Source organism: Mycobacterium sp. IDUB_5, from assembly GCF_055419565.1.
In genome coordinates, this window is sequence record NZ_JBVAXX010000002.1 from 55,876 (window position 1) to 113,160 (window position 57,285).

Sequence of the window (57,285 nt, forward strand, 5' to 3'; positions counted from 1 at the left end):
GGCGGGTTCGGCGAGGCGGAATCCGGTGCCGGCCCAGATGTTGGTGCCGTGCGGATCACCGGCCCGCACCGCGGCTGCCCGCAGCGGACTCGTCAGATAGTGCACCTGCGGGTAGGCCAGCGGTGCCTGCTCATCGTGGTCGTCGACGAAGCGATTGCGCAGGCCGCGCGCGAAGCGTCCCGAGAATGCCTTCGTGACAACCGTTTCGGTGAAATCAGGGCTCGTCAGCGCGGCCCGGTGCACCGGCGTGCTCCCGGCTTCGTCGGCCAGCAGGAACGCCGTGCCCAACTGCGCCGCGACCGCCCCGAGGCGCCGCACCCGCGCGATGTCCGGGGCCGTCATCAGGCCGCCCGCCGCAACCACGGGAAGCTCGAGAGCGGAGCCGATCTCGACCAGCAGATCGTCGAGTGGCTGCTCGGCCGGGCACGCCTGCGAATCGAAGGTCCCGCGATGCCCACCGGCGGCGGGTCCCTGCGCGACGAGAACGTCGACGCCGCGGTCGGCAGCCGCCCGCGCCTCGGCCACTGTGGTGACCGTGCCCGCGACGGTGATGCCGGCGCCCCGCAGGCGCGCGATCTCGCCGGCGCTCGGCAGCCCGAAGGTGAAGGACGCCAACGCCGGCCGCAGATCGAGGAGCACGTCGAGCTTGCCCTGCCACGCGTCGTCATCGATGCGTGGCGCACCCGCCGCGACGCCATAGCGCTCGGCATCGGGTCCCAGCTGCGCGGAGTATCGCTCGAGGGCATCCGCACTGCCGGTATCCGGACCGGGCACGAACAGGTTCGCGCCGACGGGCCCTGACGCCAAGCGCATCGCCGCCCGGAGCCTTTCAGCGAACCCATCGGGGGTGAGGTAGCCGGCCGCGACGAACCCGAGTCCGCCCGCGTTGGTGCCTGCCGCGGCGAGCTCAGGTGTCGATGGCCCACCCGCCATCGGGGCGATCGACACCGGTGCGGTCAGATCACGAAAATCGAAGACCATCAGTGCTCCTCCGGTCAGGTCACGGCGCGCCCGCGCTGCTCTTCCTGCGCGCGGTAGTCGTCGGCCAGGCCACGCACGTGCGCCGGTAGTGCACCGGCGGCCACGTCGGCCAGGCTGGTGGTTTCGAGGACCGAACGCATGCTCGCGCGCAATGCCCGCCACACATCGGTCAGCGCGGCGGTGGGTCCGCTGTAGGGCAGGTCACCGAGCCCGATGTCCCGGACGCTGGCAAGCGGCCCGTCGATGCTGCGCAGTACGTCGGCGATGCTGATTTCGGCGGCGCACCGGGCGAGTTCGTACCCGCCGTCGCGGCCACGGTGACTGCGCACCAACCGGTCGGTGCGCAGATCGGACAGGATGTCGACCAAAAACTGCGAGGGAATGCCTTGCGCCTTGGCCAGATCCTCGGTCTTGACCAGAGTGCCCTCGTCGGCAGTGGCGAGCTCGACCATCGCGCGGATGGCATACTCCGCCTTCGCCGACATCCGCATGCGTGCAGGCCTACCCGGGGATGTCGGCGGCGTCGGGCACGACGACGGCGAACAAGTCGGCGATCCCGGCCAGGCTCGCGGCCTGGATCGCGGCTGCGGACACGGACTCTGATCCGATCCCGGGCAGGGCACGCGTCGCAGTCGCAGTGGCCACGACTGTCGGCGCGTAGCCGAGGTTGAACGCACCGCGCGCCGTCGAATTCACGCACATGTGCGTCATGAACCCGGCCAGCACGAGATTCTGCCTACCCAGTGAGATGAGCCTGTCCTGCAACTCGGTCTGCACGAACGAGTTCGGGTAGTTCTTCACCACAACCGGTTCGGTCTCCAGCGGAGCCACGCGATCGACGAACGCGCCGGTGTGCCCACCGATGTCGTACAGCGAGCCGGGCCCGTCATCGTGCTGGACGTGGATGATCGGGGCACCGGCCGAGCGCGCACGCTCCAGGAGCAACGCTGCCTCGTCGAGAGCGGCCTGCACCCCATCGAGCTCCAAAACCCCTTCGGTGTAGGTGTTCTGGCAGTCGATCAGTACGAGCACCGATTCGCCGAGAGGGGCAGGCTCGAGCGGCAGCCCCGACAGGGCCCGCAGCGTGTTGGGTTCAGCCACGTCAGCAGCCTACCGCCGGGCCGTGACCGCCAGCACCGCATCGGCCAGCTCGGGCCGGCACACGATGAGGTCGGGCAGCTTGGAGTCCCGCTGGTTGTAGATCAGCGGCGAACCGTCGATACGCGAGGTGAACAACCCCGCCGCGCGGGCCACCGCGACCGGCGCGGCCGAGTCCCACTCGTACTGCCCGCCGGCGTGCACGTAGACATCGGAGATGCCCTGCACCACCGACGCGACTTTGGCTCCCGCCGAACCCATTTCGACGAGCGTCCCCTCGAGTGCGTCCTTGACCTCCAGCGCGACGGCCGGCGGTCGGGTGCGCGAGACGACGATCCTCGGCGCCCCGGGCTGCGCCGGTGGCGCGGGCACCGTGGGCGTCGCCAGCGTGACGCCCTGCGCGGGCAACGCGACGGCACCGGCAACGAGTTCACCTGCCTGCCAGAGCGCGACGTGTACCGCCCAGTCGGATCGCCCGGCCTCGGAGAACTCACGCGTGCCGTCGAGCGGATCGACGATCCACACCCGTTCGGCCGAGAGCCGAACCGGGTCGTCGATGCCCTCCTCGGAGAGCACCGCGTCGTCGGGCCGCACAGCAGCCAGCGCCTCCATCAGGAAGTCATGAGAGCGCTTGTCCCCCGCTGCTTTTCGCTCCGCAGCGTCTGCTTCGGCGAACTCGGAGCGCACGTCCAGGAGCAGCGCGCCCGCTTCGGTGGCCAGTCGGGCCGCGACCTGGTGGTCGGATTCGGTCATGGTGTGCACTCCAGCAATTCGATCACCCGGTCGGCCAGTGCGTCGAGGGGTTCGTCCGGTGTCAGCTGCAAGTCGGGGTCCTTCGGTCGCTGGTAGGGGCTGTCGATTCCGGTGAAGTGGGTGATCTCACCGGCGCGGGCCTTCGCGTACAGGCCTTTCGGATCGCGACGTTCGCAGTCCTCGATCGGGGTGTCCATGAACACCTCGAAGAAATCCAGGCCGGCCGCTGTCGTCACCTGCCGTGCCAACGCCCGGTGCTCTTCGAGCGGGCTGATCGCAGGCACGAGCACCACCTGGCCGGAGTCGGCGAGGATGGCTGCGATGTGGGCCAGTCTTCGCTGGTTCTCCGCGCGGTCGGCCATCGAGAATCCGAGATCGGCGTTCAGTCCGTGCCGCAGGTTGTCGCCGTCGAGAACATAAGCGGGTACGCCCTTTTCGAGGAGTTTCTGCTCCACCAGCATCGCCACGGAGGATTTGCCGGAACCCGACAGGCCGGTGAACCAGACCGTGCGACCCTTCGACAGCCGGTCCTCGGATGTGCACAGCGACTGGTGGCGCACGGTGTTGGGGCTCGATGTCCGCGCCGTCACGTACGGCAGGATCATCCCCGCGGCGACCGTGCCGTTGGTGTTGGGGTCGATCAGGATGAACGAGCCCGTCGCCGCGTTGCGGCTGTACTCGTCGAGCAGCAGCGGCACCTGGCTGCGCAACGACACCCGGCCCAGCTCGTTCAACTTCAGCGCGGTCGCCGTCTTGTCGCGGTGCAGCGTGTTGACGTCGAGCCGGTAGTCCAGGGCCGTCACTCGCACGCGCGTGGTGCGTGTCGTGTGCTTGATCAGGTAGTCGCGACCGGGCTCCAGGGAGGCCTCGTCGGCCATCCAGCACACCGTGGCGTCGAACTCCTGGGTCACGCGCGGCTGGTTGTTGGGCCGGGCGATCAGGTCACCGCGGCTGATGTCGATGTCATCGGCCAAACTGACCGACACCGCCATCGGCGGAAACGCTTCCTGCACAGGGCCGCCCGGCCCTTCGATGGCGGTGATGCGGGAGGTCTTGCCGGTCGGCAGCACGACGACCTCGTCACCCGGACGCATGACACCGCTGGCGACCGTGCCCGCATAGCTGCGGTGATCGGCGTGTTCGCGGGTCTGGGGTCGGATGACGTACTGCACGGGGAACCGGACGTCGACCAGGTTGCGGTCACCGGCGATGTAGACGTCCTCGAGGTGGCTCAGCAGCGACGGTCCGTCGTACCACGGCGTGACATCGGACTTGGTGACCACGTTGTCGCCGTTGAGGGCCGACAACGGGATCGTCGTCACGTCCTGGACGTCGAGGCGTGCGGCGAATTCGTAGAACTCGTCGCGGATCTCGTCGAACCGCTCCTGACTCCAGTCGACCAGATCCATCTTGTTGACCGCGAGCACGATGTGCCGAATCCCGAGCAGTGAGGCCAGGAACGCGTGGCGCCGGGACTGCTCGAGCAGCCCGTGCCGGGCGTCGACGAGGACGATCGCCAGCTGCGCGGTCGACGTGCCGGTGACCATGTTGCGCGTGTACTGGATGTGACCCGGAGTGTCGGCGATGATGAATTTCCGCTTGGCCGTGGCGAAGTAGCGGTATGCCACATCGATCGTGATGCCCTGCTCACGCTCGGCGCGCAGGCCGTCGGTCACCAGAGCCAGATCGGTGTAGTCGTTGCCGCGTTCCTTGGAGGTGCGCTCCACCGCGGCGAGCTGATCCTCCATCACAGCCTTGCTGTCGTAGAGCAGCCGGCCGATCAGCGTGGACTTCCCGTCATCGACCGAGCCCGCGGTCGCGATACGAAGCAGTGTGGTCGCCATCAGAATCCTTTGTTCTTCGCGCAAGCTTCAAGATTTCCCGTCGCTTCGCTCGCCGAGGCCATCAGAAATACCCCTCGCGCTTCCGGTCTTCCATCCCCGCCTCTGAAATCCGGTCGTCGGCGCGCGTCGCCCCACGCTCGGTGAGCCGGGATATCGCGGTCTCCGCGATGACCTCGGACACCGTTGCCGCCGTGGACTCCACGCAGCCGGTGCACGTGACGTCGCCGACGGTGCGGAACCGCACCGTCTTCTCGATGATCGGCTCGTCCTTACGCGGCTGCAGGAACTTGTGCACGGCCAGCAGCATGCCGTCGCGCTCGAAGACCTTGCGCTCGTGCGCGTAGTAGATGGACGGCAGCGCGATCTTCTCGGCGCCGATGTAGGACCAGATGTCGAATTCGGTCCAGTTCGACAGCGGGAACGCGCGGATGTGCTCACCCTTGCGGTGCCGACCGTTGTAGATGCTCCACAACTCGGGCCGCTGGTTCTTCGGATCCCACTGGCCGAACTCGTCGCGGAAGCTGAACACCCGCTCCTTGGCGCGTGCCTTCTCCTCGTCGCGGCGCGCACCACCGAACGCGGCGTCGAACTTGTTCTCCCGGATGGCCCGCAGCAGCGTGAACGTCTGCATCGGATTGCGGGACGGGATCGTCTCGACCACGCGGCCGGCGTCGATGTCGTCCTGCACCTTGGCCACCACCAGGCGCACACCCGACTGGGCGACCAGCTCGTCGCGCGCCTGGAGCACCTCGTCGAAGTTGTGGCCGGTGTCGACGTGCATCACCGGGAACGGCAGCCGCCCCGGCGCGAACGCCTTGAGCGCCAGGTGCAACATCACGATCGAGTCCTTGCCGCCGGAGAACAGCAGCACGGGCCGCTCGAATTCGGCGGCCACCTCCCTGATGATGTGGATGGCTTCGGCCTCCAGCGCACGCAGGTGGCTCAGCTCGTAGCGCCCCGCGTTGACCGCGGTGTCTTCGATCGTCGTCATGGCTTCCCTGGAAAGTTGGTAGATTTGACCGGATTTACGATCATCATCGCGCAATTTAGTCGCCGACCGGCGGACGTGTCAACGGTTCAGGCGGGTACCAAGACGCGACCGTGGGCCCTGTGCACGCGAAACGGGCGATACGCGTGCACAAGGCCCACAGTCGAACGGCTACAGCGTGACTTCTGAGAGCCTTCCCGTCGCGACGTCGAAGACGAAGCCGCGCAGCGATTCGTGCTTGGTCACGAACGGACTGGCGTCGATGCGGCGCAACGACTGCCGGACGTCTTCGTCGAGATCGCCGAAGGATTCCGCGGCCCATTCCGGCTTGATGCCGGTCTCCTCCTGGATGTCGCGCTTGAACTCGTCGTCGGTGAACGTCAGCATGCCGCAGTCGGTGTGGTGGATCAGGATGATCTCGCGGGTGCCGAGCAGGCGCTGGCTGATCGCCAAGGATCGGATCTCGTCGTCGGTGACGACGCCGCCGGCGTTGCGGATGACGTGCGCCTCGCCATCGGCAAGACCGAGGATGCGGTACACGTCCAGACGCGCGTCCATGCAGGCGACCACGGCGACGTGCTTGCTGGGTGGCAGGGACAGCGGCCCGGAGAACGACTTCGCGTACTCCTCGTTGTTCTCCAGGTACTCGTCTGTCACGGACATGGCGCGACCGTAGAGATACCGCGCCGCGCCGTCACTGATAAGAATCAGTCAGCGCGCAAAGTGCCGAGTGTGAAGGTGCCGTCACACTGGCGGCCCAGCATGACGGCACCTTCACACTCGATCAGCGGGCCAGGTCGTAGACCGTCGCGCCGCCCACATCACGCGGGGTGAAGTTCTTCGTCACCCACGCGGTGATCTCCGCAGCGGACCCGCTGTCTCGACCGGGGCCGCGGTGCTCGCCGGCGATGAAGTAGCGGACCTGACCGTCGTCGACGTATTGCTCGAACTGCGCCAGCGTCGGCGACGGATCACTGCCCATGAAGCCACCGATCGCCATCACCGAGGTGCCGGTGCTCAACTCCAGACTGCTCGCGGTCATGGAGCCGACAGTGGCTGCGGCCCAACGGTTGTCGGTGGCCTTGACCAGGTTCTGCAGGGCGGTGTTCTCCGATGCCCGCACCGGACCACCCGGCCCGCCGAACCCACCGGGGCCACCCGGACCGCCGAACCCACCGGGCCCGCTGAACCCGGCGTGTGCCGCCGCCGGGCCTGCCATCGCGCCCGGGCCGCTGGCGGGATGGGCGGCCGTCTCGATCGCGTACGCCGCGGGTGCGGCGGCGCCGAGGATCAGTGCGGCGCCGGCCACCGCCGCGGTGAACCGGCCCCACCGCTGCACGCCCGCCACCAGCAGAGCAGCCACCACCAGCAACCCGATGAGCACCACCCAGCGCAGCCACGGCTGCCATCCGTGTGCCCGGCCGAGCAACGCGAACGCCCACACTCCTGTGCCCGCCGACATCACGGCCAGCACCACCCGCGCCACCAGGGACTGCCTGTCCCGCCACAGTTCAGCTGCACTGATTCCCACCAGGGCGGCGACCGCGGGCGCCAACGCCAGCGTGTAGTACGGGTGGATGGTGCCGTCCATGAAGCTGAACACGGCGGCGGTCACCAGCAGCCACCCGCCCCACAGCAGCAGGCTGGCCCGCAGCGGCGCCGTGCGCTCGGCGCGCCGGGTGAACCACACGAGCGCCACCAGGCCGATCAGCGCCGCAGGCAGTAGCCAGGACACCTCGGCCCCGAACGACGGCCCGAACATTCGGCCGATGCCCGGTTTACCGCCGAAGAAGACGTGCGCCTCCCCACCCAAGTCGCCCATGCCACCGTGGTCGAGGCCCCCGCCGGGACCCTCCCCCCGACCGGCGATGCGCTGAATACCGTTGTAGCCCAGCGCAAGCTGAAGCAACGAGTTGTCGGTGGACCCACCGATGTAGGGCCGTGAGTCGGCGGGCCAGAGGCTGACCAGCGCCAGGAACGGACCCGCCGTCGCCACCATCGCGATCCCACCGGCGAGCAACGCGCGGACTCGCGGCCAGAACGCGATCGGCGCAGCGACCAGGAACGCGAGCGCCAGCCCGGGCACCACGAGGAAGGCCTGCAGCATCTTGGTCAGGAACGCCACGCCCAGCACCGCGCCTGCGCCCACGACCCAGCGGGTGCCGCCGGTCTCGATGGCGCGCACCATCAGGTAGGCCGCCACCACGAGCAGCAGCACCAACAGCGCGTCGGGATTGTTGTACCGAAACATCGACGCCGCCACCGGCATGACCGCCAGCGCGGCACCGGCGATCAGACCCGCACCCGGCCCGCTGACCCGGCGCACCGCGGCGTAGAGCACGCCCACCGATGCGACTCCCATCAGTGCCTGCGGCAGCAGCATCGTGAACGGGGTGAAGCCGAACAGCCTGCCGGACAGGGCCATGAACCAGATGGAGACGGGCGGCTTGTCGACGGTGATCGCGTTGCCCGAATCCAGCGAGGCGAACAGCCACGCCTTCCAGCTCTGGGTGCCGGCCTGCGCGGCAGCCGCGTAGAAGTCGTTGGCCCAGCCCGACGAGCCCAGGCCCCAGAGGTAGAGCACCGCGGTGGCGGCGAGCAGAGCCGCCAGCGCGAATCGGGGCCACCTTTTCGCGGGATCGCGCGGCGGTACGGACGTGGTGTCGACGGAGGTGTCAGCGGTCAGCGTCATCGAACGGTTCCTTCGGTGGCGGTGCGACGCGGATGAAACACCCAGCCGCGCAACAGGACGAAGCGGACCACGGTGGCCAGCAGGTTGGCCGCGATCAGCACCGCGAGTTCGACGATGCGGTGCGGGGCCGCGGAGGTGGCATGGAGCAGGCCCAGCGATCCGCTGGTGATGCCCAGCGCGATACCGAACACGATGAGCCCTTCGAGGTGGTGGCGGGCCAGCTTCGACTGACCGCGCACCCCGAAGGTGAAGCGGCGGTTGGCCGCGGTATTGCCGATCGCGGTGAGCAGCAGGGCGGTCAGGTTGGCCAGCTGGGCACCGATCTCGCCCTGCAGCAGCACGAACAGCGCGATGTAGGCCAGTGTGGACGTGACCCCGATCGCCCCGAAGCGCACCACCTGCCGCAGCAGCGACCGCGGCGGCGCCGTCTGCTGGGACGAACTCAGTTGCGCAGCGATCATGTTCACCGGGATCGCGCCGCTGGCGAAGCCGCGCAGCAGCCGGCCGATGCCGCGCAGGTCGGCCGCCGCCGTGGCGATGATGTCGACGCGGCTGTCGGGATCGTCCACCCAGTCGACCGGAACCTCGTGAATGCGCAGTCCGCTGCGTTCGGCGAGGACCAGCAGCTCGGTGTCGAAGAACCAGCCGGTGTCCTCGACGTAGGGCAGCAGTTGGGCCGCGACATCGGCGCGGATCGCCTTGAAACCGCACTGGGCGTCGGAGAATCCGGCCGACAGCGTCGACTTGAGGATGAAGTTGTAGCAGCGGGAGATGATCTCGCGTTTCGGGCCGCGGGTGACGCGCGCGCCACGCGCCAGCCGGGTGCCGATCGCGAGGTCGGAGTGACCGGAGATCAGCGGCGCCACCAGAGGTCCGAGCGCGGCCAGATCGGTCGACAGGTCGACGTCGGTGTAGACGAGAACAGCCGCGTCGGAGGTCGACCACACGTGGTGCAATGCCCGACCGCGCCCCTTCTCCTCCAGACGCACCCAGCGGACGTCGCTCAGCTCGGCCGCCAATTGTGCCGCGATGTGCGGTGTGTCGTCGGTGCTGGCGTTGTCGGCGATCGTGATGCGCGCCGCGAACGGCACCGCATCGTGCAGGTACCGGTGCAGCCGGTGCACCGATTCGGCCAGCACGGACTGTTCGTTGTAGACGGGGACGACGACGTCGAGCACGGGTGCCCCGGTCATGCGAGCGGTGCGCGCCGCATGGGGTCGGCGCTCGACGGGAATTCGGCCACAACGTGTCTCGGCCACGATGTCGGTGTGTGTCATGGGGTCCATGTTCTGTTGTGTATGTGTGCTCATCGTTGGCCCGAGCTATGTGCCGGCTGTGACTCGGTCAGGTCGTAGATGACGGTGCCGTCGACGGTTTGCGCGACGAAGTTCGCGCCCACCCAGTCGCGGATCGCCACCGACTCCTTCGATCCGCTGGCGGGGGCCCGACCCATGGTCATCATCCGGCCCGAGACGAAGTAGTGGATGCGCCCGGCAGCGACGTCGTCGACGAACTGCGCCAGCGTCGGCGACGGGTCGGTGCCGTTGAACCCGCCGATCGCCATCACCGGAGCGCCGATCGCGAGCTGATAGCCCGCGGCGTTGTTGGAGCCGACAACGGCTGCGGCCCAGGTGAAGTGGTCGGCGTCGGCGGCGAGCACCCTGACGAGTTCCGCACGTGGTGTCGGTGAACTCAGCAGACCGCCGCCGGGAAAGCCGGGGAAGCCGCCGCCCGGGAAGCCTCCTGTGCGCGCGGGTCCGACCGACGGGATGGCACCGGTGTGCGGCGTCGCCGCGGTGGCCAGCGTGTAGGCGGCGGGCGCGGCCAGGCAGCACACCACGGCGACCGCCGCGACCGCCCGGCTGACGCGGGCCCCCAACCGCCAGCCGATCAGGATCAGCGCTGCGGCTCCGACGCCCCCGATCACGACCGCGAACCGCAGCCACGGCAGCCACTGCGCTGTACGCGAGAGCAGTTGTGCGGCGAGGGCCACCGTGACCACCGTGGTCGAGGCCAGCGCGCTGGCCGCCCGCGGATCGCGACGGTGTCGCCACAGCAGGGGCGCGCCGATGCCGATGGTCGCGGCGATCGCCGGCGCCAACGCCACGGTGTAGTACGGATGCACGATGCCGTTCATGTAGCTGAACACCACAGCGGTGACCGCGAGCCAGCCGCCCCACAGCACCAGCGCGGCCCGGGTCGCATCGGTGCGGGGCGCCCGGCGGGTCAGCACCAACCCGGCGACGGCGCAGACGAGCGCGGCGGGCAGGAGCCAGCCGATGCCGGCGCCCATCGAATACCCGAACAGCCGACCCCAGCCGACATCGTGGTTGAGGTTGCCCAGCCCGCCGGGCTCGTCGCCGGTGAGCCGTCCGAAACCGTTGTAGCCCAGCGTCAATTCGAGGATGCTGTTGTGTTGCGAGCCCCCGATGTAGGGCCGCGCATCAGCGGGCCACAGCTCGGCGAGCGCAAGGTACCAGCCGGCCGACACCACGAGAGCACCCGCGGCGAGCCCGAGGTCCAGCGTCCGCCGTCGCAGCGTCGACGGCCCGGCCATCAGGTAGGCCGCGGCGAACGCGGGCAGCACCAGCAGCGCCTGCAGCATCTTGGCGAGGAACCCGAATCCCACAGCAACGCCCGCCGCGATCAGCCACCATCGGCTGGCGTCCTTCTCGCAGGCGCGCTGGGTGCAATAGGCGGCGAGCACCAGCATCAGCACCAGCAGTGCGTCCGGGTTGTTGAACCGGAACATCAGCGCAGCCACGGGTGTGAGCGCAAGGATCCAGCCGGCCAGCAGGGCGGCACTGGGACCGGCGGCACGGCGCACCGACGCGTAGAGCACGCCGACGGCGGCCACTCCCATGAGCGCCTGGGGCACCAGCATGCTCCACGGCGAGAATCCGAACGCCCGCGCCGAGAGGTCCATGATCCACAGCGCGGCCGGTGTCTTGTCGACGGTGATCGCGTTGGCGGCGTCGCTGGAGCCGAACAGCATCGCGGTCGCGTTGCTCGAGCCGGCCTGGACCGCCGCGGCGTAGAAGGAGTTGGCCCACCCCGAGGCACCGAGGTTCCACAGATACAGCACGGCCGTGCTGAGAAGGAGCGTCACCAGCCCCGGCGAGCAGACGCGAAGTCGCGCCAACACGCCGCGAAAAGGCCCAGTTCGCGTCTGCTCGCCGGGGTTGGGCGCAGCCTCGGGCCCCGACGTCAGCACGGTCACCGTTCGATCATCGGCGGCCCTGCTAGGTGCCCGATTGGCCTCCGCTGTGCTTTGGCTGTGAATTCACAGGAAGGCTCACCTCGAATTCGGTGCGCCCGGGCACGCTGCGCACCACGATAGTCCCGTCGTGAGCCCGCACCACCGCGGCCACGATCGCGAGCCCGAGACCGGTGCTGCCCCCGCGGCGGGAGCGCGACGAATCGCCGCGCGCGAAGCGTTCGAACACCTCCGGCTGCAGCGACGCCGGGATGCCGGGACCGTCGTCGACAACGGTCAGCACCACATTCTTCCCGGGGTCGTCGCCGGCCGCCGCCAACGACGTCGTCACCGTGGTGCCCGGCGGTGTGTGGATGCGCGCGTTGGCCAGCAGGTTGGCCATCACCTGGTGCAGCCGCGCCTCGTCGCCCGGCACGGCGACCGGTTCGTCGGGCAGGTCGAGCTCCCACTCGTGGTCGGGCCCGGCGACGTGGGCGTCGCTGACCGCGTCGACGACGAGCCGGGTCAGGTCGACGGGTTCGCGCTCCAGCGGGCGGCCCGCGTCCAGCCGGGCCAGCAGCAGCATGTCCTCCACCAGCCGCGTCATGCGTTCGGTCTCGGATTCCACGCGGTTCATCGCGTGGGCGACGTCGTCGGGTAGCTCGGCATGCCGGCGCTGCGCGAGCTCGGTGTAGCCGCGGATCGCGGCGAGTGGGGTGCGCAGTTCGTGGCTCGCGTCGGCGACGAACTGGCGGATCCGGGTCTCGCTGTCATGCCGCGCCGAGAGTGCTCCCGCGATGCGGTCCAACATGCGGTTCAGCGCCGACCCGAGCTGCCCGACCTCGGTGTGGGCGGCGGCCGGGTCGACCACCACGATCGGTGTCGGCAGGTTCACCTCGCCGCGGTCGAGCTCGAGGTCGGCCACGTCGCGCGCCGCCGACGCCACCCGGGACAGTGGCGCGAGTTGCCGTCGGACTATCGCGATGCCGGCGAAGGCGGCAGCGATCAGGGCGAGCACGGCGGCGACGCAGAACATGCCGAGCACCCACAGCAGGGTGTCGTCGACGACCGACAGCGGCAGCCCGGTGACGATCGTCTGGGACCCGCCGCGGCGGTCGTGCAGCCCGATGACGCGGTAGCGACCCAGCCCGTCGAGGGTGACCGTCCGTGGGACGCGGTCGGGCGGCACCGCGGCCAGCTGCTCGGTGGCGGCCTCGCTGATCGTCGTGCGGCCGCCGTCGGCGGTGATCACGCCGGCGTCGGTGCCCCGTCCCGGCGTGACCACGGCGCCGACCGTGCGGGTGGCCTGGCCGGGGGCGTTGAGGAACCCCGGACCGGGACCGACCTCCGGGTCGAACCGCTTTCGGTCCTCCCAGCCAGGGGTGCCCGGCGCGAACACCGGCGGCGGCAGGTCGAAGATCGCCGCCGACCGCCGGCCGGCCTCGACCAGTTGCTCGTCGAGCTGGTGGGACAGGAAGCGCTGCAGCGCGAACTCGGTGGCGACGCCGATGCCGGCGATGACGACGGCCAGCAGGACCATCTGGGTGACGATCAACCGCACCCGCAGCGACCACGTCCGGGGCGAGAAGACGCGGCCCCGCGTGGCCTGCTTCCCGTCAGCGTGCGGGCTTGAGGACATACCCGGCGCCGCGCAGCGTGTGGATCATCGGCTCCCGGCCACTGTCGATCTTCTTGCGCAGATACGAGACGTACAGCTCGACGATGTTGGACCGTCCACCGAAGTCGTAGCTCCACACCCGGTCCAGGATCTGCGCCTTGCTCAGCACCCGCTTGGCGTTGCGCATCATGAACCGCAGCAACTCGAACTCGGTCGCGGTCAGCGTGATCGGTTCCCCTGCGCGCGTGACCTCGTGGCTGTCCTCGTCGAGCACCAGGTCCCCGACCACGATCGTCGCGCCGGCGGCCTCAGTGCTCACCCCGGTGCGGCGCAGCAGCGCGCGCAACCTCAGCACGACCTCTTCGATGCTGAACGGTTTGGTGACGTAGTCGTCGCCGCCTGCGGTCAGCCCGGCGATGCGGTCCTCCACCGAATCCTTGGCGGTGAGCAGCAGCAGCGGCAGGCCGGGGATCTGCTCGCGCAGGCGGTGCAGGACGTCCAGACCACTCATGTCGGGCAGCATCACGTCGAGCACGACCACGTCGGGCGGGTTGTCGCGCGCCGTCGCGATCGCGGTGGCACCGTCGCCGGCGGTCGAGATCTCCCACCCCTCGTACCGCAGCGCCATCGACACCAGCTCGGCCAGCACCGGTTCGTCGTCGACGACGAGCACGTGCACCGGGCTTCCGTCGGCGCGGCGCATCACCACCCGTGCGTCGGTATCGCTGGTCGAAGGGGCCACGAGCCCCATTATGGGCGCCGGTCGTGGGCCCCGGCTGTGCCGAAGCTATGCGCCCGCTGTGAAGCGGGCGCACAGCCGGCGCTCATGTGCGTGAGTCATCCTGGCGTCATGACTGACTCTTCGGCTGGTCTCGAGAAAGCCGCTTTCGATGACGGGGTCTGGACCCAGCCTCCGGAGCCACGCCGCTGGGGAGCCCGCCACATCGCGGCCGCGGTGGCGATCGCGGTGGTGATCGGCGGGTTGGGCGGCGCGGCAATCCATGCCGCGAGGGGCAACGCACCCCATTTCGGTCCGTTCATGAGTGACATGTCGCATGACGCCGCGCCGGAGGGCCGCCACGTGGGAGGACCCGCGATCTCATAACCTGTGCGCATGCAGCGCCGAGGCGGTCCCGCCGGATGACCCGCTTCCTGGCGCGGCGGCTGCTCAACTACCTGGTCCTGCTCGCCCTGGCCTCGTTCCTGGCGTTCACGCTGACCTCCCTGACGTTCCATCCGCTGGACAGTTTGCTGGAGCGCAGTCCACGCCCGCCGCAGGCGGTGATCGACGCCAAGGCGGCCGAGCTGGGCCTCGATCAACCGATCCCGCTCCGGTATGCGCACTGGGTGTCGGCGGCGGTGCGCGGCGATTTCGGCACGACGGTGACGGGCCAGCCGGTGACCGACGAGCTGTGGCGCCGCGTCGGGGTGAGCCTGCGGCTGGTAATCATCGGTTCGGTGCTCGGCACGATCATCGGCGTCGTGGTGGGCGCCTGGGGCGCGGTCCGGCAGTACCGGCTGTCCGACCGCGTGATCACCGTGGTGTCCCTGCTGATCATCAGCGCCCCCACGTTCGTGATCGCCAACCTGCTGATCCTCGCTGCGCTGAAGGTCAACTCGGTGCTCGGCGTGCAACTGTTCGAATACACCGGGGAGACGTCGACCGACGCGGTCGGCGGCGGCTGGAACCAGTTCGTGGACCGGCTGCAGCATCTGGTGTTGCCGACCGCGACGCTGGCGCTCGGCTCGATCGCGGGTTTCAGCCGCTACCAACGCAATGCGATGCTCGACGTGCTGGGTCAGGACTTCATCCGGACCGCAAGGGCCAAGGGGCTGACGCGGCGCCAGGCGTTGTTCCGGCACGGCTTGCGCACCGCGCTGATCCCGATGGCGACGCTGTTCGCCTACGGCATCAGCGGTCTGGTGACGGGCGCGGTGTTCGTCGAGAAGATCTTCGGCTGGCACGGCATGGGTGAATGGTTCGTGCAGGGCATCGCCGCCCAGGACACCAACATCGTGGTCGCGTTCACCGTGTTCTCCGGGACGACGATCCTGCTGGGTGGCCTACTGTCCGACGTCCTCTACGCCGCCCTCGACCCGCGGGTGCGTGCCTCGTGACCGTTCAGGATTCGAGCCAGCACTTCGTGTCGCGACGAGCGCTGGTGTGGCGCCGGTTCCGCCGCAACCGGCCCGCGATGGTGTCGGTCGTGGTGCTGGTGCTGCTGTTCGTGAGCTGCTGGGCGCTGCCGCCGCTACTGCCGTACTCGTACACCGACCTGGACTACTACGCGTTGCAGCAGCCGCCATCGCCACAGCACTGGTTCGGCACCAACGCGCTCGGCCAGGACCTCCTGGCACAGACGCTGCGCGGCATGCAGAAGTCGATGGTGATCGGCGTCTGCGTGGCGGTCATCTCGACGCTCGTGGCCGCCACGGTCGGCGCGGTCGCCGGATATTTCGGTGGCTGGCGCGACACCGCGCTGATGTGGTTCGTCGACCTACTGCTCGTGGTTCCGGGGTTCATCCTGATCGCGATCGTCACCCCCAGTACTCGGGGCGCGGGCACGGTGGTGTGGCTGATCGTGCTGCTCGCCGCGTTCAGCTGGATGATCAGCTCCCGCATGGTGCGTGGGCTGACGATGAGCCTGCGCGATCGCGAATTCGTCGCCGCCGCACGCTATATGGGAGTCAGCAACACCCGGATCATCGCCCGGCACATCGTGCCCAACGTGGCGTCGATCCTGATCATCGACACCACGCTCAACGTCGGCGTCGCAATCCTCGCCGAGACCGGCTTGAGCTTCCTCGGCTTCGGAGTGCAGCCCCCCGACGTGTCCCTGGGGACGCTGATCGCCGCAGGCACCGGGTCGGTGACGACGTTCCCGTGGGTGTTCCTGTTCCCCGCCGGGGTGTTGGTGACGATCGTGTTGTGCGCCAACCTGATCGGCGACGGTTTACGCGACGCGCTCGACCCCGGGGTGCGTCCGGCCCGTTCGAGGGCGCGCCGATGACGCTACTGCAGGTGCGTGGTCTGACCGTCACGTTCCCCACCGACACCGAACGGGTGGCCGCGGTCCGCGGGCTGGACTACGACGTCGCCTCCGGTGAGGTCGTCGCGCTGGTCGGCGAGTCGGGGGCGGGCAAGTCGGCGGGCGCGATGGCGGTGGTCGGTCTTCTCCCCGAGTACGCCGAGGTGTCCGGCTCGGTGCGGCTGCACGGCACCGAGTTGTTGACGGCCTCCGACGCCGAGATGTCGCGGGTGCGCGGCGCTAAGATCGGCACCGTTTTCCAGGACCCGATGTCATCGCTGACGCCCGTCTACACCGTCGGCGACCAGATCGCCGAGGCGATCCGCATCCATCGCCGCGATGTCAGCCGCCAGGCCGCCCGCGCCCGCGCCGTCGAACTCCTGGAACTGGTCGGGATCGCCCGACCCGCCGAGCGCGCGGCGGCGTTCCCCCACGAACTCTCGGGCGGGGAACGCCAGCGCGTGGTGATCGCCATCGCGATCGCCAACGACCCCGACCTCCTCATCTGCGACGAGCCGACGACCGCGCTCGACGTGACGGTCCAGGCGCAGATCCTCGACGTGCTGCGCACCGCGCGCGACGTCACCGGCGCGGGCGTGCTGATCATCACCCACGACCTCGGGGTCGTCGCCGAGTTCGCCGACCGAGCACTGGTCATGTACGCAGGCCGCGCCGTCGAGACCGCGCCGGTCACCGACCTGTACACCCGGCGCCGAATGCCCTACACCGCAGGTCTTTTGGGGTCCGTACCACGACTGGACGCCACCCAGGGCGCGCGATTGGTGCCGATCCCGGGCGCTCCCCCGTCGCTGTCCGCGCTCCCCGACGGATGCCCGTTCTCGCCGCGCTGCCCCCTCGCCGTGGCGGAGTGCAGCAACGCCGAGCCGGAGTTGACGGCGGTCGGGCCGGATCACCGGGTCGCGTGCATTCGCAATGAGGAGGTCGCCGGCCGCAGCGCAGCCGACATCTACGGCGTCAGCACCGAGCCCGCGCGACCCGCGACCGACGTCGAGACGCCCGTGGTCGTCTCCGTGCGTGATCTGGTCAAGACGTTCCCGCTGACCAAAGGTGTGGTGCTGCGGCGCCGGGTCGGCGAGGTCCGCGCCGTCGACGGCGTCGATCTCACGGTACGGCAGGGCCGCACGCTGGGCATCGTCGGTGAGTCCGGCTCCGGCAAATCGACCACGCTGCACCAGATCCTGGGACTGACCGCGCCGCAGCAGGGCAGCATCGAGGTGCTCGGCACCGACGTCGCCACCCTCGACCGCCGAGCACGCCGAGCGTTGCGGGGCGACCTGCAGGTGGTGTTCCAGGACCCCGTCGCCTCGCTGGATCCGCGGCTGCCGGTGTCCGATGTCCTCGCAGAACCGTTGCAGGCCAACGGTTCCGACAAGAAGCACATCACCGACCGGGTGGCCGAGCTGCTGACGCTGGTGGGCTTGCGACGCGAGGACGCCGCCCGCTATCCGGCCGAGTTCTCCGGCGGACAGAAGCAGCGCATCGGTATCGCCCGCGCGCTGGCGCTCCAACCGAAGATCCTGGCGCTCGACGAGCCCGTCTCAGCGCTCGACGTGTCGATCCAGGCCGGCATCATCAACCTGCTGCTCGACCTGCAGGACCGCTTCGGGCTGGCGTACCTGTTCGTCTCGCACGATCTGTCGGTGGTCAAACACCTGGCCCACGATGTCGCGGTGATGCACCGGGGCCGGATCGTCGAGCAGGGCACCAGCGCCGAGGTGTTCGGAAACCCCCGCGACGAGTACACGCGGCGGTTGCTGGCCGCGGTTCCGCGGCCGCCCGGTTAGCCGAGAACGCCGACGGCTCGGCAATGCTCACAGATTCGTCAAGCCCACCAGCACGTTCGGCTGGCCGGGGTACACCAAGGTGAGGACGAGCGTGGAGTTGTTCAACGTTGCCGACGTTCCGTCCGGGCGCTGGCTCACCCATACGTCACCTTGGCGCTGCAGATCCCAACCGGGACCCGAAGTCGCCAGGTGGAGACAATCAGTGCCGCAGGGAGCCAGGTTCCACGTCGTGGTGCTGCCTGGGCGCTTCCCCGAGGCTCCGGGATCGAGCATCGTCGCGGTGTAGTTTCCGGGCACGGGATCGGCAGCGGCCGGCGCCGCCAGTGCGATTACCGCGCTCACGCCAACACAGGCAGATCCGATTGCAACGATCAGTTTCATGAAATTCTCCTCTTCGGTGTGCGCCTCTGATGCGAAAACATCTCGGGCAGAATTGCGATGGCGTCGGCCTGGTCGGAGTGACGGCAGTTCGCGGGAATGCGTGCGTCATTCACTCAGTCGAGAAGACCGTCGAAGAATGAGGTCACCTTGTCGCCGACCTGGGCTCCGATGGCGCCACCGATACCGGGTATAGGAATCAGGAGACTCGTGAAATTGCCTGCCAGGTCGCCTAATTCGTCGCTCACATCCGCCGGATCATGTCTGATGATCGCGCCGAAGAGTTGGAACGTGTCGACGCCGATCGCGAGGACGTTCGTCAACTCGCCGACAACAGGGATTTCGCCGATGAGTGCCGTCGCGATCTCGAAGTTCTCCTCCCAGGGCGGATTGCGATCGCCGCCGCCGCCGTTCCCACCGCCGTCACCGTCACCGTCACCGCCGTCACCGTCACCGCCGTCACCGTCACCGTCACCATCACCATCGCCGTCACCGTCACCGTCACCATCACCGTCGTCCTTCACCGTCGGGGTCGGTTTGGGAAGAATGCCGGGTAGGTCCGTGACCACATTGGGGACCTCGGTCTTCTTGTAGAGGAAGACAAGGCTCAAGTAGTTGAGATGCGTTGTCTGGTCGTCCTCGACGAGATAGCTTTCGTCGCCGAGTACGAGCTTCTTGGCAGCGACCGCGTGGTAGGCGTCGAATATCGGCACGCCCGCCTCTAGATCGGCGGGGTCAGCGGCAAAGGCGACGATGTAGTACGAGTACTTCGCCAGTTCGACGGCCCCGACGTCTCCGAGCGCCGAACGCGGATCCGGAGCTTGTGTCAATCTCCACGCGTACGGAAGACCCAGGGAATCAACGCGAATGGGTGTCCATTCGCCTTCGCCGGCCTCGACATCGACAGCTGGCTGGAAGAAGTCGTAAGAGGCCGCGCCGAACAGCACCTGGTTGATCGAGGGCCCGGACGGAGCTACCGCAAGAGCCGAACTCGCCGATGCCGCTTGCCGATTCTTCGCCTCGCGGGCCGCCTTGATATTTTCGAACATCCCGCCGAACGGTCGGATCGACGCGAATGGCTCTGTCGGCGAGGCGTCTTCGGGTGCCGCCGGGGAGACGTTATCCGGACGCGATCGGTCTGCGCCCACGACGACGCGATGACGCAGCGGCGCGAATGGTCCGCTGCGCGCCGGCATGGGCGATTCGGAGGCGCCGCCGTCCTTGGCGCCGTCGAAGCTCACCCCTGGAGATGCCTCGTCGGGCACGGTCGTACGGACGAAACGGGTCTGCCGGTGCCGGGGTGTTTCTCGTTGAGCGGAACCAACCGACAGTTTCTCCTGTGAGCCCGGGCGATCAGCGTGAACGCGGACGATCTTCCCTTCTGACCGTTGTCGATCCGCGACGCGCGCTGTGAGCTCTTGGCGTCGATTCGACTGTCGCGGAGTGGTTGCGGCGGTCGACCCGGCACCGGAGCTCGCCGTGGGGCGGTTGTCGCTCGGCCCCTCGTCGGCGTTGGCCGACCCGGCACCCACCAGGACTGCCGCGCCGAGACCCACGCTGAATGCGCCCGCTCCGAGCCAAGACACCACCGCCGGCGTCGGCTTCCGACGGCGGTGGTTACCGGCACGTCGGTGTGAGGTGTGCTGTGAAGAGTATTCGCTCATTTCTAGTTCCCCCGAAGATATGTCCAGCAATTTGGTGATGCGACGTGTTGTCGACATTCGATGTCAGGCGTGTGCTGAGGTCGCCTCCCGCGCACTCGACAAGGCGATCGCGCGCACCTGGGCTCCGCGCGGAAGTGCACTAGCGCTGTTCACAATGTCCCCCGCTGCCTGGACGCCCCCGGCACCCGTCAGCAGGAGTATGGCACTGAGCACTTCGAAGCGTTGCGGAATAACTGTGACATTTTTGGCGAATCTCCGATGCCTGCCCGAGCTGCCCAGGGCCATGCTTTTTCTGAGCTCTAAGGTGCGCCCAATTCGGCGATGTGATCTTTTGGCAAGAGTTTGGGTGTTTGCTTGTCTCTGCGTTTGCAAGTAATTCTGCCGTGACGACGACGGCGTGATGTGGTCGAGACCGGAGAGCCTGACGCGTTGCGATGCTCACGACCGAGAGCCTCACCCGCGGGTCTTGGAGAGTTCTTGGAAGCTGGCCGGCCGGATACTGCGGTGCGTCGATAGCAGACCCGTTCGTGGCGTCGCGACGCCGCCGGCCGGCAGCGAGCGGGCTGCTTGTCAGCCACTCTTGTGGTGTCACACCCAGCGACACCCCAGCCGCTGATTACAGTTTCGGCATGACATTCACAAGGCTCCCGGCTCTGCTCCTGACGGCGGCCCTGGTGCTCACCGGATGCTCGGGTTCGCAAGACCCGGCCCCGCCGGCCGGCGGCAGCGCCGAGCTGGGTGGCACTGCCGACATCAACCCGCAGGACCCCACCTCGCTCCAGCAGGGCGGCACGCTGCGGTTGGCGCTGACCGGTTTCCCGGCCACCTTCAACAACCTGCACATCGACGGCAATCTCGGTGAGATCGGCGCGATGTACAAGACGATGCTGCCGCGCGCGTTCTTCATCAAGCCCAACGGTGAGATGACGGTCAACAGCGACTACTTCACCAACGTGGAGCTGACCAGCACCGATCCGCAGGTGGTCACCTACACGATCAACCCGAAGGCGGTGTGGAGCAACGGCCGACCGATCACGTGGGAGGATCTCGCGGCCGAGGTGAACGCGACGAGCGGCAAGGACAAGCGCTACCTGTTCGCCTCCCCCAATGGCGCCGACCGTGTCGGCTCCGTCACCAAGGGCGTCGACGACCGGCAGGCCGTCATCACCTTCGCCAAGCACTACGCCGACTGGAAGGGCCTGTTCGCGGGCAACGGCATGCTGTTCCCGAAGGAGATGACCGGTACGCCGGAGGCGTTCAACACCGGCTTCCGGGACGGGCCGCCACCCACCGCGGGCCCGTTCATCGTCACCAACATCGACCGCGGTGCGCAGCGGATCACGTTGGGCCGCAACCCGAAATGGTGGGGCACTCCCCCGCTACTGGATTCCATCAGCTACACCGTGCTCGACGACGCCGCCCGCATTCCGGCACTGCTGAACAACTCGATCGACGTCAGCGGTGTCGCCACGCAAGACGAGCTGAAGACCACCCGATCCGCCCCGGGCATCGCGATGCGGCGCGCACCATCGGCGCAGTGGTATCACATGACGTTGAACGGGGCGCCGGGATCGGTCCTCGCCGACCCGGCGCTACGCATGGCCATCGCCAAAGGCATCGACCGGCAGGCGATCGTCACCGTCGCCCAGAACGGCCTCGTCGACAAACCTGTCCCGTTGAACAACCACATCTACGTGGCCGGCCAGGAGGGCTACCAGGACAACAGCATTCCCTTCGATCCCGAAGCGGCCAAACGCGAACTCGACGCGCTGGGCTGGCGGCAGAACGGCCAGTTCCGGGAGAAGGACGGGCGGCGGCTGACGATCCGCGACGTGTTCTACGACGCGCAGAGCACGAGTCAGATCGGGCAGATCGCACAGAACAACCTCGCGCAGATCGGCGTCGACCTGCAACTGGTGCCGGCCGCCGGCGGCAAGCTGTTCACCGATTTCGTCACCCCCGGCAACTTCGACATCGTGCAATTCGCCTGGGGTGGTGACGCTTTCGCATTGTCCAGCCTCACCCAATCGTATGCGTCGGCCGGCGAGAGCAATTACGGAAAGATCGGCAGCCCGGAGGTCGACGCGAAGATCGAGCAGACGCTCTCCGAACTGGACCCGGCAAAGGCCCGCACACTGGCCAACGAGCTGGACACGATGATCTGGCAGGAGGTGCACAGCCTGCCGCTGTTCCAGGCCCCCGGCAACGTCGCCGTTCGCGCCACGCTGGCCAACTACGGCCCCGCCGGGATCGGCGATCTGAACTACAGCGCGATCGGCTTCATGAAGCAGTGATCTTATGAAGCGGTGACCTGCCGGACCGCCCGCGGCACCACGTCGGGCACCGTGCTCTCGGCCCTGGCCGCCACCCGGATCGCCGCGACCATCAGACGCACCGTGAGGTTCGCCGGCAGCTTGTCCAGTTCGTTTCCGCGCGAACCCAGTTCGGCGATCTGACCGGCCGCGGCCGCGCGGCACACCTGCAGCGCGGCGTGCTCGCGCGTGTCGAGCATGCTGTGCCCCGCGGTGGGTAGATCGACGAGCACCGCGTCGGGTACGAGATCCGCGACCCGCTGGGCGATCCCGGGGGGCGTGGTGAGGTCGCGGCCGCCGGAGAGCACCGCGGTGGGCCAGTGAAATCCCGGCATGGCGGAGACGAGATCGTAGGGCTCGGCCTCGAATTCGACGTCCCCCAGCGCCATCTCGCGCAGCGCGACGGCCGGATCGAGCGGCAGGCCGTCGGGCTCGGCGCCGTAGTTCAGCTCGCGGTAGGCGATGCGCTCGACGAGGTCGGGCTCGTGCTGATACGGCGTCTTGCGCTCGAGCAGGTTCCTCTCGCCGAAGCCCACGGCCGCCCACAGCCAGTCGTGGCCGGCGAGCAGCAGGTCGAGCTGCCGGCACAGCACTTCCGGGCCGGCGACGCCGTACATGTCGCCGATCAGCTGCACGTCCTTGCTCGTCACCACCCCGGCCTGCACCAGCCGGCGCACTTTGGCCGCGAGCTCCGCGGTCCCCGGCTCGGTCCCGTCCCACAGCACGCGGCGGGTCTGGGCCCGAACCTCGGCGATGTCGCCGGCCGACAGCAGCGGCGAGTCGAGCACCATCGCCTGGACGCGCTCCGGATAAGACACCCCCAGTCCGGCGGCCAGGTAGGTGCCGTAGGAGGCGCCGTAGACAATCGCCTTGTCGACGTGGGCGTCGTCGAGGACCGCTGCGAGGTCGTCGACGACGGCGCGGACCGTCATCGCCTCCGGCGGAAGATCGTTGCCGTCGCCGTCGTGCCGGGAGAGCCCGACACCGCGATGCTCGACCATGATCACGTCCAGCCCGGCCAGCGCGGCACGCCGGCGAAACGCCCGGTACAGGGACACCGACGCGGCCCCCGGACCGCCCGGGATGATCAGCAGCGGATGCGCGGACTTACGCCCGGTGCGCACGTAGTAGACGTCGAACTCGCCCGTGCCGAGCGGCCGCCGCACCGGCCGCACGCCCGGAAGGGCGGCCAGCTTCGCGTGCACCCGCCGACGCTTGGCGTTCATCGTCATCGCGCCCCATTGTGCCCCCGGGCCGCGGTGCCGGCCATTCCGCCCACGGTTCGGTTCGAGCTGAGCGAAAGCAGTGGCGCCTGTGTCGCCGGCCGGTAGACATCACCGTCATGACCTCTGTGGACCATCTCACCGCCCTGCTGCCCGACTCCGACGACTTCGCCGCGTTGCTGCGCGACATCGCCGCGGGCGCCGCCGACCGCGACCGCAACGACGAGAACCCCACGGAGCAGGTGGCCGCGCTCAAGCGGGCCGGCTTCGGCACGCTGCGGCTGCCCGCATCGTTCGGCGGCCCCGGACTCACGGTGCCGCAACTGTTCTCGGCGGTCATCGACGTCTCGCGCGCCGATCCCATCGTGGCGCACATCTTCCGGACGCACTTCTGGTTCGTGGAGGAGAGACTGCGCACCGTCCACGATCCGCTCTCGGCGGAGTGGCTCTCGAAAGTCGCTCAGGGAAAGACGTTCGGTAACGCATTCAGCGAAAAGGGCGCCCACGCGGTCGGCAGCCTGGTGTTCAACACCCGCCTGCTGCCCGCCGAGCAGGGCTACCGGCTCGACGGCGAGAAGTTCTACAGCACCGGCACGCTGTTCTCCGACTACCTGACCGTCACGGCCACCACCGATCACGACTCGGTGGCCACCGTGGTGGTGCCCGCCGACCGGCCCGGTGTGCAGATCATCGACGACTGGGACGGCTTCGGTCAGCGCCGCACCGGCACCGGCACCACGGTGTTCACCGGGGTCGAGGTGTCCGAAGACGAGGTGCTCAGCGACACCCCCTATGACGCCGAGCCGCAGCCGACGGTGCAGTACGCCTCGCTGCAGCTGTTCATCCACGCGGTGGTGGCAGGGATCCTGGAGTCGGTGGTCGACGACGGAGTCACGCTGCTGCGCTCGCGCGAGCGCAGCTTCAGCCACGCGGTGACGGAGCGGCCCACCGACGACCCGCTGCTGCAGCGTCAGCTCGGCGAGATCGCCAGCACCGCGGCCATCGCCCGCGCGGCCGTCCTCGATGCGGCCGCCGCGATCGGTGCGGCCACGGACTCCTACGGCGAGGACCGCGTGCCCGACGCCGCGTTGGCGACCGAGGCGCAGCTCAAGGTCGCCAAGGTCAAGGTCCACCTCGACGCGGTGGCACCCGAGGCCGCGACGCGCCTGCTCGAGCTCGGCGGGGCCAGCGCGGCCAGCCGCAGCCGCAACCTCGACCGGCACTGGCGCAACATCCGCACGATCACGCTGCACAACCCGGTCGGGCTGAAGGCACGCGCGATCGGCCAGAACCTGTTGCACGGCACGGCACTTCCGGCCAACGCCTACTTCTGATCGCCTACTTCATCGGAGCACCCATGACTCGTCAGCTGCACCTGGGCGGTTTTCAGATCGCGTCCCAGGTCACCCATTCGCACGCGGCGTGGCGTCACCCCGCCAGTGACACCCGGTTCACCACGCCGGACTACTACCACCGCATCGGACGCATCCTGGAACGCGGGAAGTTCGACTTCGTGTTCTTCGCCGACCTGCTGGCCGCGCCGGTGCGTTACGGCGACGACATCAGCGAACCGCTGCGCCGCGGCACGCAGGCCACCGCGACGCTGGACCCGTCGATCGTGGCGGCGAGCATCGGGGCCGTCACCTCCAAGCTCGGGGTCGCGATCACCAAGTCCGCCACCTACTTTCACCCCTACGAGTTGGCGCGCATCTTCGCCAGCCTCGACCACATCACGGCGGGTCGGGTGGCGTGGAACATCGTCACTTCGCTCACCCAGAGCGAGGCCCAGAACTTCGGGCACGAAAATCATCTGGGTCACGACGACCGCTACCTACGGGCCGACGAGTTCGTCCGCACCGCGTTGGAGTTGTGGTCGAGTTGGGATCCCGACGCGCTGGTCCTCGACAAGGAGTCCGGGGTGTTCGCCGACCCGGACCGGGTGCGCCGCATCGACCATGTCGGCGAGTACTTCCGCACCCGTGGGCCCCTCAACGTGCCGTACTCCCCGCAGGGCCGTCCGGTCCTGATCCAGGCAGGATCGTCGGCGACCGGTCGGGATTTCGCCGCCCGCTGGGCCGAGGCCATCTTCGAGATCGATCCGACGCCGGAAGGGCGGCGCGCCTACTACGACGACATCAAGTCCCGGGCCTCCGACGTCGGCCGCGACCCCGACTCGGTACTGATCTTCCCCGCGTTCCTGCCGTTCATCGGGGAGACCGAGTCGATCGCCAGGGAGAAGCAGGCGTTCCACAACGAATTGGCCGACCCGATATCGGGGTTGATCACGTTGTCGGTCCACACCGATCACGACTTCTCCCGCTATGACCTCGACGCTCCGGTCGAGGACATTGCCGTCACCGGCACGCAGGGCCTGTTCGACACGGCTCGCCGGGTGGCCGACCGGGACAACCTCACGCTGCGTGACATCGGCAAGTGGTACGCCCAGGGGGTGCTGCTCCCGCAGTTCGTCGGCACCGCCGCCCAGGTGGCCGATCAGATCGAAGAGTCGTTCCGGGCCGGCGAAGCCGACGGTTTCATGGTGTCGGCGGCCCAGACTCCGGGCACCTTCAACGATTTCGTCGATGCGGTCGTGCCCGAGTTGCAGCGGCGCGGATTGTTCCGCACCGAGTACACCGGGACCACGCTGCGGGATCATCTCGGTCTGGGGCCGGCGAGCTTCGACGCCCCGCACCGGCTGCAGTCGGCGAGCTGACCTCTCTTTCTCAGGACGCCAGTTCGATGTGGCGCGCCGTCTGCACTCCGGCGTAGCGCTGCGGACTGCACGTCAGGATGATCACCTGCCCGTCACCGGCCACGGCGTCGAACACCTCGGCCATCCGGGTCAGCCGGTCGGGATCGGTGAAGCCCAGCGCATCATCGATCACGACCGGCACGGTGTCGTCCTGCGCGACCAGGGCCGCGCCGGCCAGCCGGGCGACGATGCCCAGCTGCTCTTTGGCACCGCCGGACAACGAGTCGTAGGGCACCGTGCGCCCCGACAGGGTGCGGTGCCCGATGCGCAGGTCGCTGTCGACGTCGACCTCGAAGGTGTCGCCGAAGACGATGCGGCCCAACCGTTCCACCTCGCCGCGGAACGGGTCGACGTAGCGCGACCGCATCGCGGCGCGGTGCCTGCCCATCACGGTGCGCAGCAGCTCCGCCGCGCGCGCCCGGCGCTGCACCCGCTCGTGCTCGGTCGCCGCGTGTTCGCGCTCGGTCTCCGCGGCGTCGAGCCGGCCCTTTCGACCCTCGGTACCGAAGACCTTCAGCTGGGCGGCGACGTCGCGCAGCGCCTCGACGACCTCGCCGCACCGCGCGACCGCACCGTCGGCGGCGCTGCGCGCCCAGGCGAGGCGTGCGCTCACCTCGTCGGGATGCTGGGCCGCCAGTTGCTCGCCGAGCCGGTCGACCCCAGCCTGCGCCGCGGCCGCCGCCTCGGCATGCGACTGCACGGTAAGGGCCAGCTCGTCGTCAGTCACCGTGGCGCGTGCCTGCGCGAGACGCAGCTGGGCGGCGGCAAGCTCCTCGGTCACGACCGCGAGCTTCTCCGACAACCGCGCGGCACGCATCTCCCGCTCGGCGAGGAGCGTCGCGGCGGCCTCGGCGACCTTGGCGTGAGTATCGCAGTCGCGAAGCGCCTGCTGATGCGCCGCCGTCGCCTCGACCAACTCGAGCCGCTGAGCCTTCGGGTCGAGAGGGGTCTCGGCCACGCCGGCGTCGAAGAGGCCCCCGTCGGCGGGCACCCGCGCCTGCACCGCGACGAGTCGGGAACGCAGGATCTCCACCGAGTCGTCGGCGGCGAGCGCCTCCAGCACCGCGGTGATCTGCTTACCGCTCGCCAGCAGCTCCTGCCGACGGGTGCCGAGCGCCCGCGCCGTCTCGAGATCGGGTGCCCCCACCTCACGCAGTGCCGCGGCCAGCGTCTCGTGCGCACGGTCGAGCGTGGCCTGGGTACCGGCGGCCGTCGCGCCCGCGACCACGCGCAGCGAGAGCACTCCGGGCACGTCGATGCCCGTCGCACCCGACACCGACATCGTCCACGTCTGGCCTGCGGTCAGCGGCACCGAGGTCCCGTCGATCGCGACATCGACGTCGACCGCCGCAGCGACCTCGATACGGGCCGAGGTCTGCTCGACGGCCGCCGCAGCCCGCTCGACCGCGACCGCGGCCTTCTCCAGGACCGTCATCGATTCCGCGGTCACGCGGATGCCGGCGAGGTCGCGGCGAACGGCATCGAGTTCGCGCTGGTGCCGCTCATAATTGGCGATCCGGGCGGCGAGCTTGTCGGCCTCTTCTCGATCGGCCAGTAGCGCGACCGCGGCATGAGCCACGTCGACGCGTTCCTTGCACCGGTGAAGGTCTGCTTTGGCGGCCGCAGCGGTGACATCAGCGGCTGCCCGCATCTCCCGCGCGGTGTCCGCCTCCTCGGCGGCCGACTGGGCGTCGGTGCGCAGACGCGCCACGGCGGCGACGCGGTCGTCGACCTCGGCGCGGATGCGCCGCCGCTCGGTGAGCGTCGCCAGCGACGCCGCGTGGGTCGATGCTGCGGCCTCCGAGCGGGCCCGCGCCTGCTCGAGCTGGGCCGTCAGCACATTGATCGCCTCGGCGTCTTGCTGTGCTGCTGCCAATTCCCGTGCGGTGACGTCCTTTTCGCGCGTCACCGTCTCCAGGTCGGCGGTGAGCGTGGCGTGCCGACGGACCGCCTCGTCGACTTCGGCGATGGCCGCCGCACAGCGGGCCACCTCCCCGTCGGCGGCCTTGAGCCGCGTGATGGCGGCCAACCACTCCCCGCTGGGCCGCCCGGTGGCGGTGAAGTAGCGGCGGTACTCCTCGTGGATGCGGTCGACGAGCAGGGCGTCGGCGGGCCCGGCTGCGGCGGCTGTGTCGTCGACCTCGCCGGCGACGACATCGAGGGCGCGCGACAGCGCGTCGCATCCCGAGAGCTCCGTGGCCGATGTGGACGCCGCCTGGATGACCCGCTGCGCCTGCCACAGATCGAGGTCGACCGTCTCGGCGAGAATGGCACGCACCCGCTCGTGCGCCTCGTCGCCGGTGAGCTGCTCACGCCGCGGTGCGAGGATGGTCAGTTCGGTCTCGGGCTTCTTGTGGAACCGCTTGCGATAGACGAATCGGTAAGCGCCGGTCGACATCTCGGCCGTCACCTCGGCGCCGACGTCGGCGTGGGTGGGCTTGACCTGCTTGACGTCCCTCTTCGTGGAGCGGTCCTTGGCTTCGAGCAGCAGGTCGAGCGCCTCGAGCATCGACGACTTGCCGATCTCGTTGGCGCCGCTGATCACGATGACACCACTGTCGGGAAACGTGATGTCGCGGTGGGTGATCCCGCGGTAGTTGGTCAGCGTCAGCCGGTGCAGCTTCACGCCGCCCCTCCCTCGGTCAGGCGAAGCAGCAGAGCCAGCGCTGCACGGGCGTCCTCGGCGTCGTCCCCGGACGAGCGCGCGGTGGACACCAGCTCAGCCACCGCGGAGGCGGCGAACCCGCCGATGCCCAGATCGTCGAACTCACCGTCGGCGGGCATCACCGCGATGTCGGTGTGCCGATCCCAGGGGATCAGTGCGGCGAACAGGCGGGCGTAGCGGTCCAGGCACAGGTCGAGCGCGGCCTTGTCGGTCACGGTCAGCGAACCGGTCAGACCGTGCCGGATCACCGTGCGGTCCTTGTCGACCATCAGATCGAGGTTGATGTCGAGATCGGCGATGTCGCGGCTGTCGTCGACGCCGCGCCGCAGCGACAGGAAACGCCACGTACCGACGGGCCGCGGCTCGACCCGCACCGGCCGGTGCGCCGTCACCTCGTCGATGTCGACGACCAGCACATGACCCGGTTTCGGTTCGACATCGTCGAAGTTGGTGACCTCCGGGGATCCCGAATACCAGATGCGGCCCGAGGACCCGACGTCGAGCACAGAGTGCTTGTCCCCCAACGCCACATAGTGCACCGCGCCGCGCGCGATCGCGCTCTCCAGGGCGGCCAGTGCGATCAGTGACGGCCGGTCTTTGTCCGGCACCAGGATGTCGACCGCACCGTGGCCGACGACGATGCGTGTCACCCCGTCGGCGGGTAGTCCGTCGAGCACCTGGGCGACGAGATCGGTGGTGGGGAACTTCGACGACCACGGCGCGGCGACCAGCTCCAGACCCGGCCGCACCTGGTGCACGCCGGGGCGGTCGAGCACGATCACGTTGTCGGGGCATTCGGCGGTGAACAGCGCGCTGGTGTAGACCGATGCCGCGTCGAGCGGATCGTGGTTGCCGGGCAGCAGATAGACCGGCACGCCGATGCCGCGCATGGCTTCCAGCGACTGGCTGACCTCCCGCGGCGCCAACTGGTTGTGTTCGAACACGTCGCCCGCGACCACGACGAACTCGGCACCGGCCTCGGCCGCCAACGGCCCGAGCGCGGTGACGGCCGCCCGGCGGGCCGCCGAGTAGCGGGGCTGCGCCTCACCGCTGAGGAAGTGCCGGGTCATGCCGAGCTGCCAGTCGGCGGTGTGCAGGAATCGCATGCGGATGACCGTCCTTTCCTCGTGTTCGGCGGGCTCGTGGCGAGTGCATCGGAAGTCTAGGTCGGGCCGCCGACAAGTCCGGGGATGCGCACCGACATGGCCTACGGTTATCTCCCATGAGCGACGGAACGCGCACGCTGGTGCTGATGCGGCATGCCAAATCGGACTATCCCGACGGGGTGTCGGATCACCGGCGGCCGTTGGCGCCGCGCGGAGAGCGCGAGGCAGTGCTGGCCGGAGAGTGGATCCGCAGTAACGTCGGAGCGGTCGACGCGGTGTTGTGCTCATCGGCGACGCGAACCCGCCAGACCCTGGAGCGCACAGGCATCACCGCGCCGGCGACGTACTCCGACCGGCTCTACGAGGCCAGCCCGGGCATCGTCATCGAAGAGATCAACGGCGTCGAGGACGACTTCGCCACGCTGCTGGTGGTCGGCCACGAGCCGGTGATGTCGTCGCTGGCTCTCGGCTTGGCGACCGAGTCCACCGCCAACGGCGATGCGGCGCAGAGGATCTCGGCGAAGTATCCGACGTCGGCGATCGCGGTGTTACGCACCGGCGGGTCGTGGGCTCAGCTGCAGCTGGGCGGCGCGGAGCTGGTCGACTTCCACATCCCACGCTAGGCCTGAGGCTCGCCGAGCCCGCTTCGGGCCGCGCCGAGATCGACGAAAAGGCGCGATCTACTCGCACTTTCGCGCCCAAACGTCGGTTTGGGCGTATCAGGCGCGGGTGGCGAGGGTGAGCTCCATCAGCTTGATCGCCATGCCGCACGCGTCGATACCCGGGGACTGCGGATTGATCCACCAGCCCACGACACCGGCGGCATCGCTGGCCACACCGCACGCACCGTTGGGGTCGTTGGGCCGCATCACGAACGACTGAATGCCGGCGATCGACCGGCTCTCGATCTGATAGTTCAGCTGCTGAGCGGTCTTGCGCTCGTTCTCCAGATCGCCCTGCTCGTACCAGAAGCGCGTGATGTCCACCAGCCCTGCGGGATTGGCCGCCTGCCAGCGGCACACCGCACCGACGAACGTGCTCTGGATGTCGAGCGGATCAGCGCCGACCGTCTGAGCCAGGATGTCTTGGGTCAACACGTCGCACTCTTTGAGCAGGTTGGGGTACTGACGCTCGGAGTTGTTGTTGCGAGGCACATCGCCGGAGCCCGACTTGGCCGCCGTGCCCTCGACCGTCTGCGTGCATCCGGTCAGCAGCATCAGCGCTGCCACACCGGCCGCGGCCATCGCTCTCCGTCGCACGCTCATTTGGAGTTCACAATCGATTGGCGGGTGAGTTCCTTGGCGACATCGCACGGATCCGGGAACGGCTTGGCCGCGTAGCTGATCGACCACTCGATGAAGTCATCGTCGAAGCCGATGCCGATCTCGCACAGGTTGACGCCCAGAATCGGATCCTCGTTGGAGGCGATGAAGCCGTCGTGGCCCTCGATGTTGATGTCCTCGACGCTGGTGCGCGAGAGCTCCTCCGTCTTGCGCTCCCGCCCGATCGGGCTGCCCCGGAACCAGGTGAACGAGAAGTGCGGACCGACGATGCTGCCGTTCGTCAGCCACTGACACCCGGCGGAGTTCGCCGCGGTGTTGACCAGGCCCGGGACCTGCGTCTGCTTCTCGATCTCCTGATCACTGATGCCGGCGCACTGCGGGAAGAACGGGCCGTGTTTGGCGGCCGCGGCCGGCGCGTCGGTCGACGGCACCGTCGGCGAGGTCGGCTGGTCGTTGGAACACCCGGCCAGCACCGGAAGCACGGCCGCGGCAGCAACGGCGAGCGCTTTCGCGGGCCGTCGAATTCTGCGGGGGCTGCGGGTCACGCCATGCACTGTAGCGGCAGCCCATCGGGTCAACCACCGACAGGCCGACTGACCTGCGAATTCACAGTATTCTCAGGTACCCGGCCGCAGCCGGGCATTCGTCGGAGGGTGTGCGACAGTAGCGGGATGCTCTGGGGCCTGCTCCGCCGGCACACCCGGCCCTACCGCCCGCTCCTCGCGGTGGTCGCCGCCCTTCAGCTCGTCAGCACCCTGGCCACGCTGTATCTGCCGACGGTCAACGCCGCGATCATCGACGACGGCGTCGCCCAGGGGAATCTGCGCCGCATCGTCGAGCTCGGCGTGGTGATGCTCGCGGTGACCGCGCTGCAGGTGGCGTGTGCCGTCGGCGCCGTGTACTTCGGCTCCCGCGCGAGCATGGGCGTGGGCCGCGATCTGCGGTCGGTGATCTTCGGCCACGTCACCGGGTTCTCGGCCGAGCAAACCGCCCGATTCGGGGCGCCGTCGCTGCTGACCCGCACCACCAACGACGTCCAGCAAATCCAGCTGCTGGTGCAGTTGACGGCGACCATGCTCATCACCGCGCCGATCATGTGCATCGGCGGCATCGCGATGGCCGTCCACCAGGACGCGGGCTTGTCGTGGCTGCTGCTGATCAGCGTGCCGGTACTGGCACTGGCGAACTACTGGATCGTCTCGCACCTGCTGCCGGTCTTCCGCCGCCTGCAACGCCTGATCGACGGCGTCAACCGGGTCATGCGGGAGCAGCTGACGGGGCTGCGGGTCGTGCGCGCGTTCGCGCGGGAACCCTACGAGCGCACCAGGTTCGCCGCGGCCAACACGGCGCTGGCTGACGCCGCGCTGGAGGCCGGCCGGTGGCAGGCGGTGATGCTGCCGGTCACCACGCTGGTCATCAACGTCTCGAGCGTGGCGTTGATCTGGTTCGGTGGCCACCGGATCGACGCGGGTCAGATGCAGGTCGGGTCGCTGATCGCGTTCCTGTCGTACTTCATGCAGATCCTCGTCGCCGTGTTGATGGCGACGTTCATCCTCGTGATCATCCCCCGTGCGTCCGCGTGCGCCGAACGCATCACCGAGGTGCTCTCGACCGAACCGACGATCGTCAGCCCCGCCGAGCCGGTCGTGCCGGAGCACATCGTCGGGGAGGTTCGGTTCGCCGGCGCGACGTTCTCCTACGACGGCGCCGACCGCCCGGTGCTGCAGGACATCTCGCTGATCGCGCGTCCGCGGGCGACGACCGCGATCGTCGGCTCGACGGGATCGGGGAAGTCGACGCTGGTCTCCTTGGTCTGTCGGCTCTACGACCTGACGGACGGTGCGGTCCTGGTCGACGGTGTCAACGTCCGCGACATGGACATCGAAACGCTCTGGGCGGCGGTCGGATTGGTACCCCAGCGCGGCTACCTGTTCGCCGGCACGATCGCCGACAATCTACGCTTCGGGAAATCCGACGCGACCGACGACGAGATGTGGGCCGCGCTGCGGGTCGCGGCCGCCGACGAATTCGTCGCCGCGCACCCCGACGGGCTGGAGCAGCGCGTCGCCCAGGGCGGCATGAACTTCTCCGGTGGTCAGCGTCAGCGGCTGGCGATCGCGCGCGCCGTCATCCGCAATCCGGCGATCTACCTGTTCGACGACGCGTTCTCCGCGCTCGACGTGCACACCGACGCCACGGTGCGCGCGCGGCTGCGCGAGGTGGCCGCCGACGCCACGGTGATCGTGGTCGCCCAACGCATCTCCACGATCGCCGAGGCCGACCACATCGTCGTCGTCGACGACGGCCGGGTGGTCGGCGCCGGCACCCACGACGACTTGATCGCCGGGTGTACGGCCTACCGCGAGTTCGCGGACTCGCAGTCGGTGGGGACGCCGTGAGCGGGCCGCTGGGCCGCTCGATGCGGATGAACGAACCCCCGCAGGCCCGCTCGCGAGACTTTCGGGCCTCGGCCCTGCGGCTGTTCAGAAGGCTGACGCCGCAACGGGGTATGACGGTGGCGGTGATGCTTCTCGGCATCGGGGGCATCGCGATCGGCGTCGTCGGTCCGCGCATCCTCGGCCACGCCACCGATCTGCTGTTCAACGGTGTCGTGGGGCGGGAACTCCCGGCCGGGTTGACCAAGGAACAGGCGGTCGACGCGGCACGGGCGCGGGGTGACACCACGTTCGCCGACCTGCTGTCCGGGATGAACGTGGTCGCGGGTCAAGGCGTCGACTTCGCCGCGGTGGCGCGCACGCTGGCCCTGGCGCTGGGCCTGTATCTGGTTGCGGCACTGATGGTCTGGCTGCAGGCACGGCTTCTCAACGTGGTCGTGCAGAGGACCATGGTGGCGCTGCGCGCCGACGTGGAGGACAAGATCCACCGGCTCCCGTTGCGCTACTTCGACACCCGGCAGCGCGGCGAGGTGCTCAGCCGAGTGACCAACGACGTCGACAATCTCGCCCAGTCGCTGTCGATGTCGATCACCCAGCTGCTCACCTCGGTGCTGACCGTGATCGCAGTGCTGGTGATGATGCTGACGATCTCGCCGCTGCTGACGCTGTTCACGGTGGTGACGGTGCCGCTCTCGCTGTGGGTCACCCGCTCGATCGCGCGCCGCTCCCGCCGTCTGTTCGTCGCGCAGTGGACCAACACCGGAAAGCTCAACGCGCACATCGAGGAGACCTACAGCGGCTTCACGGTCGTCAGTACCTACGGACACCGGGCTGCGGCGCAGCGGCAGTTCGCCGAGCTCAACGACGACGTCTACCACGCGAGCTTCGGGGCGCAGTTCCTCTCCGGCCTGGTCTCCCCCGCCACGATCTTCGTCGGTAACCTCAGCTACGTGGCCGTCGCGGTGGTGGGCGGAATCCAGGTCGCCACCGGGCAGATCACCCTCGGTGGCATCCAGGCGTTCATCCAGTACGTACGGCAGTTCAACCAGCCGCTGACCCAGATCGCCGGCATGTACAACACCCTGCAGTCGGGAATCGCAAGCGCCGAAAGGGTTTTCGAGCTGCTGGATGCCGAGGAGGAACCACAGGCGCCGGATCGGAATTTCCCGCCCGTGGGATCACCCAACGGCCGTGTCGAGTTCCGCGACGTCCGTTTCGGTTACCGCCCCGAAGCACCGGTGATCGAGGAGCTCAGCCTGGTCGTCGAGCCGGGCACCACGGTGGCGATCGTCGGCCCGACCGGCGCCGGCAAGACGACGCTGGTGAACCTGCTGATGCGGTTCTACGACGTCGATGCCGGTCAGATCCTGCTCGACGGCGTCGACATCACCACGGTGAGCCGGTCGGCGTTGCGCTCCCGGATCGGCATGGTGCTGCAGGACACCTGGCTGTTCGCCGGCACCGTCTACGAGAACATCGCCTACGGGCGACCCGATGCCGACCGCGACGAGGTGATCGAGGCCGCCACCGCGGCCTATGTGGACCGCTTCGTGCACACGCTGCCCGACGGCTACGAGACCCGCATCGCCGATGGCGGCACGAACATCAGTGCCGGTGAGCGCCAACTGATCACGATCGCTCGAGCAGTCCTCGCGCGCCCCCAGCTGCTCGTCCTGGACGAGGCGACCAGCTCGGTGGACACCCGCACCGAGGTGCTGATCCAGCATGCCATGACCTCACTGCGTCGTGGACGCACCAGTTTCCTGATCGCACATCGCCTGTCGACGATCCGCGACGCCGACCTGATCCTGGTGATGGACGCGGGCCGCATCGTCGAGCAGGGCACCCACGACGAGCTGATGGCTCGCCGTGGGGCCTACTGGACGATGATCCAGGCGTGAGGTCAGACCTGCGGGCCTTGCGCGCGCAGGTCGTCGACCTCACGCATCGCGTCGCGCAGCTTGCCTAGCCACTCGTCGGCGTGCTCGCCGACCAGACGCACCGACCACGCCAACGCGTCGGAGCGCGACCGCGCCACCCCGGCGTCGACGAGGGTGTCGAGCACCTGACGTTCCGCCTGCCGTAACCGGGTCATCACCGGAACCGCCATGTGGGTGAACAGGATTCGTTCGCCACCGACCGTCACACCCCACGAGACCTTGCGTGCGTAGCGCGCTTCGGCTTCGTCGGCGATGTGCATGCGTTCGGCGCGGGTCTGCTCGCGGAATCGGGCGGCCCGCCCGGACGCGCGGGCTTCGCTCTCGGGTTCGTCGCCGTCGGCGTCGGGAAGTGCTCCGATGACGGTGATCTCTTCGCGGTCGACGATGACCTCCGGGTCACCGGCGAACCACTCCTCGGGCAGCCGACCGGCGAACCAGTCGGCGGCGTCGCGGGCATCGGGTTGATCGGCCTGCTGCCAACCGCCGGAGCGGCCGGCTCTCTTATGTGGATGGTGTCTCATGATTACATGATTACACCGTTGCACCGTCGAGGGAACGGGGTTCACCATCGGCGAACGGCACTAGGGTGAGGCCCATGAGCGCACCCGGACACGGCACGTGGCAGCCCGACCCGGAGGGTCGCTACGACTACCGATGGCACGACGGGCAGCAGTGGACAGACCAGGTGTCGGCCGGCGGTCAGGTGATGCGTGCGCCGCTGGGCCAGCAGCCGGTCGGCCCACCGCCGGTGGCGCAGCAACCGCCGCAGGCGCAGGCCCAGGCGCAGGCGCAGGCGCAGCCCCTCGGAGACGGCGGATTCGCCGGCATCAGCGGCGATCTCGTCGACGGACGGTTCAGCGAGAAGGAAGCCAAGGCGATCGGCAACCAGAACGCCAAGCTGCTGCGGGTCCGTCTGGGCGAACCGTTCATGGCACGCCAGGGCGCGATGGTCGCCTACCAGGGCAACGTCGACTTCTCCTTCGAGGGCGGCGGCGCCTCCAGGTTCATCAAGAAGGCGCTGACCGGTGAAGGTCTGCCCCTGATGCGCTGCGCCGGGCAGGGCGACGTGTTCCTCGCCGAGCGCGCCTACGACGTCCACCTGCTGAACCTGACGAACTCGGGCCTGTCGATCAGCGGCAAGAACGTGCTGGCGTTCTCCTCGAGCCTCGACTGGAACATCGAACGCGTCAAGGGCGGCAGCATCGCCACCGGCGGCCTGTTCAACACGACGCTGCGCGGCACCGGGTGGGTCGCCCTGACCACCGACGGACCGCCGGTGGTACTCAACGCGGCAGAAGCGCCCACGTTCGCCGACACCAACGCCGTCGTCGCCTGGTCGGCCAACCTGCAGACGCAGCTCAAGACGAGCTTCAAAGCCGGCTCACTGATCGGCCGAGGCTCGGGCGAAGCGGTGCAGGTGTCGTTCCACGGCAACGGATTCGTGATCGTGCAGCCGTCCGAAGGCGTGCAGATCACCACTGCGCAGTAGAGCGTCAGAGCTCCAGCATCACTGTCACCGGGCCGTCGTTGACGAGTTCGACGGCCATGTCGGCGCCGAACGCACCGGTCTGTACCGACGCGCCCAGCGTCCGCAACGTAGCGCAGAACTCGTCGACCAGCGGCTCGGCGACTGCACCGGGTGCCGCCGCATTCCACGTCGGCCGGCGCCCCTTGGTGGTGTTGCCGTACAGCGTGAACTGACTGACCACCAGGATCGGCGCACCGATGTCGGCTGCGGCTTTCTCGTCGTCGAGAATCCTCAGCCGCCAGAGCTTTTCGGCCATCCGGGTGGCCGTGGCCGCGTCGTCGTCGTGGGTGACGCCGACCAGTGCGAGCAATCCCTGCGTGGCGGGCCGGATCTCGCCGACGGTGTCCCCGTCGACGGTGACCCGCGCCGAGGTGACCCGCTGCACCAGCACCCGCATCTAGAGAGATCCGAGAATCTGCTTCATCGTGGCGATCTCGCGCTGCTGTGTGTCGATGATGGTCTGCGCCAGCTGCTTGGCGTCTGCCGCCTCACCGGCATCCAGCTCGGTCTGCGCCATTCTCACCGCCCCTTCGTGGTGAGCGATCATGCCGGTGAGGAACTGGCGCGCCGCATCCACGCCCTGCGCCTGCCGCAGCTGGTCGAGCTGCTGGTCGCTCATCATGCCCATGCTGGACATGTCGTGGCCCTCGTGATTGACCGGCGCGGCATTCCAGGAGGTGAGCCACTGCTTCATCGTCGCGATCTCGGGACCCTGGGCAGCCTTGATCTGGTTCGCGAGCTCGACGACGCGAGGATCGATGCCCTGCTTGCCCAAAATGATGTCGCTCATCACGATCGCCTGCTCGTGGTGGGGCACCATACCTGCGGCGAACGACACGTCGGCGTCGTTGTGGCCGGCGGCCGGATCGGCGCTCTGCGACATCGATCCGTGGTCATGACCGTCACCATGCCCCGCCGCGCTGCTGGTGGTGCCTGCACTGTCCTGGGCCGAATTGCTACAGCCGCTCAGTACCACCACCAGGGCGGTTCCCGTAGCCGCGATTGCTGTCGTGAAAGTGGACACCGTTGTCGCTCCCGTCTGTAGCTTTTAATACCCTAGGGGGGTATGGTACACATGGCGGGTGGGTGTGTCACACCGCCCCGGAGAGGAATCCCATGACTACCACCACGATCTCGGTCGAGGGTATGACGTGCGCCGGCTGCGCCTCCTCTGTGCGTGCTGAACTGTCACAGCTGCCCGGCGTGGACGCGGTCAGCATCGACCTCGCCGGCGCCACGGTCACCATCGCCAGCACCGGGCCCGTCGACCCCGACGCCGTGCGCGCCGCCGTCGAAGAGGCCGGCTACCAGCTGGCGAGCTGATCCCGTGCCGACCATGACGTCGCTGGAGCTGTCGATCGACGGCATGACCTGTGCGTCGTGCGCTGCGCGCGTGGAGAAGAAGCTGAACAAGCTCGACGGCGTCGCCGCGACGGTGAACTTCGCGACCGAGAAGGCGCGCGTCGAGTACGGCGGACACGTCACCACCGACCAGCTCCTCGCAGCGGTGGAAGCCGCGGGTTACCACGCATCGCTCCCCCAGCAGACGCCCACCGGACCGGAGACGGAGGATAGCGCGGCCGCGCTGCGCCGCCGCCTGCTGATCTGCGTGGTGCTGTCGGTGCCGGTGATCGCACTGGCGATGGTGCCGGCCTGGCAGTTCACCTACTGGCAGTGGCTGTCGCTGACGCTGGCGGCGCCCGTGGTGGTCTGGGGCGGCTGGCCGTTCCACGTCGCAGCGTGGACGAACCTCCGGCACCGCGCCGCGACGATGGACACGCTGATCTCGATCGGCACACTGTCGGCATTCGGGTGGTCGATCTACGCGCTGTTCTGGGGTCACGCAGGCATGCCGGGAATGACTCATCCGTTCGAGCTGACGGTCGGGCGCACCGACGGCACCGGCAACATCTACCTCGAAGCCGCGGCAGGTGTGACCACCTTCCTGGTCGCGGGGCGCTACCTCGAAGCGAGGGCCAAACGCCAGGCGGGTGCGGCACTGCGCGCTCTGCTGGACATGGGCGCCAAAGACGTGTCGGTGCGCAGGAATGGTGCCGAACAGCGCATCCCGATCGAGCACCTGAGGGCAGGCGACGAGTTCGTGGTGCGGCCCGGGGAGAAGATCGCCGCGGACGGTGTTGTGCTGGAGGGCGATTCCGCGGTCGACGCGTCGATGCTGACCGGCGAATCGGTCCCGGTCGACGTTCACCCCGGTGACGACGTGGTCGGAGCGACGGTCAACGTCGACGGGCTGCTGGTGGTGCGGGCGCGGCGGGTGGGCGCCGACACGCAGCTGGCGCAGATGGCCCGCCTGGTGGAGAACGCGCAGAACGGCAAGGCGTCCGCGCAACGGTTGGCCGACCGCATCTCGGCGATCTTCGTACCCGTCGTGATCGGATTGGCCGTTGCGACACTGGCCTTCTGGCTGATCGTCGGAGCGTCGGCAACCGCCGCGTTCACTGCCGCGGTGTCGGTCCTGATCATCGCGTGCCCGTGCGCGCTGGGCCTGGCGACGCCGACGGCGCTGATGGTGGGGACCGGACGCGGTGCGCAGCTGGGCATCCTGATCAAGGGCCCGGAGGTGCTGGAGTCGACGCGGCGGGTGGACACCGTGATCGTCGACAAGACCGGGACCGTGACGACGGGGACCATGACGATGACGGGCGTCGTCGCAGCGGACGACGAGCAGCCGGACGAGGTGCTGCGGATCGCCGGGGCCGTCGAGGCAGCGTCGGAGCATCCGATTGCACGCGCGATCACCGCGGGCGCCCGTGACAAGCTTCCAGACCTGCCCTCGGTGGCGGCCTTCGAGAATCTGCGCGGCCTCGGCGTGCGGGGCGCCGTCGACGGTCGGAGCGTGCTGCTCGGCCGGCCCCGACTGTTCGACGAGCATGGCTTCGAGGTTGCCGCCGATGTTCGCGCTGGGGTCCGCCAGGCGGAGACCGAGGGCCACACCGCGGTCATGGTGGGCTGGGACGGCCGGGCGCGTGGCGTGGTGACTGTCGCCGACACCGTGAAAGACACTTCTGCTGAGGCAGTTTCGCTGCTGAAGGAGCTCGGCCTGACGCCGATCATGGTGACCGGCGACAACGAAGCTGTTGCCCGCGCCGTGGCAGGTTCGATCGGCATCGAGCAGGTGATCGCCGGTGTCCTGCCACAGGAGAAGGTCGACACCGTGGTCCGGCTGCAGCGCGAGGGCAAGGTCGTTGCGATGGTGGGCGACGGCGTCAACGACGCGGCTGCGCTGGCGCAGGCTGATCTCGGCCTCGCGATGGGCAGCGGCACAGACGTCGCGATCGAGGCGAGCGATCTGACCCTCGTGCGCGACGACCTGCGGGCTGTGCCGGACGCGATTCGCCTGTCCCGCCGCACTCTGAGCATCATCAAGGGCAACCTGTTCTGGGCGTTCGCCTACAACGTCGCGGCCCTGCCGCTCGCGGCGGCCGGCCTGCTGAATCCGATGATCGCCGGGGCGGCAATGGCTTTCAGCTCGGTGTTCGTGGTGACCAACAGCCTGCGGCTGCGAGGGTTCACTCCAGCGCGCTGATCACGGCCCCTGGTCGTCTTCGGGCAGGAGGTGGCGCTCTCGGGTGGCGGCTGTCCGTGTGGTCCCGCGCTGCCAGGTGTCGAGGCCGGGCGGGAAAGCAGGGCCACCGTGGCGGAACCCCCGAGCCGTTCAGGCTGCTTGACAGGTTGAGGCAATGCATCGGAAAGGGCAGACTTCCAGCCATGCCAATCTCGCAGGGGGCGATTCCGGCACCCCCGCAGCCTGGGCTCGATCCCGTGGCGGTGGTATCGCTGGTGACAGCTGTCCTCGGCTGCGCCGTGTGGTGGTCGATCGGCGGGTGGGCCCTGTTCGCGCTTGCTACGGTCTCGCTGGTGTCGGGGTTCGTCGCGCTCTTCCGAATCAAGAACAACGGGCGTACAGGCCGCCTGTCCGCGGTCCTTGGAATCGGCTTCGGCATCACGTACTACGTGGCCGCCACGGTGGCCGTCGTCCGGGCCCTTCAGCCCCTCTTCGAACCTGGGGGACCGCTCTCTTAAGCCACCACCCGCCTTTGAGCGGGTGTGCACTGATGGGCCCCGCTCCTATCCCCAATGGCGTCCCGGCAGCGAGTCGAATTGTCTATTTCGACACTCGCGAAGGACGCTCTGTCCGGGGCCGCCCTGGTCGATCATCGCCGCGTTCACTCCCCGTCCGGGTCGGCCCGGCGCGCGCGGAAGAGCTTGACGTCTGACTTGATGCCTTTGAGGCGCCTCGCCCCCGCAAAGGACCACGTGAACTTCTCGTCGTCGCCGATCGCCTCGCGAGCGCTCTCGGCAACCAACACCGAACCCGGCCGGGCTGCGCCGGTCACGCGGGCAGCGAGATTCACCGAGCTCCCGAACCAGTCCCCTTCACGACTCACGGCCATCCCGGTGGCCAGCCCGACGCGCAGCCGCGGGAAATCCTCGTCGTCATCGGTCGCGTCGACGAGGCGAAGCACCGCCTCCAGCAGCGGCACCGGTTCAGGACTGACGAGCATCACCTCGTCACCGATGGTCTTGATGAAGCGGACCGGCGCGACCGCGACCTCACGTGTCATGTCTGCCAGTCGCTGCGCCAATCGCTCGAGATCCTCCGGCGGCAGAGCCTCACCGAGTCTGGTGAACCCGACCAGATCCGCGAACGCGATCGTCACCTCTCGCGCACCCGGGAGATGTTGCCCCTCTGCACGTTCGGTCGCATTCACCGCCTGCGTTTCGATCGCATGCCGCAACTGCAGCAGTAGTACGTCCTGGACCATCGGCCCCAGCAGTGGCGCCAATCCGGCGACGAGCTTCTCCGACGCCTTTGCGATCTCCACTTCCGTTGCGGCCGGCCGCAACACGGCCGCCAGCGCGGCATAGCGCATCGCCTCGGCCGCCCGGGCGATCCCGTCCCCGAGCAGCCGTGTGATCTGCACCAGCTCATCGGGATCGATGCCCGCGGCCAGGAAGTCGCGGGTGAACTTGGCCGCCTCCGCGTCGGCGCGCAGCAGCACCGCCGCATCCGGATCCTCGATGCGCGGCAAGCCCATCGCCCGCTGGATCCGCTCGAACAGCGCCAGATCGACGTCGTACTTCTCGGCCGCTTCCCGCGCCGATACGTAGACACCGTCGTCGCCGATGACCCGCCGCGAGGCGAGCAGCAACGGCGACGAGCTCGCGCGGATCTGCTCGAGACTCACCCCACGCTCCAACAGCCACGGGATCAGCTCGGCGCGCTCGGCACGCGCATCGCCCTCGAGCCCGTCGAGCAGCCCGGATGCCTCCACATCGACGTCATCGGCCACGGGCTCAACCTACCGTGCGCTACACAGGGAGCATGGCGTCTCCGCTCGTGCACAGCTTCGCACCGCTCATCGGCGATCGCGCCGACATCGTGATCCTCGGCAACATGCCCGGGGTCGTGTCGCTGAACCAGCACCGGTACTACGCCCATCCGCGCAACGCCTTCTGGCCAATCATGGCCACACTGTTCGGATTCGATGCCGCGGCACCTTATAACGAGCGTGTCCGCCGGCTCACCGACGCCGGGGTGGCCGTCTGGGATGTGCTGGCCGCGTGCCGCCGCCCCGGCAGCCTCGATGCGGCAGTCGAGCCGGCCAGCATGGTTGCGAACGACTTCGACGCGTTCTTCACCGCACATCCGGGCATCGAGCGCGTGTACTTCAACGGCGCAGCCGCGGCGAAGAACTACCAGCGTCTCGTCCGCACGCCGCATCCGGTGCGCACCGTATTGCTTCCGTCGACCAGTCCTGCCCACACCGCACCGTTCGCGGTGAAACTGGCGGCGTGGCGCCAGATCACCGAGTGAGCGAACCGTACTGCGCCGCATACTCGCCGGGGGTGGTGCCGAGCATCGCGCGGAAGTCGTTGCCGAAGTGCGCCTGGTCGTACCACCCCAATCGGACCGCCAGGTCGGCGAAGTCGACGTCACCGTTGGTCTCGATCTCCCACGCGGCGTTCTGCAACCGGAACCGGCACAGCACCCACTTCACCGGCACACCGACGTAACGGCGGAACACCCGCTGCGTGGTCCGCACGCTCCACGGCGAGTACGCCATCACCTGTTCGACGCGCTGCAGTTCCGGATCGTCACGCATGCGGTCCAGCAACTGCGTCAGGGGCGACAGAACCGGATCAACTGTCGGGCAGTAGCTGATCAACCGGTCGAGCTGCGCGGTCGCCGTATCTACGTCGTCGTCGAAATCCACTGTGTCGCCGATGATGTCGGAGGTGGCGACGACGACCCGGCCTGTCAGCGAGGCTGCGTCACCGCCGAAGCGTGCGACGAATCCGCCGGGTACGAACCGGGCGCCGACGACCGCGCCGCGTCCACGCAGCGTCGTGCGGAACACCTGCTCGACGACCCCGTGCACGAGCGTGTTCGGTAGCACCATCCCGTGGCGCTGCCGGTCGGTGCCCCACTCGCGGGTGAGGTGCATCGACGGGAACGTCAGGACGGTGCTGTCGAACGACGGCTGGTCGCGGAGGTCCCACGTGACCGACCAGAAGTGTTCGACGAACCGAGCCGTCGCCGGGCTCGGCGCCCGTCGCTGCAGGTCGAACGCCGACGAGCTCGCGGGCCGGCCCACGATGCCGCGCATCGGCTCATCCACTGTCGCCTTTTTCCAAGCCCCCACCCTGTCGAGGCTACGAAACTGAGGCGCATGTCCACATCCCCCATCCCACCCGGATACACCTCCCTGACTCCGTTCCTGTGCGTCGACGGAGCAGCAGCAGCGATCGAGTTCTACGGCACCGTCTTCGGCGCAGCCCTGGTCGAGAAGATGGACGGACCCGACGGGACGATCGCGCATGCCGAGCTCGACTTCGGTAGCGGCCGGCTGCAACTCGGCGACCCCGCCGACGCGTACGGCATCACAGCACCGTCCACCGACGACGACGTCGCAACCCACTCGGTGGCGCTCTACTGCGCCGATGTCGACGACGTGGTCGAGCGGGCCCGGCAGGCCGGCGCGACGATACGCGAGGAACCCCAGGATTTCGCCACCGGCGACCGGTTCGCCTCCCTACGGGATCCGTTCGGAGTGCGGTGGACCGTGATGACGCGCGTCGAGGACGTCTCCGCCGAGGAGCGCGAGCGCCGGCTGGGTGAATGGGCGGCGAATAACGCCACCTGAGATGCGGCTACCGTGACGTAGATGTCCTGCGTTTTCTGCGCCATCGTCGCGGGCGAGGCCCCGGCCATCACGATCCACGACGACGACGACCACCTCGCGATTCTCGACATCCGCCCGTTCACCCGCGGTCACACGCTGGTGATCCCCAAGCGCCACACCGTCGACCTGACCGACACCCCGCCCGCCACCGTGGCCTCGATGATGCGGCTGGGCCAGCGCATCGCCAAGGCGGCGCGGGCCTCGGGCCTGCACGCCGACGGCAACAACATCGCGATCAACGACGGCAAGGCCGCCTTCCAGACGGTGTTCCACATCCACCTGCATGTGGTGCCGCGCCGCGACGGCGACAAACTGTCGTTCGCCAAGGGCATGCTGGTGCGCCGGGACGCCGACCGGGAGCAGACGGGACGGCTGCTGCGCGAGGCACTGGCGCAGATCGACACGGCCGAGTTGGATTGAGCAGATGAACATCGCCCAGTGGGTCGAGCAGAACGTCGGTGTCCGGTTACTGATGCTGCACGATTCCCTCTACAAGCGCACGAATGGTCGCGTTGGCCATCGCATTCCGTTGCCCGGTGTGCCGCCGAGCCTGCTTCTGCACACCGTGGGCGCCAAAACCGGCGCACAGCGCACCAACACGCTGTCGTACTTCCCCGACGGCGGGCACTACTACGTCGTCGCCTCCAAAGGCGGTGATCCACGCGCACCCGGCTGGTATCACAACCTCAAGGCGAATCCGGACATCGAGATCAACATCGGGCCGCGCAGAGTGGCGGTCACGGCGACGCCGGTGCTCGCCGACGATCCCGACTACCCGCGGCTGTGGGAACTCGTCAACCGCGACAACAGCAACCGATACAACGGCTATCAGCGCCGCACGAGCCGTAAGATCCCGCTCGTCCGGCTCACCCCGAAGGCTTAGAACAGCTCTTTGGCCAGCAGTTCCAGCGTGGCTTCGCGCGCCGGGGAGGTCGCCGGGACCACACCGCGGTGGGCGGAGGCGACCGGGTGGATCATCACCTCGTCGACGTCGAATTCGGCCGCCAGCTCGCGGACCTGCTCGGCCGCTTCCGACGGGCTGCCCACCACAGCCTGGCGCAGGCCGTGGTCGATGACCGATTGGGCCCTCGGACCCATGTCCAACGCTTCGGCATCCTCGACCAGGTCGACGGCCGCCATCGGCGCTCCCGTGCGCAGCCGCGCCATCATCTGCAGATTCGGCAGCACCAAACGCAGTGCCTCGTCGCGGGTTTCGGCGACCACTGCGTTGACGGTGAGGAACGTGACGGGCTCGGGGGTCAGCTCGCTGGGCCGGAACTCGTCGCGGTAGGTCTGCAGAGCCTCCGCCGTGCCCTGTCCGGAGAAGTGGTGTGCGAACACATACGGCAGGCCCTTGGCTGCCGCCAGATGCGCCGAGTACATCGACGAGCCGAGCAGCCACAACCTCGGTTCGGACGCGGCGGCCGGCGTCGCCTTGAGGATGTAGTTGTCCCGCATCAGGTCGCGGGGCAGCGCGACGCGCACGCCCTTGCGTCCCATCAGTGCGACGACGTCGTCGAGGTATTCGGGGAACGCCTCGATGTCGCGGTCGTCGCGGCCGGCCGCGCCCCGCAGCGCCATCGAGGTGACCGGGTCGGACCCGGGCGCGCGGCCGATACCCAGATCGATGCGGCCGGGATGAGCGGCTTCGAGCAGCGCGAACTGCTCGGCCACCGCCAGCGGGGCGTGGTTGGGCAGCATCACCCCGCCCGAGCCCAGTCGCAGCGCCGAGGTGTGGGCCGCCAGGTGGGCGAGCAGGACCGGCGGGCTGGTGGCCGCGACCGACGGCATGTTGTGGTGCTCGGCCACCCAGTACCGGGTGTAACCGAGCCGGTCGGCGGTCTGGGCCAGGCGCGTCGTCGCGGCCAGCGCATCCGAGGTCGTCTGGTCGGAGCGCACGGGAACGAGGTCGAGGACAGAGAGACGCATTGAACGTGCAACGCATCAGCGCCGCGGGACGTTCCCTTTGTGCGATTTCGGTGTGATGATCGTCGGTCAGCGACGGCAATCACGCCGAAATCGCGCGGGCGCGGGTGAAAATGTCGTCCATCATGGCCGGGATCAGCCGGCCGGTGAAGGTGTTCTGCTGGCTGGGGTGATAGCAGCCCATCAGCACGACCTCACCCTGCGGGGTGTCCAGCTGCGCCGTCACACCGTGGCCGAAGGTGGGGGCAGGCGTGCCGACGACGCCACCCGCGCGACGGATCATGGCCAGCGCAGCCTGCCATGCGAAGCCACCGAGCGCGACGATCACCCGGACGTGCGGGCCGACCAGGCGCCACTCGGCGTCCAGCCACGGCGCGCACACGCTGCGCTCGACCGGCGTGGGCTTGTTGCCCGGCGGGGCGCACCGCACCGCAGCCGCTACGCGAACATCGTTGAGCGACAGTCCGTCTCCGCTGTCGACGGCGTCCGGCTGATTGGCCAGACCGGCGCGGTGCAGCGACCCGAACAGGAAGTCACCCGACCGGTCACCGGTGAAGACCCGGCCTGTGCGGTTGGCGCCGTTGGCAGCAGGGGCGAGGCCGACGATCAAGATGGCCGGCCGCGGTGAGCCGAAACCGGGTGCGGGCCTCCCCCAGTACGGTTCGTCGGCGTACGACTTCCGCTTGACCACCGCCACCTCTTCGCGCCACGCGACCAGACGCTGGCACGCCCGGCACACCGACACCTCGGCGTCCAGCTGCTCCACCGTCGCGGCGGCAGACGCGAGCGCAGCCACTTCCGCCGGTGAGCCGGCCACCGGCGTGCGCGTCGTCGCCGGGTCTCCCGGCCATCCCGACCCCGGGCGTACCGGCGAGGAGAACCAGCCGCCGATGCGAGGGTGAGGCAAACTCACCGGTCGACCAGTTCGTTACCAGAAAGCACGGTTCATCGTTACCACGAAACACCGTGTACCTCACCCGCGTGACCGGCGGAACGGCTCACCATGGATCGCCTGGGAACCCGAGCGAGGTGGGGAGAATCATGCGACGAGCGAAAGCTGCCGTCATCGGTCTGTGCGTTGTGGTGACGGGGTGCGGTGCGACCGTCAGCAACGCTGAATCCCCCGTACCCACCAGAACGATGATCCCGCGTCCGCTGACCGAGCGGGAACTCCCCAAGCTGCTGCTGACCCCTGAACAGGTGGCGCAGGCCATGGGGTCACCGCCGATGACCGTGACCGAATCGCAGTCGGCGATGTCCGACAACAGCGCGATCATGGCACCCCCGGAATGCCTCGCCCTCGACGGTGCCGCCGAGGCGGCCGTCTATTCGGCCAGCGGTTTCACCGCCGAACGGGACCAGAGCCTCAACGACGGCGATGCGTTCAAGCACTACTCCAAACAGGCCGTGGTGCTGTTCCCGTACCTCGAGAAGGCCACCGCGTTCTTCGACGCCTCAGTTCAGCAGTGGCCGGCCTGCCACCAGTACACGCACACACAGAGCGGAACGCAGTGGACGGTCGGCGAGATCACAGCCGCCGACCACGTCCTGAGCACGGTGTCGACCCTCAACGAGGCCGCGGCCCCGGGTTGGGGCTGCGGACGGGCGCTGGCCCAGGCCAACAACGTGATCGTCGACGTCAACACCTGCAGTGCGAATCCGGCCGACACCGCAGCCACGATCGCCCGGCAGATCGCCGCCAACGTCGCGGCGACGTGGTAGCCGACCACAGGCTTGCTAACCTGCGGCGATGAGCCGGCGCAGGCCCCTGCTGCTGATCCTGTTCGCCGCGTTGATGGCGGGCGCCGGGAACGGCATCTCGATGGTCGCCTTCCCCTGGCTGGTGCTGCAGCGCACCGGGTCGGCGCTGGACGCCTCGGTGGTCGCCATGGCCGGGACACTGCCGCTGCTGGCCGCGACGCTGATCGCCGGCGCCGCCGTCGACTTCCTCGGCCGCCGACGCGTGTCGATGATCTCCGACGCGCTGTCCGCACTGTCGGTGGCGGCGGTCCCGGTGATCGCCCTGCTCTTCGGCGCGCACGCGATCAACGTCGCGGTGTTGGCCGGATTGTCAGCTCTCGGAGCGCTTTTCGACCCGGCCGGCATGACGGCGCGCGAGACCATGCTGCCCGAGGCAGCACAGCGCGCCGGCTGGACTCTCGATCACGCCAACTCGTTCTACGAGGCGGTGTTCAACCTGGCCTACATCGTCGGGCCAGGAATCGGCGGTCTGCTGATCGCCACCCTGGGCGGGATCAACACGATGTGGGTGACCGCGGGCGCCTTCGTGTTGTCGATCGTCGCGATCGCGGTGCTGCGCCTCGAAGGCGCGGGGACACCGGAGCCGTCGGCGCGCGCCGGCGGCGTGTGGGCCGGCATCGTCGAGGGCTTGCGATTCGTGTGGCACCACCGGGTGCTGCGCACGTTGGCGTTCGTCGACCTCACCGCGACGGGGCTCTACATGCCGATGGAAAGCGTGCTGTTCCCGAAGTACTTCACCGACCGCAACGAGCCCGCGCAGCTGGGTTGGGTTTTGATGGCGCTCAGCATCGGCGGGCTCATCGGAGCCCTGGGCTATGCGGTGCTGTCCCGCGTCACCCGGCGCCGCACCGTGATGATGACCGCGGTGCTGACGCTCGGGGTGGCGATGACGATCATCGCGTTCCTGCCGCCGCTGCCGCTGATCCTCGTGCTGTGCGCGGTCGTGGGTTTCGTCTACGGCCCGATCGCACCGATTTACAACTACGTCATGCAGACCCAGGCTCCGCCACATCTTCGCGGCCGTGTGGTGGGCGTGATGGGATCGCTGGCCTACGCGGCAGGCCCGCTCGGTCTGATCGTGGCCGGGCCGCTGGCCGATTCGGCTGGACTGCACGCGACGTTCCTGGCGTTGTCGCTGCCGATGTTGGCGCTCGGGGTGGCCACGGTGTTCCTTCGGCCGTTGCGCGAGCTCGATCGCGGGCCGCAGGCCGCACAAAGCTCGTAGCATCGATCGTGTGGCTTCCGATGTGCTCGACGAACTGACCGCCGCGCTGCCCGAGGGCACCGTTGTCACCGATCCCGACGTCGTGGCGTCGTATCGGCAGGACCGCGCCGCCGATCCGAGCGCAGGAACACCGATGGCCGTGGTGCGGCCGCGACGTACCGACGAGGTGCAGACGGTGATGCGCTGGGCGAGTTCCCACCGGATCGCCGTCGTCCCGCGCGGTATGGGTACCGGATTGTCCGGCGGCGCAACAGCTCTCGACGGCGGCATCGTGCTGTCGACCGAGAAGATGCGCGACATCTCGGTCGACCCGGTCACGCGCACGGCCGTCGTCCAACCCGGCCTGCTCAACGCCGAGGTGAAGAAGGCCGTCGCCGAGCACGGACTGTGGTATCCCCCCGACCCGTCGTCCTTCGAGATCTGCAGCATCGGCGGCAACATCGCCACCAACGCGGGCGGCCTGTGCTGCATCAAGTACGGGGTCACCACCGACTACGTCCTCGGCATGCAGGTGGTGCTCGCCGACGGCACCGCCGTGCGTCTCGGCGGGCCCCGCTTGAAAGACGTTGCGGGACTGTCGTTGACGAAGCTCTTCGTGGGCAGCGAGGGCACCCTAGGAGTGGTCACCGAGGTGACGCTGAAGCTGCTGCCGGCACAGCACGGTGCCTGCACGGTGGTGGCGTCCTTCGATTCGGTCGAGGCGGCCGCGCGCGCCGTCGTCACGATCACCGGCAAGATCCGGCCGTCCATGCTCGAGTTCATGGACGCCGTGGCGATCAACGCCGTCGAGGACAAACTCCGGATGGGTCTGGACCGCAACGCTGCCGCCATGATGGTCGCCGCCAGCGACGACCGCGGACCCGCGGGTGCGCGCGATGCCGAGTACATGGCCGAGGTGTTCACCGAACACGGTGCCACAGAAGTGTTCTCGACCTCCGACCCCGAGGAGGGCGAAGCCTTCGTCGCCGCCCGGCGGTACGCGATCCCCGCGGTCGAGGCCCGGGGGTCGCTGCTGCTCGAAGATGTCGGCGTGCCGCTGCCCGCCCTGGCCGATCTGGTCGGCGGCGTGGAGAAGATCGCCGCCAATCACGACCTGATGATCTCGGTGATCGCCCACGCCGGCGACGGCAACACCCACCCGCTGATCGTCTTCGATCCCGCCGACGCGGCGATGGAGCAGCGTGCGCAGCAGGCGTTCGGCGAGATCATGGACCTCGCCGTCTCGCTGGGCGGCACGATCACCGGTGAGCACGGGGTGGGGCGACTCAAGCGACCGTGGCTGGCGGGTCAGCTCGGGCCTGAGGTGATGGAACTCAATCGGCGGATCAAGTCCGCGCTCGATCCCGACGGCATCCTCAACCCCGGAGCCGCCTTCTGACGCAGGTTGCATAACTGCAGTTACATCACACCCGCTATGTAGATATCACCGTCAACGAAAATTAGATCCCGCTGGGCAGCCCACGGCTCGCGACTACATAACGGCAGTGATATATATAGCCGGTGCCTGACCGCGCCGCTCCCGCCGCAGTCGACAGCATCGGTTCTCTCGTCGACCATGCCGCCGACCTTCTCGTCCGCCACCTCACTGACCGTGCCGATATGACCGCGTCCGCCGGCTTCGTGATGAACCGGCTGCACCGTGAAGGTCCCACTCGGCTGACCACGCTCGCCGCCAAGGAAGGCGTCAGCCAACCGTCGATGACACAGCTGATCCAGCGCCTCGAACGCCGCGGGCTGGTGGCCAAGGTCGCCGATCCCGGCGACGGCCGCGCCGCGCTGATCGGTGTCACCGACGACGGGCTCGCGCTGATGGAACAGCGGGCGGCCGCACGCCGCGAACGGCTCGGCACGCTGCTCGACACACTCGGCGACGACGAGCGCGATGCGCTGGCCTTGGCCGCCCGCGTCGCGTTGCCCGTGCTGCAGTCGCTGGCGACCACTGCCGACGACACTCTGGGCGCCGCAACCGATGAACGGGGACTGGCATGAGGGTCGTCCGGAGAGGACTGAAGAAGGTGTGGATTCCGCTCGTGCTGATCGTGGTGCTGTCCGTGTCGGCCTTGGTCGTCTCGCGGCTGCACCGCCAGTTCGCGTCCACCGATCTCAACGCGAATGCGGGGGCGGGCATCGAGATCGTGCAGTTCAACCCGAAGGTCATGGTCTACGAGGTGTGGGGTGCACCCGGCTCGACCGCCGAGATCAGCTACTTCGATCCCGACGCCAACGTGCACACGCTGACCGCGCCGTTGCCCTGGACCGTCTCGCTGTCGACGACGCTGCCGACGGTCAGCGCGAACCTGATGGCCCGTGCTGACGCCGACTCGATCGGCTGCCGCGTCACGGTCAACGGCACCGTTCGCGACGAACGTCAGGCCGACGGCGTCGACGCCCAGACCTACTGCCTGGTGAAGTCCGCATGAGCACCCACACAAAGCGCTTCGCGCACCGCCCGGAAAAGCACGCCAAGGGCCACCCCGTGGCCCACCTTCTGCGGATCCTGTCCGTCCCGGTCATCCTGGCGTGGATCGCCATTGCCGTGGTGGTGAACGTCGTCGCCCCGCAACTCGAGGTCGTCGGCGAAGAACACTCCGCTCCGATGACGCCCAACGACGCGCCGTCGGTGCAGGCCATGAAGGAGATGGGAGCGAACTTCACGGAGTTCGACTCCAACAGCACCGTCATGGTGATCGTCGAGGGCCAAGAGCCGCTCGGACCGGACGCGCACAAGTACTACGACGAGATCATCACGAAGCTGCGCGACGATCCGGAACACATTCAGCACATCCAGGACTTCTGGGGCGACACGCTGACCGCGGCCGGCGCGCAGAGCTCGGACGGCAAAGCCGCCTACGTGATGCTCAACCTGGCCGGCGAGCAGGGCCAGACGTTGTCCAACACCGGTGTCGAGCACGTGAGGGAGGCGATCGCGAACACCCCCGCACCCCCGGGGGTAAAGGCCTATGTCGCCGGCCCTGCGGCACTGACCGACGACATGCACGTCATCGGCAACGCCAGCCTCGGTCAGATCACCGCCTACACCCTGCTCGCGATCTTCTTCATGCTGCTTGTGGTGTACCGGTCGTTCGTGACGACGCTGGTGCAGCTCTTCCTCACCGCGATCGGGCTGCTGACCGCCCGCGGCGTGGTCTCGGTGCTTGCCGACAACGGCGCCTTCGGGTTGACGACCTTCGCGGGCAACATCCTCACGATGCTCGCGATCGCCGCGGCCACCGACTACGGCATCTTCATCTTCGGCCGCTATCGCGAAGCGCGCAGCGCGGGTGAAGACCGAGAAACCGCGTACCACACCACGTTCCGCTCGGTGACCCCGGTGATCATCGGTTCCGGGTTGACGATCGCCGGTGCCACCTACTGCCTGTCCTTCGCGCGGCTGCCCTACTTCTCGACCATGGGAGAGCCGGTGGCGATCGGCATGGTCGTCGTCGTCGCCTCCGCGGTCACACTCGGGCCTGCCGTTCTGTTCCTCGGCAGCAAGATCGGCCTGTTCGAGTCGAAACGTGATGCGCGCAGCAGGTTCTGGCGCCGCGTGGGCACTGCGGTCGTGCGCTGGCCGGGGCCGATCCTGGTGGCGAGCGCATTCATCGTGCTCATCGGGCTGGTCGCGATCCCCGGCTACAAGCCTGCCTACAACGACCGCTACTACCTGCCCGACAGCGCACCTGTCAACATCGGATACGCCGCCGCCGACCGGCATTTCACCCCGGCGCGGATGAACCCGGACATCATCATGGTCGAAGCCGACCACGACATGCGCAATCCCGGGGACATGTTGGTGCTGAACGCGATCGGCCGCAACGTGATGCAGGCGCGCGGCATCGCGATGGTGCAGAGCATCACCCGTCCGCTGGGAATCCCCATCCAGCACAGCTCGATTCCGTTCCAGACCAGCGTGTCCGGCCAGGTACAGAATCAGAACCTGCCGTTCCAGCGCGCTCAGCTCGACGACATGAAGAAGATGGCCGAGGCCACCCAGGCGAACATCGACATCATGGAGAAGCAGTATCAGCTCTCGCTCAAACAGACTCAGCTGACGCAGGATTCGGCGCAGAAGTCCAAGGAGCTGTTGCAGATCACCGAGCAGGTCCGCGACAACATCGCCAACTTCGACGACCAGTTCCGGCCGCTGCGCAACTACTTCTACTGGGAACCGCACTGCTACGACATCCCGATGTGCGCGGCGATCAGGTCGCTGTTCGATTCGCTCGACGGTATCAACGAGCTGACCGACGCCCAAGGTGCGGTGCAGGGCAACACCGATCAGCTCGCCGACCTGGCTCCGCAACTGACCGCCCTGCTCCCCCAGACCATCGCGACGATGAAGCAGACGCTGGCTCTGACGTGGGCGTCGTACAACTCCCAGAAGACGCTGCTCGATCAGATGGGTGCGATGAATGACACTGCACTGGCCATGGGCGCGGCGTTCGACACCGCCAAGAACGACGATCTGTTCTTCCTGCCGCCAGAAGCGTTCAGCAATCCCGACTTCGAGCGCGGACTGAAGATGTTCATGTCCCCCGACGGGAAATCGGCGCGCATGTTCGTCACCCACCAGAGCGATCCCGCGACGGTGGAGGGCATTTCGCGCGTCGACGCCGAGCGGGAGGCCGCGCAGAACGCGATCAAGATGACCTCACTGTCGAACGCCAAGATCCTCATCGGCGGAACCGCGGCCACCTACAAGGACATGGCCGACGGCGCGAAGTACGACCTGCTGATCGCCGTGGTCTCAGCGCTCACGCTGATCTTCATGATCATGCTGATCCTGACCCGCAGCGTGGTGGCGGCGGCGACGATCGTCGGCACCGCGGCCAGTTCGATTGCCGCGTCGTTCGGCATCTCCGTGCTGATCTGGCAGGACCTGTTAGGCATCCAGATCCATTGGCTGGTCATGCTGATGTCGGTCATCATCCTGCTGGCCGTCGGCGCGGACTACAACCTGCTGCTGGTACACCGTTTCCGCGAGGAGATCCACGCCGGGCTCAAGACCGGCATCATCCGGTCGATGGCCGGCACGGGCGGTGTCGTCACGTCGGCAGGCCTGGTGTTCGCCGCGACGATGGCGGCGATGCTGGGCAGCAGTCTCACGGTGCTGGCCCAGATGGGGTCGACGATCGCGATCGGCCTTCTGGTCGACACCCTGGTGGTGCGGTCGTTCCTGATGCCGTCCATCGCGACCCTGCTCGGTCGGTGGTTCTGGTGGCCGCAGGTGGTCTACCCGCGCGGGGACAACCACTTCCTGCCGCCGGCGCCGCCGGCCCGGGATGCTGACACCGCCCCGGTCCCGGTCGGAGGCTGAATAGGGGCTGAGTCCCTCCCGTCCCGCGTGGCACCACCGTGATCAGGAGTCACACGGTTAACATCACGCCGTGTCCGATCTGCCCGACGCCCGGCGCACCCGGGCGGTATCCCGCCGTGACGCGTTGCGCTTCGCCGCTGCCGCAGGCGCGGGCGTCGCTGGTCTCGGCGCTGCCGCTCTCGGCGCCGGAGCGCCCACAGCATCGGCGGCCGCTCCCACGCTGATCGATTTCGCGGCCGCGCAGATTCCGGCGGAGGCCATCCGCGCCGCCGGCCATTCCGGCGTCGTCAACTACGTGTCGCTGTCGCGGCCCGGGTCGAACTTCGGCGCCAAGCCGATCACGCTGCCGTACGCGCGCTCGCTGAACGCCCAGGGCCTCGTCATCGTCAGCAACTATCAATACGGAAAGCCCGGCGGCACAGCGCCGTCCGACTTCACCCGCGGGTTCGCCGGCGGTGTCGCCGACGCGCGCACCGGCTGGGGTCTGCACACCGCCGCCGGCGGTGGGCGCAGCGCACCGATCTTCTTCACCATCGACGAGGACATCAGCCGCGACACCTGGAACACCTTGGCGCTGCCGTGGTTTCGGGGGATCAACTCGGTGATCGGCGTGCAGCGCACGGGCATCTACGGCGGCATTGACGCGTGCCAGTGGGCAATCGCCGACGGTGTGGTCGGCGCGTCCAGCGTGCCCGGTTACCGGTGGGCGTGGCAGACCAAAGCGTGGTCGGGAAACAAGATTCATCCGCAGGCCGTGCTGTACCAGCGCATCGTCGACACCGCGTCGAACCCGGGCCCGCTGGTCGGCGGGATGCGGGTGGACGTCAACGACGTGATGGCGCGCGACGTCGGGCAGTGGAACCTGCATCAGTGAGCGACTCGGCGCTCTGACCCGCACCTGTACCGGATGCTGTAGCCGAGATTGCCTCCAGGGTTGCCGCAACGACCCTGCACGCAATGTCGCGTGCAGCATCGAGCAAGCGGTCGTTTGACGCGTTGTGCGTTGACACCGGCCTGCTTATGTCGTATGCATGAGACATGTCGGCTGTTTTGTCTCACGGTTCCCCAGTGGCGTTTCGCCTACCGACCGCATCTACCTGGCCGGACCCGTGGCCGATGTACCGCGCGCTACGCGACCGCGACCACGTCCACCACGTCGTGCCTGCCGACCGGCCCGACCACGACTACTACGTGCTGTCCCGGCACGCCGACATCTGGTCTGCGGCGCGCGACCACCAGACGTTCTCCTCCGCCCAGGGCCTGACCGTCAACTACGGCGAGCTCGAGATGATCGGCCTGGCCGACAATCCGCCGATGGTCATGCAGGATCCGCCGACGCACACCGAGTTCCGCAAGCTCGTGTCCCGGGGTTTCACACCACGCCAGGTCGAGGCGATCGAGCCGACGGTGCGCCAGTTCGTCGTCGAACGCATCGAGGGGTTGCGTTCGCGCGGCGGCGGCGACATCGTCGGCGAACTGTTCAAACCCCTACCGTCGATGGTGGTCGCGCACTACCTCGGCGTGCCCGAGGCCGACCGCGGCAAGTTCGACGGATGGACCGAAGCGATCGTCGCCGCCAACACCACCGACGGTGGGATCGGCGGCGCGCTAGACACCCTCGGAGACGCACTCGGCGAGATGATGACCTACTTCACCGCACTGATCGAGCGCCGCCGCGTCGACCCCGGTGACGACACCGTCTCCCATCTCGTGGCCGCCGGTGTCGGCGCCGACGGGGACATCGCCGGTGTGCTCTCGGTTCTCGCGTTCACCTTCACGATGGTCACCGGCGGCAACGACACCACCACCGGCATGCTCGGCGGCTCGGTGCAGCTGCTGCACCAACGCCCCGATCAGCGCCGGCTCCTCGTCGACGACCCCGGCCTCATCCCCGGCGCCGTCGACGAATTCCTGCGGCTCACCTCCCCGGTGCAGGGACTGGCCCGCACCACGACCCGCGACGTCACGATCGGCGACCGCACGATCCCCGCCGGCCGCAAGGTGCTGTTCCTCTACGGTTCGGCCAACCGCGACGAGCGCGAATACGGCGATGACGCAGGCGAACTCGACGTCACCCGCAACCCCCGCAACATCCTCACGTTCAGCCACGGCGCCCACTTCTGCCTGGGCTCGGCCGCGGCACGGATGCAGTCCCGAGTCGCACTGTCCGAACTCCTGGCCCGCATTCCCGACTTCGACGTCGACGAAGCCGGAATCGTCTGGGCCGGCGGCAGTTACGTGCGCAGACCGCTGACGGTGCCGATCACGGTGACCCGGTGAGCGGCAGGGACTGGCTCGCCGCGCACCGCACCGAAGTCGCCGCCGAACGCATTCTGGACGCAGCCGGTGGCTTGTTCGCCGAGAAGCCCGCCGCGACCGTCGGCATGAACGACATAGCCGCGGCGGCGGGCTGTTCGAGAGCCACGCTGTACCGCTACTTCGAGAACCGCGACGCGCTGCACACCGCCTACGTCCACCGGGAGACCCACCGGCTCTACCGGGAGCTGACCGACCGGCTCGTCCCGATCGAGGATCCGCGAGAGCGGCTCGTGCAGGGCATGCTCGGATGTCTGCGCATGGTGCGCGAGAACCCCGCG

53 protein-coding genes (2 of these 53 cut by a window edge) are annotated in these 57,285 nt (G+C 68.4%); 27 read left to right on the forward strand and 26 right to left on the reverse strand.

Annotated features, from left to right (window positions below; genetic code table 11):
- From ACZY1G_RS05290 to ACZY1G_RS05345, 12 genes are all read right to left on the reverse strand, one after another.
- Positions 1–981, reverse strand: the 5' portion of a protein-coding gene (locus ACZY1G_RS05290; protein WP_463821817.1) for a nitronate monooxygenase. 39 nt of this gene lie to the left of the window's left edge; 981 of the gene's 1,020 nt are visible here — the first part of the coding sequence; the start codon lies at positions 979–981; its stop codon lies beyond the left edge, outside the window.
- A gap of 14 nt (positions 982–995) precedes the next feature.
- Complete coding sequence (locus ACZY1G_RS05295) at positions 996–1,472, reverse strand: Rrf2 family transcriptional regulator (RefSeq protein WP_463815678.1); 477 nt, start codon at positions 1,470–1,472, stop codon at positions 996–998.
- 10 nt (positions 1,473–1,482) lie between these two features.
- Positions 1,483–2,082: a cysteine hydrolase family protein gene (locus ACZY1G_RS05300; RefSeq protein WP_463821818.1), complete on the reverse strand. Its 600-nt coding sequence runs from the start codon at positions 2,080–2,082 to the stop codon at positions 1,483–1,485.
- 9 nt (positions 2,083–2,091) lie between these two features.
- Positions 2,092–2,832, reverse strand: a complete 741-nt coding sequence (locus tag ACZY1G_RS05305) for a 3'(2'),5'-bisphosphate nucleotidase CysQ (protein WP_463815676.1) — start codon at positions 2,830–2,832, stop codon at positions 2,092–2,094.
- Positions 2,829–4,676, reverse strand: a complete 1,848-nt coding sequence (gene cysN / locus ACZY1G_RS05310) for a sulfate adenylyltransferase subunit CysN (RefSeq protein WP_463815675.1) — start codon at positions 4,674–4,676, stop codon at positions 2,829–2,831. Before cysN ends, ACZY1G_RS05305 begins: the two co-directional genes overlap by 4 nt.
- 61 nt (positions 4,677–4,737) lie before the next feature.
- Positions 4,738–5,667 carry a sulfate adenylyltransferase subunit CysD gene (cysD, locus tag ACZY1G_RS05315; RefSeq protein ID WP_463821819.1) on the reverse strand — a complete coding sequence of 310 codons (930 nt, stop codon included), beginning with the start codon at positions 5,665–5,667 and terminating at the stop codon, positions 4,738–4,740.
- Positions 5,668–5,835: 168 nt separating this feature from the next.
- On the reverse strand, positions 5,836–6,327 hold the full coding sequence (locus ACZY1G_RS05320) for a beta-class carbonic anhydrase (RefSeq protein WP_463821820.1): 492 nt from the start codon (positions 6,325–6,327) through the stop codon (positions 5,836–5,838).
- Between the two features lie 121 nt (positions 6,328–6,448).
- Positions 6,449–8,356: an ArnT family glycosyltransferase gene (locus tag ACZY1G_RS05325; protein ID WP_463821821.1), complete on the reverse strand. Its 1,908-nt coding sequence runs from the start codon at positions 8,354–8,356 to the stop codon at positions 6,449–6,451.
- The gene (locus ACZY1G_RS05330; protein ID WP_463815667.1) at positions 8,353–9,633 is read right to left on the reverse strand and encodes a bifunctional glycosyltransferase family 2/GtrA family protein; all 1,281 of its coding nucleotides are present in this window, start codon (positions 9,631–9,633) and stop codon (positions 8,353–8,355) included. The genes ACZY1G_RS05325 and ACZY1G_RS05330 overlap by 4 nt, the downstream gene beginning before the upstream one ends.
- A 29-nt stretch (positions 9,634–9,662) precedes the next feature.
- Positions 9,663–11,576 carry a glycosyltransferase family 39 protein gene (locus ACZY1G_RS05335; RefSeq protein WP_463821822.1) on the reverse strand — a complete coding sequence of 638 codons (1,914 nt, stop codon included), beginning with the start codon at positions 11,574–11,576 and terminating at the stop codon, positions 9,663–9,665.
- 22 nt (positions 11,577–11,598) lie between these two features.
- The gene (locus ACZY1G_RS05340; protein WP_463821823.1) at positions 11,599–13,191 is read right to left on the reverse strand and encodes a sensor histidine kinase; all 1,593 of its coding nucleotides are present in this window, start codon (positions 13,189–13,191) and stop codon (positions 11,599–11,601) included.
- Complete coding sequence (locus ACZY1G_RS05345) at positions 13,169–13,873, reverse strand: response regulator transcription factor (protein ID WP_335329209.1); 705 nt, start codon at positions 13,871–13,873, stop codon at positions 13,169–13,171. The genes ACZY1G_RS05340 and ACZY1G_RS05345 overlap by 23 nt, the downstream gene beginning before the upstream one ends.
- Before the next feature lie 147 nt (positions 13,874–14,020).
- Here ACZY1G_RS05345 and ACZY1G_RS05350 point away from each other — a divergent pair, with 147 nt between their 5' ends.
- Genes ACZY1G_RS05350 through ACZY1G_RS05365 form a run of 4 tightly spaced genes read left to right on the forward strand, consistent with a single transcriptional unit; the run spans position 14,021 to position 18,004 of the window.
- Positions 14,021–14,275: a hypothetical protein gene (locus ACZY1G_RS05350; RefSeq protein WP_463815663.1), complete on the forward strand. Its 255-nt coding sequence runs from the start codon at positions 14,021–14,023 to the stop codon at positions 14,273–14,275.
- Between the two features lie 35 nt (positions 14,276–14,310).
- Positions 14,311–15,288: an ABC transporter permease gene (locus tag ACZY1G_RS05355; RefSeq protein ID WP_463821824.1), complete on the forward strand. Its 978-nt coding sequence runs from the start codon at positions 14,311–14,313 to the stop codon at positions 15,286–15,288.
- The gene (locus ACZY1G_RS05360) at positions 15,285–16,181 is read left to right on the forward strand and encodes an ABC transporter permease (RefSeq protein ID WP_463815660.1); all 897 of its coding nucleotides are present in this window, start codon (positions 15,285–15,287) and stop codon (positions 16,179–16,181) included. Before ACZY1G_RS05355 ends, ACZY1G_RS05360 begins: the two co-directional genes overlap by 4 nt.
- Complete coding sequence (locus ACZY1G_RS05365; protein ID WP_463821825.1) at positions 16,178–18,004, forward strand: dipeptide ABC transporter ATP-binding protein; 1,827 nt, start codon at positions 16,178–16,180, stop codon at positions 18,002–18,004. The genes ACZY1G_RS05360 and ACZY1G_RS05365 overlap by 4 nt, the downstream gene beginning before the upstream one ends.
- Positions 18,005–18,031: 27 nt before the next feature.
- Here the strand turns inward: ACZY1G_RS05365 and ACZY1G_RS05370 are convergent, their stop codons facing one another.
- Together ACZY1G_RS05370 and ACZY1G_RS05375 are read right to left on the reverse strand one after the other, a co-directional pair.
- On the reverse strand, positions 18,032–18,346 hold the full coding sequence (locus tag ACZY1G_RS05370; protein WP_463821826.1) for a hypothetical protein: 315 nt from the start codon (positions 18,344–18,346) through the stop codon (positions 18,032–18,034).
- Between the two features lie 152 nt (positions 18,347–18,498).
- Positions 18,499–19,623, reverse strand: coding sequence for a hypothetical protein (locus tag ACZY1G_RS05375; protein ID WP_463821827.1), 1,125 nt, complete (start codon positions 19,621–19,623; stop codon positions 18,499–18,501).
- Positions 19,624–20,675: 1,052 nt separating this feature from the next.
- Here ACZY1G_RS05375 and ACZY1G_RS05380 point away from each other — a divergent pair.
- Positions 20,676–22,340: an ABC transporter family substrate-binding protein gene (locus ACZY1G_RS05380; protein ID WP_463815653.1), complete on the forward strand. Its 1,665-nt coding sequence runs from the start codon at positions 20,676–20,678 to the stop codon at positions 22,338–22,340.
- Between the two features lie 2 nt (positions 22,341–22,342).
- Here the strand turns inward: ACZY1G_RS05380 and ACZY1G_RS05385 are convergent, their stop codons facing one another.
- Positions 22,343–23,590 (reverse strand): alpha/beta hydrolase, encoded by a 1,248-nt coding sequence (locus ACZY1G_RS05385; RefSeq protein ID WP_463821828.1) that lies wholly within the window; start codon positions 23,588–23,590, stop codon positions 22,343–22,345.
- Between the two features lie 110 nt (positions 23,591–23,700).
- Here ACZY1G_RS05385 and ACZY1G_RS05390 point away from each other — a divergent pair, with 110 nt between their 5' ends.
- Together ACZY1G_RS05390 and ACZY1G_RS05395 are read left to right on the forward strand one after the other, a co-directional pair.
- On the forward strand, positions 23,701–24,915 hold the full coding sequence (locus ACZY1G_RS05390) for an acyl-CoA dehydrogenase family protein (protein WP_463815651.1): 1,215 nt from the start codon (positions 23,701–23,703) through the stop codon (positions 24,913–24,915).
- Between the two features lie 23 nt (positions 24,916–24,938).
- A complete protein-coding gene (locus ACZY1G_RS05395) occupies positions 24,939–26,294 on the forward strand; it encodes an LLM class flavin-dependent oxidoreductase (RefSeq protein WP_463821829.1) in 1,356 nt (451 codons plus the stop codon).
- A 10-nt stretch (positions 26,295–26,304) separates the two neighbouring features.
- Here ACZY1G_RS05395 and ACZY1G_RS05400 read toward each other — a convergent pair whose 3' ends face one another.
- Both ACZY1G_RS05400 and ACZY1G_RS05405 read right to left on the reverse strand, forming a co-directional pair.
- Entirely contained in the window at positions 26,305–28,959 is a 2,655-nt protein-coding gene (locus ACZY1G_RS05400; RefSeq protein ID WP_463821830.1) for an AAA family ATPase, read from the reverse strand.
- Positions 28,956–30,104 carry a metallophosphoesterase family protein gene (locus ACZY1G_RS05405; protein WP_463821831.1) on the reverse strand — a complete coding sequence of 383 codons (1,149 nt, stop codon included), beginning with the start codon at positions 30,102–30,104 and terminating at the stop codon, positions 28,956–28,958. Before ACZY1G_RS05405 ends, ACZY1G_RS05400 begins: the two co-directional genes overlap by 4 nt.
- A 116-nt stretch (positions 30,105–30,220) precedes the next feature.
- Between ACZY1G_RS05405 and ACZY1G_RS05410 the strand changes: the two genes are divergently transcribed.
- Complete coding sequence (locus ACZY1G_RS05410; RefSeq protein WP_463815646.1) at positions 30,221–30,727, forward strand: SixA phosphatase family protein; 507 nt, start codon at positions 30,221–30,223, stop codon at positions 30,725–30,727.
- Positions 30,728–30,823: 96 nt separating this feature from the next.
- On the opposite strand, the gene ACZY1G_RS05415 is transcribed toward ACZY1G_RS05410, so the two are convergent.
- Both ACZY1G_RS05415 and ACZY1G_RS05420 read right to left on the reverse strand, forming a co-directional pair.
- Positions 30,824–31,348, reverse strand: coding sequence for a DUF3558 domain-containing protein (locus ACZY1G_RS05415; protein WP_463815644.1), 525 nt, complete (start codon positions 31,346–31,348; stop codon positions 30,824–30,826).
- A 17-nt stretch (positions 31,349–31,365) separates the two neighbouring features.
- Entirely contained in the window at positions 31,366–31,941 is a 576-nt protein-coding gene (locus ACZY1G_RS05420) for a DUF3558 domain-containing protein (protein ID WP_463815643.1), read from the reverse strand.
- A gap of 117 nt (positions 31,942–32,058) precedes the next feature.
- Here ACZY1G_RS05420 and ACZY1G_RS05425 point away from each other — a divergent pair, with 117 nt between their 5' ends.
- Positions 32,059–33,786, forward strand: coding sequence for an ABC transporter ATP-binding protein (locus ACZY1G_RS05425; RefSeq protein ID WP_463821832.1), 1,728 nt, complete (start codon positions 32,059–32,061; stop codon positions 33,784–33,786).
- The gene (locus ACZY1G_RS05430; RefSeq protein WP_463821833.1) at positions 33,783–35,684 is read left to right on the forward strand and encodes an ABC transporter ATP-binding protein; all 1,902 of its coding nucleotides are present in this window, start codon (positions 33,783–33,785) and stop codon (positions 35,682–35,684) included. The genes ACZY1G_RS05425 and ACZY1G_RS05430 overlap by 4 nt, the downstream gene beginning before the upstream one ends.
- 2 nt (positions 35,685–35,686) lie before the next feature.
- Here ACZY1G_RS05430 and ACZY1G_RS05435 read toward each other — a convergent pair whose 3' ends face one another.
- Positions 35,687–36,247, reverse strand: a complete 561-nt coding sequence (locus ACZY1G_RS05435) for a hypothetical protein (RefSeq protein WP_463822206.1) — start codon at positions 36,245–36,247, stop codon at positions 35,687–35,689.
- A 71-nt stretch (positions 36,248–36,318) separates the two neighbouring features.
- Here ACZY1G_RS05435 and ACZY1G_RS05440 point away from each other — a divergent pair, with 71 nt between their 5' ends.
- Positions 36,319–37,212, forward strand: a complete 894-nt coding sequence (locus tag ACZY1G_RS05440; protein ID WP_463815640.1) for an AIM24 family protein — start codon at positions 36,319–36,321, stop codon at positions 37,210–37,212.
- A 4-nt stretch (positions 37,213–37,216) separates the two neighbouring features.
- On the opposite strand, the gene dtd is transcribed toward ACZY1G_RS05440, so the two are convergent.
- Both dtd and ACZY1G_RS05450 read right to left on the reverse strand, forming a co-directional pair.
- Entirely contained in the window at positions 37,217–37,648 is a 432-nt protein-coding gene (gene dtd, locus ACZY1G_RS05445) for a D-aminoacyl-tRNA deacylase (RefSeq protein ID WP_463815638.1), read from the reverse strand.
- Positions 37,649–38,275 carry a DUF305 domain-containing protein gene (locus ACZY1G_RS05450; protein ID WP_463821834.1) on the reverse strand — a complete coding sequence of 209 codons (627 nt, stop codon included), beginning with the start codon at positions 38,273–38,275 and terminating at the stop codon, positions 37,649–37,651. It lies immediately after the preceding gene.
- A 92-nt stretch (positions 38,276–38,367) separates the two neighbouring features.
- On the opposite strand from ACZY1G_RS05450, the gene ACZY1G_RS05455 reads away from it, so the two are divergent.
- The 3 genes from ACZY1G_RS05455 (at position 38,368) to ACZY1G_RS05465 (ending at position 41,295) form a co-directional block, all read left to right on the forward strand.
- Positions 38,368–38,574 carry a heavy-metal-associated domain-containing protein gene (locus tag ACZY1G_RS05455; protein WP_463815635.1) on the forward strand — a complete coding sequence of 69 codons (207 nt, stop codon included), beginning with the start codon at positions 38,368–38,370 and terminating at the stop codon, positions 38,572–38,574.
- Between the two features lie 13 nt (positions 38,575–38,587).
- Positions 38,588–40,798 (forward strand): heavy metal translocating P-type ATPase, encoded by a 2,211-nt coding sequence (locus tag ACZY1G_RS05460; RefSeq protein ID WP_463822207.1) that lies wholly within the window; start codon positions 38,588–38,590, stop codon positions 40,796–40,798.
- Positions 40,799–40,980: 182 nt separating this feature from the next.
- Positions 40,981–41,295, forward strand: coding sequence for a hypothetical protein (locus tag ACZY1G_RS05465; protein ID WP_463821835.1), 315 nt, complete (start codon positions 40,981–40,983; stop codon positions 41,293–41,295).
- 143 nt (positions 41,296–41,438) lie between these two features.
- Here ACZY1G_RS05465 and ACZY1G_RS05470 read toward each other — a convergent pair whose 3' ends face one another.
- On the reverse strand, positions 41,439–42,566 hold the full coding sequence (locus tag ACZY1G_RS05470) for an adenylate cyclase regulatory domain-containing protein (RefSeq protein ID WP_463815633.1): 1,128 nt from the start codon (positions 42,564–42,566) through the stop codon (positions 41,439–41,441).
- Positions 42,567–42,598: 32 nt separating this feature from the next.
- Here ACZY1G_RS05470 and ACZY1G_RS05475 point away from each other — a divergent pair, with 32 nt between their 5' ends.
- Positions 42,599–43,090: a DNA-deoxyinosine glycosylase gene (locus tag ACZY1G_RS05475; RefSeq protein ID WP_463815632.1), complete on the forward strand. Its 492-nt coding sequence runs from the start codon at positions 42,599–42,601 to the stop codon at positions 43,088–43,090.
- On the opposite strand, the gene ACZY1G_RS05480 is transcribed toward ACZY1G_RS05475, so the two are convergent.
- Positions 43,080–43,883, reverse strand: coding sequence for an AraC family transcriptional regulator (locus ACZY1G_RS05480; protein WP_463815834.1), 804 nt, complete (start codon positions 43,881–43,883; stop codon positions 43,080–43,082). The two genes, ACZY1G_RS05475 and ACZY1G_RS05480, sit on opposite strands and share 11 nt — an antisense overlap.
- 63 nt (positions 43,884–43,946) lie before the next feature.
- Here ACZY1G_RS05480 and ACZY1G_RS05485 point away from each other — a divergent pair, with 63 nt between their 5' ends.
- Genes ACZY1G_RS05485 through ACZY1G_RS05495 form a run of 3 tightly spaced genes read left to right on the forward strand, consistent with a single transcriptional unit; the run spans position 43,947 to position 45,342 of the window.
- Positions 43,947–44,420 carry a VOC family protein gene (locus tag ACZY1G_RS05485; protein WP_463815631.1) on the forward strand — a complete coding sequence of 158 codons (474 nt, stop codon included), beginning with the start codon at positions 43,947–43,949 and terminating at the stop codon, positions 44,418–44,420.
- A 21-nt stretch (positions 44,421–44,441) separates the two neighbouring features.
- A complete protein-coding gene (locus tag ACZY1G_RS05490) occupies positions 44,442–44,879 on the forward strand; it encodes an HIT family protein (protein WP_463815630.1) in 438 nt (145 codons plus the stop codon).
- Between the two features lie 4 nt (positions 44,880–44,883).
- Positions 44,884–45,342: a nitroreductase family deazaflavin-dependent oxidoreductase gene (locus ACZY1G_RS05495; RefSeq protein WP_463815629.1), complete on the forward strand. Its 459-nt coding sequence runs from the start codon at positions 44,884–44,886 to the stop codon at positions 45,340–45,342.
- On the opposite strand, the gene ACZY1G_RS05500 is transcribed toward ACZY1G_RS05495, so the two are convergent.
- Both ACZY1G_RS05500 and ACZY1G_RS05505 read right to left on the reverse strand, forming a co-directional pair.
- On the reverse strand, positions 45,339–46,388 hold the full coding sequence (locus tag ACZY1G_RS05500) for an LLM class flavin-dependent oxidoreductase (protein WP_463815628.1): 1,050 nt from the start codon (positions 46,386–46,388) through the stop codon (positions 45,339–45,341). The two genes, ACZY1G_RS05495 and ACZY1G_RS05500, sit on opposite strands and share 4 nt — an antisense overlap.
- A 79-nt stretch (positions 46,389–46,467) precedes the next feature.
- Positions 46,468–47,298 (reverse strand): uracil-DNA glycosylase, encoded by an 831-nt coding sequence (locus ACZY1G_RS05505; protein ID WP_463821836.1) that lies wholly within the window; start codon positions 47,296–47,298, stop codon positions 46,468–46,470.
- Between the two features lie 128 nt (positions 47,299–47,426).
- On the opposite strand from ACZY1G_RS05505, the gene ACZY1G_RS05510 reads away from it, so the two are divergent.
- From ACZY1G_RS05510 to ACZY1G_RS05550, 9 genes are all read left to right on the forward strand, one after another.
- Positions 47,427–48,107: a sensor domain-containing protein gene (locus ACZY1G_RS05510; protein ID WP_463815625.1), complete on the forward strand. Its 681-nt coding sequence runs from the start codon at positions 47,427–47,429 to the stop codon at positions 48,105–48,107.
- Between the two features lie 28 nt (positions 48,108–48,135).
- Positions 48,136–49,371 carry a multidrug efflux MFS transporter Tap gene (gene tap, locus ACZY1G_RS05515; RefSeq protein WP_463815624.1) on the forward strand — a complete coding sequence of 412 codons (1,236 nt, stop codon included), beginning with the start codon at positions 48,136–48,138 and terminating at the stop codon, positions 49,369–49,371.
- Between the two features lie 10 nt (positions 49,372–49,381).
- A complete protein-coding gene (locus tag ACZY1G_RS05520) occupies positions 49,382–50,749 on the forward strand; it encodes an FAD-binding oxidoreductase (RefSeq protein WP_463815622.1) in 1,368 nt (455 codons plus the stop codon).
- Positions 50,750–50,871: 122 nt separating this feature from the next.
- Positions 50,872–51,360, forward strand: a complete 489-nt coding sequence (locus ACZY1G_RS05525) for a MarR family winged helix-turn-helix transcriptional regulator (protein ID WP_463821837.1) — start codon at positions 50,872–50,874, stop codon at positions 51,358–51,360.
- Complete coding sequence (locus ACZY1G_RS05530; RefSeq protein ID WP_463815620.1) at positions 51,357–51,791, forward strand: MmpS family transport accessory protein; 435 nt, start codon at positions 51,357–51,359, stop codon at positions 51,789–51,791. The genes ACZY1G_RS05525 and ACZY1G_RS05530 overlap by 4 nt, the downstream gene beginning before the upstream one ends.
- The gene (locus tag ACZY1G_RS05535; protein WP_463821838.1) at positions 51,788–54,688 is read left to right on the forward strand and encodes an MMPL/RND family transporter; all 2,901 of its coding nucleotides are present in this window, start codon (positions 51,788–51,790) and stop codon (positions 54,686–54,688) included. The genes ACZY1G_RS05530 and ACZY1G_RS05535 overlap by 4 nt, the downstream gene beginning before the upstream one ends.
- A 70-nt stretch (positions 54,689–54,758) precedes the next feature.
- Positions 54,759–55,562: a DUF1906 domain-containing protein gene (locus ACZY1G_RS05540; protein ID WP_463821839.1), complete on the forward strand. Its 804-nt coding sequence runs from the start codon at positions 54,759–54,761 to the stop codon at positions 55,560–55,562.
- Positions 55,563–55,726: 164 nt separating this feature from the next.
- On the forward strand, positions 55,727–56,968 hold the full coding sequence (locus tag ACZY1G_RS05545) for a cytochrome P450 (protein WP_463815616.1): 1,242 nt from the start codon (positions 55,727–55,729) through the stop codon (positions 56,966–56,968).
- Positions 56,965–57,285 carry the 5' portion of a TetR/AcrR family transcriptional regulator gene (locus ACZY1G_RS05550; RefSeq protein WP_463815615.1) on the forward strand. The gene runs 258 nt beyond the window's last position, so the window shows 321 of its 579 coding nt (coding positions 1–321); it begins with the start codon at positions 56,965–56,967; its stop codon lies off the right edge, out of view. Before ACZY1G_RS05545 ends, ACZY1G_RS05550 begins: the two co-directional genes overlap by 4 nt.

Coding starts and splice junctions, on each gene's coding strand:
- ACZY1G_RS05510 (WP_463815625.1), top strand. CDS start 47,427: ATGCGACGAGCGAAAGCTGCCGTCATCGGTCTGTGCGTTGTGGTGACG.
- ACZY1G_RS05530 (WP_463815620.1), top strand. CDS start 51,357: ATGAGGGTCGTCCGGAGAGGACTGAAGAAGGTGTGGATTCCGCTCGTG.
- ACZY1G_RS05535 (WP_463821838.1), top strand. CDS start 51,788: ATGAGCACCCACACAAAGCGCTTCGCGCACCGCCCGGAAAAGCACGCC.
- ACZY1G_RS05390 (WP_463815651.1), top strand. CDS start 23,701: ATGACCTCTGTGGACCATCTCACCGCCCTGCTGCCCGACTCCGACGAC.
- ACZY1G_RS05305 (WP_463815676.1), bottom strand. CDS start 2,832: ATGACCGAATCCGACCACCAGGTCGCGGCCCGACTGGCCACCGAAGCG.
- ACZY1G_RS05480 (WP_463815834.1), bottom strand. CDS start 43,883: ATGCGCGGCATCGTGGGCCGGCCCGCGAGCTCGTCGGCGTTCGACCTG.
- ACZY1G_RS05455 (WP_463815635.1), top strand. CDS start 38,368: ATGACTACCACCACGATCTCGGTCGAGGGTATGACGTGCGCCGGCTGC.
- ACZY1G_RS05330 (WP_463815667.1), bottom strand. CDS start 9,633: ATGACACACACCGACATCGTGGCCGAGACACGTTGTGGCCGAATTCCC.
- ACZY1G_RS05295 (WP_463815678.1), bottom strand. CDS start 1,472: ATGCGGATGTCGGCGAAGGCGGAGTATGCCATCCGCGCGATGGTCGAG.
- ACZY1G_RS05490 (WP_463815630.1), top strand. CDS start 44,442: ATGTCCTGCGTTTTCTGCGCCATCGTCGCGGGCGAGGCCCCGGCCATC.
- ACZY1G_RS05500 (WP_463815628.1), bottom strand. CDS start 46,388: ATGCGTCTCTCTGTCCTCGACCTCGTTCCCGTGCGCTCCGACCAGACG.
- cysN (WP_463815675.1), bottom strand. CDS start 4,676: ATGGCGACCACACTGCTTCGTATCGCGACCGCGGGCTCGGTCGATGAC.
- ACZY1G_RS05380 (WP_463815653.1), top strand. CDS start 20,676: ATGACATTCACAAGGCTCCCGGCTCTGCTCCTGACGGCGGCCCTGGTG.
- tap (WP_463815624.1), top strand. CDS start 48,136: ATGAGCCGGCGCAGGCCCCTGCTGCTGATCCTGTTCGCCGCGTTGATG.
- dtd (WP_463815638.1), bottom strand. CDS start 37,648: ATGCGGGTGCTGGTGCAGCGGGTCACCTCGGCGCGGGTCACCGTCGAC.
- ACZY1G_RS05350 (WP_463815663.1), top strand. CDS start 14,021: ATGACTGACTCTTCGGCTGGTCTCGAGAAAGCCGCTTTCGATGACGGG.
- ACZY1G_RS05415 (WP_463815644.1), bottom strand. CDS start 31,348: ATGGCCGCGGCCGGTGTGGCAGCGCTGATGCTGCTGACCGGATGCACG.
- ACZY1G_RS05320 (WP_463821820.1), bottom strand. CDS start 6,327: ATGTCCGTGACAGACGAGTACCTGGAGAACAACGAGGAGTACGCGAAG.
- ACZY1G_RS05495 (WP_463815629.1), top strand. CDS start 44,884: ATGAACATCGCCCAGTGGGTCGAGCAGAACGTCGGTGTCCGGTTACTG.
- ACZY1G_RS05325 (WP_463821821.1), bottom strand. CDS start 8,356: ATGACGCTGACCGCTGACACCTCCGTCGACACCACGTCCGTACCGCCG.
- cysD (WP_463821819.1), bottom strand. CDS start 5,667: ATGACGACGATCGAAGACACCGCGGTCAACGCGGGGCGCTACGAGCTG.
- ACZY1G_RS05355 (WP_463821824.1), top strand. CDS start 14,311: ATGACCCGCTTCCTGGCGCGGCGGCTGCTCAACTACCTGGTCCTGCTC.
- ACZY1G_RS05460 (WP_463822207.1), top strand. CDS start 38,588: ATGACGTCGCTGGAGCTGTCGATCGACGGCATGACCTGTGCGTCGTGC.
- ACZY1G_RS05365 (WP_463821825.1), top strand. CDS start 16,178: ATGACGCTACTGCAGGTGCGTGGTCTGACCGTCACGTTCCCCACCGAC.
- ACZY1G_RS05425 (WP_463821832.1), top strand. CDS start 32,059: ATGCTCTGGGGCCTGCTCCGCCGGCACACCCGGCCCTACCGCCCGCTC.
- ACZY1G_RS05340 (WP_463821823.1), bottom strand. CDS start 13,191: ATGTCCTCAAGCCCGCACGCTGACGGGAAGCAGGCCACGCGGGGCCGC.
- ACZY1G_RS05475 (WP_463815632.1), top strand. CDS start 42,599: ATGGCGTCTCCGCTCGTGCACAGCTTCGCACCGCTCATCGGCGATCGC.
- ACZY1G_RS05395 (WP_463821829.1), top strand. CDS start 24,939: ATGACTCGTCAGCTGCACCTGGGCGGTTTTCAGATCGCGTCCCAGGTC.
- ACZY1G_RS05465 (WP_463821835.1), top strand. CDS start 40,981: ATGCCAATCTCGCAGGGGGCGATTCCGGCACCCCCGCAGCCTGGGCTC.
- ACZY1G_RS05545 (WP_463815616.1), top strand. CDS start 55,727: ATGTCGGCTGTTTTGTCTCACGGTTCCCCAGTGGCGTTTCGCCTACCG.
- ACZY1G_RS05405 (WP_463821831.1), bottom strand. CDS start 30,104: ATGCGATTCCTGCACACCGCCGACTGGCAGCTCGGCATGACCCGGCAC.
- ACZY1G_RS05485 (WP_463815631.1), top strand. CDS start 43,947: ATGTCCACATCCCCCATCCCACCCGGATACACCTCCCTGACTCCGTTC.
- ACZY1G_RS05385 (WP_463821828.1), bottom strand. CDS start 23,590: ATGACGATGAACGCCAAGCGTCGGCGGGTGCACGCGAAGCTGGCCGCC.
- ACZY1G_RS05410 (WP_463815646.1), top strand. CDS start 30,221: ATGAGCGACGGAACGCGCACGCTGGTGCTGATGCGGCATGCCAAATCG.
- ACZY1G_RS05345 (WP_335329209.1), bottom strand. CDS start 13,873: ATGCGCCGCGCCGACGGAAGCCCGGTGCACGTGCTCGTCGTCGACGAC.
- ACZY1G_RS05440 (WP_463815640.1), top strand. CDS start 36,319: ATGAGCGCACCCGGACACGGCACGTGGCAGCCCGACCCGGAGGGTCGC.